We start from the raw sequence: 42,734 nt of genomic DNA, 5'->3' as shown, positions 1-42,734 counted from the left end.
CACCCTCTCAGGTCGGCTACGCATCGTTGCCTTGGTAGGCCATTACCCTACCAACTAGCTAATGCGCCGCGGGCCCATCTGTAAGTGATAGCTCTGGAGCCATCTTTCAACTTTCATTCATGCGAATAAAAGTTTTATCCGGTATTAGCTCACGTTTCCGCGAGTTATCCCAATCTTACAGGCAGGTTGCCCACGTGTTACTCACCCGTCCGCCGCTCGTTCCACAAGCTCAACACCCTGGAGGGTAAAGAGTTTGCTTCCCGCGCTCGACTTGCATGTATTAGGCACGCCGCCAGCGTTCGTCCTGAGCCAAGATCAAACTCTCCATAATAGAAAGAGTATCTTTCACTCATACAAAAACTAGCTTTAAAAATTGATTTAGAGTAGTCTGTTTCAAACAATTGAAACGTCTTACCTAATCTGTTTCATACTGGTTGTTTTGTTCAGTTTTCAAAGATCAAATGTTCACGTCGTTTTTTAACGACAATAAATATTATAACACTAAAACAAGATGTAGTCAATAACTTTTTAAATTAATTTCCGTTTGTTTACGCCGCCCTTGAAGCGACAATAAATATAATAACATTTAGAAAACAGCAAAGTCAATAGTTTTTTAACTGTTTTTACGGTTTGCGGAAACAGATTTATAATATAGCATGATTAAACGACATGCGCAACATTTTTTTAACCCCATCACTAATTAGCTTTTAGTCTCATAATACTTAATGAATGATTTCCCGAAAAAAAGTTCAATTATTGCTTTTACTAATGGAACCTATCCCCCCCTTTTCTACAACCTTAGATCACAAAAGAAGACTGCAGACAAAATTCACATAATTCTTCCTTAATCATTAAAATGTCGCAAAACCTCTGCAGCAACGTATCGCACCCATACGCTAAACCTTCCAATCCCCCAGCAATTGCTGCCACAGTATCACTGTCACACCCTTCATTCGTTGGCTCCGACGATAACTTTTAAGAATGAGTCTTGTTGCAGCAGCAAATACAATACCCACCACATTGTATGGACACCTCACCTATTTGGTGGATGTATTGTTTTTTCTATCTAATATATCTTCCTATATAGCTCCGTTTATTTAGTCAAAAATTGCTTTATCAGGCTAGATTCTAAAAAATAACCCTTAAGCATCTAACATGCAAAAGGGTTATCCAAGTTAAAAATCATAGTCCGCTTCTTTAGCCTCACGGACCTTTGAAAACGTCTCCGTTAAGACAACTGTATCTTCCACTAAACGCTCAATTCGAAACAATACATCTTCATTCGTAATTTCTTTTCGATAGAAATCACTTTCTTCTATAAATACATATGTTTGAACAATTTGTGCTTTCATATAAGCTAAAATTGGTTTTAATTGTTGCTCAGCGATTAAATAATGTTTAGACGAACCTGCAGTCACTAACATGCTAACAACTTTTTCGCGAAAGGCATTGACTGGCAGCAGATCAAAAATATTCTTCAATGTGGCTGGAATCGACGCTTGAAAAACAGGTGTCCCAATAATGATTGCATCTGCTTCCATAATCGTTTTTGTTACAAAACCCGTGTCACCTTCATATTCTAGATAATTACGTCCATCGCTAAACTGAACGTTATACTCCGCTAAGTCTATTAACGTCACTTCACTATTCGGATACTTTTCATTTATAATGTGAACCGTGTAATTCATCGCTGTCCTTGTTTTGGAACCAACGTTTGAACCTGATAAAGCAACAATTTTCATATTCAATCCCCCTATTTCTTCGCAGTATGTTTCTTGATTGCCGGTAAAATTTGTTCACCTATTATTTCAATATTTTTCATTAAACGATCAAATGGCATACCACCAAAGTCTATTTGCGCAATATAGCGTTGATGACCAAACACTTCATGTTGATAGAGAATTTTTTCGATGATTTCTTGTGGACTCCCAATATTCATTACATTGTGCGGATCGACGCCCTGTGCAAAGTGTTGCTTCGGAAATCCCTGCCCATTTGTCTTCTTCATCCCTTCATTAATATGTGGGTACATATCACGCAGTGCTTGTTGAGAAGTCTCGGCAGCGTAGAAAAATCCCGCTGTAGCTACAGGTAATTCAGCCGGGTCAAACCCACCACGTTCTGCCGCTTCACGATATGCATCGATAGTTCGTTTAAAAATGCTGACCGGTCCACCTAAATGCGCCATAAACATCGGCACACCAGCATAACCGGCTCGAACCGCACTTGCAGGCGAACCTCCAACAGCACGCCAAATCGGTAAAGACCCATTTTGTGGACGCGGAATGACTTTGGCATTTTTAAGCGGTGCGCGAAATTCTCCACTCCAGTTGACGACTTCTTCTTCATTAATCTTTCGCAATAAGTCAAACTTTTCCTCGAACAACTCTTCATAATCTCTTATATTATAACCTAATAAATCAAACAACCCGACTCTTGAAGCTCGACCTGAAATCAATTCTGCACGTCCTTTTGAAATCAAATCGAGTGTTGCAAAATTTTCATAAACACGAACAGGATCTGAAGTGCTAATAATGGTGGAAGAGCTCGCAACTTTTATTTTTTCCGTCGCTTGAGCGATTGCTGCTAACACAACAGCATGTGCTTGTGTTGCGAAATATTCTTGGTGACTTTCCCCAACACTAAAAAAGTCTATCCCAGCTTGATCCGCTAATTTGGCATATTCAATTATCTCATGAATCCGTTGTTCTGCGGAAATCCGTTCTCCTGTCACCGGATCAGGTAAGTGATCACCCAATGTATAAATCCCAAACTCCAGTCCTTTATTTCGATCAATCCCATATTTTTCCATTAATTGCATCACCTTTCTCAATTGACGAACACTTTTCCTTATTTATCTTCTAAAAAGAACTTAATAATGTTATTATGAACGATATAGAATATATTTTTAAGTACGCACTTTAAAGTAATATAGTATACAAAAAGATACCATTGGAGGTTGAACATGAAATTCGAGCCAGAATTATGCCGAGTTGAAGATGCGCTAAGTATTTTAGTAGGAAAATGGAAACCAATCATTTTATTATATTTACTAAGAGATGGCACCCAGCGTTTTAGTGAATTAAAACGAAATGTACCTGGTATTACACAAAAGATGCTAACCAAGCATTTACGTGAATTAGAGGAAGAAGATATCATCGAACGAGTTGTCTATCCTCAAGTCCCCCCAAAAGTAGAATATTCAATCACAGAATACGGAAGAAGTTTGCAACCCATTTTAGAAGCAATGCACGAATGGGGTAAACAACATACCTTGCATAAACAACAGAAACTAAAACAACAATCAATGTAGATTACGTTACCAAGGGGCTTTGAGACAATACTCAAAGCCCACATTTAAAAATTCAGCTGACGTTTTGCACATTTAGTAACTTTCGACTATTATTTCCGTCTTTCAGAATCCTCAGCTTTGTCAGATTAGAATTTTTGTCACTTTCCGTACTTTCGAATATCTTTCCGACTGTTATTAGGAACACTAACAATCACTAGACAAGAAAGAATTCATTCGCTTTTATCATTTCCACGCCATTCATCAGCTAATATCCCCATGAAGTAAGTATCATAATAGTTTCCGTTCACGTAACAATGTTGACGCAATGTACCTTCTACCACAAAACCAAGTTTTTCATATAATCGTTTCGCTCTTTGATTAATGCCTCGTGTCGTTAAAAAGATCTTGTGTAAACGAAGTTGATTAAATCCAATGTCTAGCATAGCATCCATCGCTTCTTTCCCATAACCTTGCCCCCGATAGTGCGGATCCAGCAACAACCCAATTTCTGCTCTACCATGTTCCATCGACCTATTCGAAAGATGAATCCACCCCACTAGACCCTGTTGATCGTGTTCGATCGCTAACACGATAGCCCCTTCTTTTTTGATAGTTAACACAAACTCTTCCGTTTCTTCATAAGACATCGGAACTCTTCCAGCCATAATCATTGACTCTTGATCATTAAACCAGTGATGCAGAGATGATATATCTTCCTGTTCGAACGCCCGTAATCTTATATTTCCCTTCATTAATTACACCTCCATCTAACAAACGCAATGTGTTCATTGTAACAAGGAAAAAGTTGCTTAGGTATCATCAAAGTTTTTAAGTTTTAATTATGTTATGTTGAAAGTTTTTTAAGTTTTAATTATGTTATGATGAAAGATAAAGAAAAACGCCGAGCAGAAAGCGAGGATTTCCCTTGATAGAATACGAATCGATAATCCTCTTTGCTATTCCATGGATTGTTTACCGAATCATTATAATCTGTTATAAACAAAATTTCTCCATAAGGACCGAATTCATTAAAATATCTTTTTATTTTTCTATTATTTTCATCTATTGCCTAACCTTGTTCCCATTTCCATTTTACACCTATCCATATCAAACAGGGAACGGTTTTCAACACATGAACCTCACACCTTTTGCAAGTATTCATGGGGCCCTTACTCATTTTTACTATATGGTACCGTTAAAAAATATTGGTGGTAACATCCTTTTATTTATGCCTTTAGGGTTTGCTCTTCCACTTCGATTTCAATTACAAGCACATTGGAAGGTAATCCTTTATGGTTTTTCCCTATCATTAGTAGTTGAATTAATACAGTTAGCTACAGCCGTTCGTTCCTTTGATGTTGACGACATCCTCTTAAACACGCTTGGTACTGTGTTAGGATTCATTCTCTATCGTCAATATACTACTATAAAAGCAAACAATAGAGAGGAAAAGCAAATCTCTTAAGAATTACTCTTTGCACTCAAAAGGTGGATTGAAATGATAAATTCAAAAAAACTAAAATTATTCCTCCTTAGTCTAACCGTTTTCTCGGCTATTTGTATTTTTGTTGCGTCATTTCAAATATGGAATTTCAGTAACAAAAATCAATTGGTGAAAACAGACGCAGCAATCGTACTTGGTGCGGCCGTTTGGGGCGATCAACCCTCTCCCGTTTTAGCTGAGCGAATTAATCATGCTATTTGGCTTTACGAAAATGGTTATGTTAACAACATCATTTTTACTGGTGGCAAAAGCAAAGAAGATATGTATGCCGAAGCAGAGGTTGCAAGGAATTATGCGATAACTAACAAGGTGGACCCAGAGGCTATTAAAATTGAAACAAAATCAACCATCACAGAAGAAAACCTTACCCATGCGAATAAGGTGGCAAACGAAGAAAATTTAAAATCATTTACAATCGTAAGTGATCCATTGCATATGAAACGGGCAATGACCATGGCTCAACACACCGGATTAAAAGCCTACTCATCCCCTACACAAACATCGGTATATGCGACATGGAAAAGTAAAATACCGTTTTTCGTGCGTGAATTGTTTTTCTATATTGGTTACATGATTAGTTTGCCGTTTAGATAACCCCACACGTTTAACACTCATTATTTTTTGCCAAGTATTGTGCATTTATATTATACAAAATAACTTGTATAACAATGAAACGAAGCAAAAAAAAGCCGCCGGATCACCCTTTTTGCTGCGGCCTAATAAAGGTTTCACAGGCGTCGTAGGACAAAGACGATTTTAGCCTGTCATCCTTCTTTGAGGGTTAAAACAACGAAACATCCAGTTGTAAGAGATGAATGAAAGGCTTTCCGCGGCTATCGTCGTCTATTTCCAATCTATAACGATCTAGTGGAAGTTATTGCATATAATATAACAATTTAAACGTTAAAAAGCATGAAAAGTCTATAAACACGATCAGTTTTCTATTACTAGATTTGGTTTTTTCTTTAAACTATGCTTCCCGTTGATAAAACGGACAGTACCTGATTTAGCTCGCATCACTAATGATTCAGTAGTACCTGTCGATGCTTTAAATTGAACTCCTTTTAATAATTCACCGTCTGTTACACCAGTAGCAGCGAAGATAGCATCATCACCTGAGACAAGGTCTTCCATTTGCAGGACTTTTTTCACATCTAATCCCATACTCTCGCAACGATCGATTTCAGCTTGTTTTTTAGGCGCTAATTTTCCCTGTATTTCGCCACCTAAACATTTTAAAGCAACAGCTGCTAAGACACCTTCAGGGGCACCACCTTCTCCCAGTAACAGATCAACACCAGTATCATCAAATGCAGTGTTGATTGCCCCAGCTACATCACCATTATCAATTAATTTTATCCGAACACCTGCATTTCTTAATTCATCGATAATCGGAATGTGCTTATCGCGTTTTAAAACAGTAACAACGAGGTCTTCTACATCCTTGTTTTTAGCTTTTGCTACAGCCTCTAAGTTCACCTGTATCGGCGCTTCAATATCAATCACCCCAACAGCGTCTGGACCAACAGCAATTTTATTCATATACATATCAGGGGCATGCAGTAAATGTCCTTTATCCGCAATCGCGATGACCGCTAACGCATTCCATCCACCAGACGCGACAATGGACGTACCTTCTAACGGATCAACAGCCACGTCGACATCCGGACCATTTCCTGTTCCCAATTTTTCACCTATATATAACATAGGAGCTTCATCCATCTCTCCTTCGCCAATGACGACATTCCCCTTCATCGGGATCGTTTCAAGCACATCACGCATCGCTGTTGTAGCTGCATCATCCGCCTCTTCTTTTTTCCCTCTTCCCATCCAACGAGCAGAAGCTAACGCTGCCGCTTCTGTTACACGGACAATCTCCATTGATAAACTACGCTCCATAATCTTTCCTCCTCACCACCATTCAACAGAATATTCTGTAAAATTAAAAGAGATTAAGGGATCGAAAGGTTTTCTAACCTCGAAAACCCACTTTGTTCACCTTAACCATTTATGTTTCTACCTTAGAATTAAGATTTTGATAAATATTTCCTAATAATACCAGCTGTTTCTTCAATCGATTTATCTGACACATCAATCACTTGACAATCCAGTCGATCCATAATCTTCTCTGCGGTTGCCAATTCTTTTTCTATCTGCTCAAACGAAGCATATTTTGCTTTATCCGGTAATCCAAGTGATTTTAGTCTTTCTTTTCTAATTTGTAATAAATTCTCTGGTTTCATGGTTAACCCGATCGTTAAACGTTCTGCAGGTTGAAATAACTCTGCAGGAGGATTTGTATCGGGTAAAATTGGTAAATTTGCCACTTTAATTCCCTTATGGGCCAGAAAGATACTAAGTGGAGTTTTTGATGTTCTGGACACACCAATCAATAACACTTCTGCCTTCATAAGACCACGGACATCTTTACCATCATCATATTTCACTGCAAATTCAATCGCTTCAATTCTTTTGAAATATTCCTCATCTAATTCTTGCCTCAAACCAGGTTTTTGTTTCGGTGCATCATTATACGTATCGATATACGCTTGCATCATAGGTCCCATGACATCAACAGCACGAAGGTCACGCTTAATGGACTCTTGTTTCATTGTATCTCGTAGTTCCGGTTGAACTAACGTATACGCAACAATGCCACCAGTTTCTTCTACTTCAGTTAAAATTTGACGTATTTCTTCATCTGTTTGAATATGGCCATATCGTTTTATTTGGATCTCTTCACTAGAGAATTGGCGTTTGGTTGCACGTGCCACCGCCTCTGCTGTTTCACCTACTGCGTCTGAACAGACATAAATCATACGTTGATTATGATTCAACTTTCGTCACTCCCTTACCTACGATTCAGTCATACCTTCTAGTAATAGCCTTGTCATATTTGTTTTCGTAATCCTACCAACTACTAGCTGTGTGGTCTGTGGATTGTCTTCACTCGAATTGTTCACTACTGGTAAGCTATCCACCTGAAAATGAATCATTTTACGCGCTGCCTCGATCACAGTTTCCTCCGGTGTAATCGTCACCACATTTGGTTGACGAGTCATGACTAAATTAACAGGCATGGAGGCTGCATTGGCATTTCCAAGTGTTACTTTCAATAAATCTTTACGCGAAACAATTCCTTCTAAATAGCTATTTTCATCCACAACGATTAGTGATCCAACATTTTCCAAAAACAAAGAGATCACTGCATCATGTACTGTAGTTGTTCCTTGCACTACTACAGGCACACCTTGAACATCCTTTACTTTTATGTTCTGTGTTTGATTCGAAATCCCTTCATTTTTTGTCGTTTTTCCTAAAAAATACCCTACTTTGGGTTTTGCTTCTAGATAACCAGTCATCACTAATACAGCTAAATCAGAGCGGATTGTCGCCTTACTAACTCCTAACATGTCTGCAATCTGTCCCGCTGTGATCGGTTCATGCTTTTTAAGGATTTCTACAATATCTAGTTGACGATTCGTAAATTCAATCATGGCGAACCTCCTGTCTATTACCAACAAAGCATATAATCCATCCTATCGTTAATCTAAATCGAAGGCAAGAAGAAACAAAAGTTACAAAAGCACTAGCTAGTAACGTCTAAAGTGAAACTTCACTCAGTAGGGGGGATTGACCTTCCCCACTTAATGTTAGTTGAACCCTTTGGGATAAACTGCACTTGCGCACCAAAGAGCTTTCGATGCTGTTACACTGTTATAGTCTTAATTGAACATTCATCCATTGAGGGACACACGGTAACACACTTCTACAAAAGTGGATTCCGTCATTAGGGACGAGAGCTGTAGTCCAAGTTCCTCTAAACTTGAGTCAGTGATTAGGATGTTCGACTAAGAGCGCAACAAACATACCAACAATGTCGAACTTACCTACCTGTAGGACCGAGGTGAGTGAAGTCTAATAAAAGTTCTATCACGACGCGGATTGATAAGCCAGCATTTTAATTTTCGAAAATAATAAAGATAGTGAACAAGGGCATCCACTAAACTAGTGAATGCCACTTTTTTATAAGCCTTCTAAAACCACCTGCAGCATTCTATTTTACTTTTGGCCCTGCTGCACAAATCTCACTCGATACACTGGAAAATCTATCGAAATTCTCCACAAAACGTCTAGCTAAATCTTGTGCTTTTTCATCATATAAACTTGGAATATTCCATGTGTTTCTAGGATTTAATAGCTTGCTAGGAACTCCCTCTACTTCACTCGGAACAAAAACTCCAAATACAGGGTGCGGAGAAAATTCTGCATTTTCTAATTCTCCATTAATTGCAGCCGATACCATTTTTCTTGTATAGGATAATTTAATTCGTTCTCCTATCCCATACGGTCCACCAGTCCAACCCGTATTCACAAGGTAAACACGCGCTTGATGTTTATCAATTTTTTCCCCAAGTAAATCTGCATAGACATCTGGTCGATGCGGCAAAAATGGTTCTCCAAAACAAGTGGAAAAAGTTGCGGTTGGCTCGGTAATCCCCCGTTCTGTTCCCGCTAATTTAGACGTGTATCCTGATAAGAAATGGTACATCGCCTGCTCTTTCGTAAGTTTTGCGATTGGTGGCAATACACCAAAAGCATCGGCTGTTAAAAAGATAATCACTTCTGGATGATCAGCTGTTCCCGGAATGACAGCATTCGGAATTTTTTCTGATGAATAAGCAGCACGTGTATTTTCCGTTACTCGCTTGTCATTAAAGTCCAATTGACGTGTGGTTGGATCAATTGCTACATTTTCTAGTACCGAACCATATTGGATTGCATTCCAAATTTGTGGTTCCTTATCTGGATCAAGGCCAATACATTTGGCATAGCAACCACCTTCAAAATTATAAATCCCCTTATCTGTCCAACCATGTTCATCATCACCAATTAATCGGCGACCTGGATCTGCAGACAGTGTCGTCTTGCCAGTTCCTGACAGTCCAAAAAATAATGTCGTATTGCCGCCTTTTTCATCCACATTGGCAGAACAGTGCATTGGTAAGACATTTTCTAGTGGTAATAAATAGTTCAGCACCGAAAATATAGACTTCTTAATCTCCCCAGCATATGCTGTCCCACCAATTAATACCGTTTTCTTTTCAAATGAGATGATGATAAATGTTTCTGAATTCGTTCCATCTTCAACCGGATCTGCTTTAAGACCCGGCAAAGAAATAACGGTAAAATCTACCGGATCCTGTTCTGATCTATCACTTGATTCAATGAATAATTGACGGGAAAAAAGGTTGTGCCATGCAAGTTCATTAATAATCCTCACTGATAATTGATGATCTTGATCCGCCCCTGCTTTCCCATCAAATACAAATAAATCATGTTTTTCCATGTAAGATAGCGCTTTTTGGTAGAGTTGATCAAATTGTTGTGGAGAGATGGATTGATTCACATCCCCCCAACCAACCTGCTTTTCAACAGAGGCTTCCTTGACAATATATTTATCCTTTGGTGAACGACCAGTGAACTCTCCTGTATAGGCATGTAGCGCACCTGTTTCTGTTAGTCTTGCTTCCCCTCGCTTGACTGCTTCTTCCATTAATCTAGAAACAGATAGCTCGTAATAAACAGTAGGTTCATCCTCTGTTCTGTGAAACAAATTATTTTCAATGGCTTTCACCGTTTGCATTCCCCTCACCGCTCCTCATTAACAAGTTGTTGATTGTTTGACTGGCAATTACAATGACCTGCATCAGCGTAGTAAGTCTCAACCTTCGCAGTAGAGAACGCCTCAATTTCTTTACCACACTCACGACATAAAATTGCACCCATTTTAGGAAGATTGTTTAACTTTGCCATTTGTTAACATCCTTTCTCTCATATAATTTGCAAGCTCTGCAACTCTGCAGGCGTAAGCCCATTCATTGTCATACCAAGCAAGAACTTTGATCTGATTCCCCATCGTCATGGTCGAAGGACCATCAACCGTTGCCGAATTCTCACAACCAATATAATCGGAAGAAACTAACTCCTTATCCGTAATTCCTACAATGCCAGCCATATCCTTCACGGCAGCTGTCTCGAATGCGTCCTGTACATCCTCAATCGTGTAGGTACCGCCTACTTGCACGGTTAAATCTACTAACGATACATCTGGAGTCGGCACTCGAACAGATGTCCCTTGCATATGAGGTGCTAAGTGAGGCAACACATCTGTTAGCGCTTTCCCAACACCTGTAGTGGTTGGTATGATCGATTGCGTACTCGCTCGTGCTCGTCGCAAGTCTTTATGCGGATTATCCAACGGTTTTTGATCAGATGTAAAAGAGTGAACCGTTGTTAACCAACCTCTTTCCACTTCAAATGCATCATCTAAAACTTTAAGAAGTGGTGCAGCACAATTCGTTGTACAAGAAGCCGCTGATACAAAGGTATCTTGGTCTGGTTGATAGAAGTGCTCGTTAACTCCCATAACAATTGTTGCATCCAATTGTTTTCCTGGCGCTGTAATTAGAACCTTCGATGCACCTGCTTCAATATGCTTACCGGCGCTTTGTCGATCTTTAAATTTGCCCGTCGCATCGATAACTAGATCAACGCCTAGGTTTTTCCACGGAATGTCTGATGGGTTTCTGTGACAAGTTACTTTGATGACATTTCCATTTATATGAAGTTCGTCTGCTTTTGCCGTTATGTCCACATCCCATTTTCCATGGACAGAATCATAGATTAATAAATGCGCAATTGTTTCCGGTGGATACGTACTATTAATTGCTTTTAAACTTTCAGCCCCTTGTTTATCTGAAATAATTTTTCTAATTAGCAGACGACCAATTCTTCCTGTTCCGCTAATCCCGATTCCTCGTTCCATCCATCCCCCTCCTTCATCTTCTGTTAATATATAATATAACACATTTATTAAATAATGTGCACTATTTTTGTTAAAAAATCAAAAAATGTGTTTTAATCACTTTTAAATCCTTTTAATCAAAAAACACACCTATTTATTACGTCATAATGTGCCATTCCAATCAATAATGGACATTATTTTTACCAGACAATAATGCTCATTTCATTTTTATTTAATAAATGTCTATTTGGCATGAACATTTTTATCCATTTTTTGTTATAATGTAACTATACAAGGATTAGAAAACGAAAAAATGTCCTCCTCACAAGGACAATTGTTTTCTAATCCTTTACAAACACTTTTTATAGGAGGGTTTTGGTTGACAAGTTCAAAACTAACAGGATTTTTAACAGAGAAACTAAACCATTTAAAATCACAAGGACTTTACAATGAGATTGATCCTGTGGAAGGTGCTAATGGGCCAATCATTAAAATAAACGGCAAAGAACTTATTAATCTTTCATCGAATAATTATTTAGGTCTTGCAACAGATGAGCGCCTAAAAAGAGTTGCTAAAGACGCCATCACTTCCCATGGCGTTGGAGCCGGGGCGGTTCGGACCATTAACGGCACATTGGATCTACACGTGAAATTGGAAGAAAAAATCGCAGCATTTAAAGGAACCGAAGCTGCTGTTGCCTATCAATCTGGTTTCAACTGTAATATGGCAGCTATTTCTGCTGTCATGGATAAACATGACGCCATTCTTTCTGATGAATTAAATCACGCATCGATTATCGATGGATGTCGTCTATCTAAAGCTAAAATCATCCGCGTTAACCACTCAGATATGGATGACTTAAGACAAAAAGCAAAACAAGCGGTCGAATCTGAACAATACAATAAAATTATGATCATTACTGACGGTGTATTTTCCATGGATGGAGACATTGCAAAACTACCTGAGATCGTCGAGATTGCTGAAGAATTTGACATCATGACATATGTAGATGATGCCCATGGATCCGGTGTATTAGGTAAGGGAGCTGGAACGGTTAAGCATTTTGGCCTGCAAGATCGCGTTGACTTTCAAATCGGTACGCTTTCTAAAGCGATTGGAGTTGTCGGTGGCTATGTAGCAGGAAAACAACAATTGATTGATTGGTTAAAAGTGCAATCACGTCCATTTTTATTTTCAACTTCATTGACACCAGCAGATGTAGCAGCTAGTACAGAAGCAATTGATTTGTTAATGAATAGTACAGAACTACAAACCCAGCTTTGGGATAATGGTGACTACTTGAAAAAAGGCTTAAAAGCATTAGGGTTTGATATTGGTAACAGCGAAACACCGATCACCCCTTGTATGATTGGGGATGAAAAAACAACCCAACAATTCAGTAAACGATTGAATGAAGAAGGCGTGTATGCCAAGTCGATCGTATTTCCAACTGTACCAAAAGGAACAGGTCGTGTGAGAAATATGCCTACAGCCGCCCACACGAAAGAAATGCTTGATCAAGCACTTGCCACTTACGAAAAAATTGGGAAAGAGCTCAACATTATTTAACTTCGAAAGGTGGGGAATGTTTGATATGAAGAAAATATTAGTTACTGGAGCTTTGGGTCAAATTGGTTCAGAGTTGGTTATGAAATTAAGAGAGTTATATGGAAAAGACAATGTGGTTGCAACAGATATTCGTAAAGTCGAAAATGATGTATTTGGCACAGGTCCCTTTGAAATCCTCGATGTTACGGATAAACAGAAATTTTTAAAAATCGCAAGAAAGTACAATGTTGATACGATCATGCACTTAGCAAGTTTATTATCCGCTACAGCCGAGGAAAAACCATTACTTGCTTGGGACATTAACATGGGTGGACTACTCAATGGATTAGAAACTGCTAGAGAACTAGACGCACAACTTTTCACACCGAGTTCAATTGGTGCATTTGGTCCAAATACACCAAAGCAAGATACACCACAAGATACCTTGCAACGACCAACTACCATGTATGGCGTGAACAAGGTTGCTGGTGAACTTTTATGTGATTATTATTTTAATAAGTTTGGCGTGGATACTCGCGGAGTTCGTTTTCCTGGTTTAATTTCCTATCTTACTCCTCCTGGTGGTGGAACGACAGATTATGCCGTTGACATTTATTATCATGCAATAAAAAATCAATCGTATACTTCCTATATTGATAAAGGGACATACATGGACATGATGTATATGCCGGACGCAATTGATGCGATTATTCAATTAATGGAAGCGGATGGATCCAAGTTAATTCATCGTAATGCATTTAACATTACCGCTATGAGTGTGGCACCTGAAGATTTTGCTCGGGCAATTCAAACTCATATTCCAAATTTCACACTGAAATACGATGTCGATCCTGTCCGGCAAGCAATCGCCGATAGTTGGCCTAACAACATTGACGTAAGTGCCGCAAAACAAGAATGGGGATTCCAACCGAAATATGATCTTACTAGCATAACACAGGATATGTTAGAAAAATTGGGAAACTCTTCGGTTAATAAAGTAAGTTAAATAAAAAAATAGACCACTATGAAGGGTGGTCTATTTTCTCTTTCCTTGGATAAAGTTGTGGTAAAAACCAACGTACTTATAGTAAGATTAATGCATCGTTCTTCACATTCCCATCTACTATTTATGTCAATTTCACTCTTTTTTTCATGTGCAGTTTCGGTGTTTTGTAACCCTTTTCATATAATTGCCCAGATGTTATGTTAAACCTTTGGATTAACTCCTGTATAGTAGATACCCGAAATTCATGCTTAGCTTTGATTAATAATTCCACAACAGCTCTCGCGTCTTCTAATGCATTATGATGGGAAAATTCAATACCTTTTAACGCTGCTAATGTATTTAATTTATAATTAATCAGTCCTGGCCACGCTTGTTTCGATATCATCACTGAACACAAGTACTCTATTTCTGGATAAGCTAACAGGTAACGATCAAGTGCTGCACGAAGCACACTCATATCAAAACTTGCATTATGAGCAACAATCACATTTTTATCTAGATAGCGATTCAATATCGGCCACAGTTCATCAAATGTTGGCGCATCCGCCACATCCACTTCCGTAATCCCATGAACATAGATATTTTGAGAATCAAAGTCCATTAACGGATTAATTAAACTATAAAATTCATCGATAATACCAGTTTCATTTGCAACAACGATCCCAACCGCACATGGGCTGAATCGATACCTATTAGCCGTTTCAAAATCGATCGAAACCAAATTCATTTCGTCCCCCCCTTGCTGTGTTACTATACCCCCATTTATTATAACATATATTTAGCATGACAAGGGTTTGTTGTCCCCAAAAACAACCCCTTACAACGCTTTATAGTTGCAAGGGGTTTGTCTAGTTACACCATCACTTTACATATATCATTGGTAAACTCAACTGGATCAGTAATTGGTAACCCTTCAATTAGTAATGCTTGGTTGTACAGTAGTTGTGTATATAGCTCCACTTTTTGTTTATCGTGATCAAAATTCGCTTTCAATGATTGGAACACTTCATGATCGACATTGATTTCTAGTACCTTGTCCGCTTTAATATTTTGATTATCAGGCATTTGATTTAAGATTTTTTCCATCTCAATTGATACTTCCCCATCGGTTGATAGGCAAACAGGATGTGACTTAAGACGCTGGGATGCGCGAACATCTTTTACTTTTCCTGATAAAACAGATTTCATGTGATCGAACAATTCTTTGTTGTCCTTTTCCTCTGCTTTTGCTTCTTTATCCTTGTCATCCTCTTCGATGCCTAAGTCACCACTTGAAACAGATTTAAATTCCTTCTCGTCATAGTTCATCAACATTCGAATCGCAAACTCATCTACTTCATCTGTGAAATATAAGATTTCATAGCCCTTGTCTAGTACCATCTCTGTTTGTGGTAGTTTTTCAATCCGTTCGTTCGATTCACCTGTTGCATAATAAATATATTTCTGATTTTCAGGCATTCGTGATACATATTCTTCTAATGTCACAAGTTTCTTCTCTGAAGAGGAATAGAACATTAATAGATCTTGCAGGACATCCTTGTTCTGTCCAAAATCACTATATACCCCATATTTTAATTGTCTACCAAATGCATTGTAGAATGTTTCGTATTTTTCACGATCATTCTTCAAAAGCTTTTTCAGTTCGGCTTTTACTTTTTTGACAATGTTCTTTTCAATTAACTTCAATTGACGGTTATGTTGCAACATTTCTCTTGAAATATTTAAAGATAAATCTTCTGAATCTACTAAACCTTTTACAAAGCTGAAATAATCTGGCAACAGATCTGCACACTTGTCCATGATCAACACACCATTAGAATATAGTTCTAGGCCTTTTTCATACTCCTTAGAATAATAGTCAAATGGCATATTCTCTGGGATGTATAAAATAGCATTGTAGCGAACTGCCCCATCGACATTAATATGTAGATGTGTCAATGGTTTATCAAAGCCGTACCGTTTTTCTGTATAGAAATTTTCGTAATCCTCTGCTGTTAATTCTGTTTTGTTCTTTTTCCAAATTGGCACCATACTATTAATCGTTTGTTCTTCGACTACGTCTTCTAATTCTTTTTCATCATCATCTTTTGGCTTTTGTACGGTAACATTCATTTTGATTGGATAGCGTATGAAATCAGAATATTTTTTAACAATCGATTGCAGTCTATTTTCATCTAAGTATTCGTCATAGGATTCCTCTTCTGTGTTTTCTTTAATGGTAAGCGTGATTTCAGTTCCTACAATGTCTTTTTCTGTTGGTTCAATCGTGTAACCATCCGCACCAGTTGATTGCCACTTATAAGCTTGATCCCCATCGACAGATCTCGTAACAACTGTTACTTCATCCGCTACCATGAATGCTGCATAAAAACCAACACCAAATTGTCCGATAATGTCATACCCATCTTTAATCTCATTTTCATGTTTAAAAGCTTGTGAACCACTTTTAGCAATCGTACCAAGATTGCTTTCTAACTCTTCTTTTGTCATACCAATCCCAGTATCAGTAATCGTTAATGTACGATTGTCTTTATTCGCATCAATTTTAATATAATAATTATCTTTATCGAATGTTAGACGATCATCTGTCAATGCTTTGTAGTAAATCTTATCAATCGCATCACTTGCATTGGAAATTAATTCTCGTAAAAAAACCTCGCGTTGAGAGTAAATCGAGTTAACCATCAATTCCAGTAGTTTCTTCGATTCTGCTTCGAATTGTTTCTTGGTCATAGTCTATCCCCTTTCTTCTTTATGTAGGCATTATAAATACTAACCAACAATTTTAATAACACATTATTTCATAGTTGTCAATTAATAAGCAACAATAAAGAATTCCATAACAACAGAACGACGCACTTGTTTAAACAATCACTTCCCCACCATATTAGTTTAGGATCGGGTTTTATCACTTAGAAACGATCTACATTTATACTAGGTATGCATAACTAGCTTTCCATATATTTTTGTTGGAATTGAACAATCGAGTCATAATCTTCTTCATATAAGCGGCTCAATCGTATAAATGCAGGAATTAATTCTGTATATATTTTTACCTGTTCACCGTTTGGATAATGACTATCTGTTGTTCCAACCATTTCCGAAACAGCCGTTAAATCATCTATTTCACCTAGTGCGTAAAGTCCTAACACAACGGCACCTAAACAAGAACTTTCCACACTTTCTGGAATGGACACTTCTTGATTAAATACATCGGAGAGCATTTGTCTCCAAACTGCTGATTTAGCGAAACCACCAGTTGCATGAATTTTTTCTGGAATACCAATAACTTCTTCAAGCGCGAGTAAAACAGTGTAAATGTTAAGGTTAATCCCTTCCAATACAGCTCGCATCATGTGCTCTTTTTTATGATGCATTCCTAAACCAAAAAAGGAACCTCTTGCATTTGCATTCCACAACGGTGCCCGTTCTCCGGCTAAGTAGGGATGGAATATCAATCCTTCTGAGCCTGCTTGAACCTTAGTCATTTTCTCTGTCATAACTTCGTATGGATCAACACCTAATCGTTTTGCTTCTGCCACTTCTTCTTGACACAATTCATCACGAAGCCAACGTAGCACCATGCCACCATTATTTACTGGACCACCAATCACCCAATGCTTGTCTGTTAAAGCATAACAAAAGATTCTTCCCTTTGGATCTGTTACAGGACGGTCTGTTACCGTACGAATGGCGCCACTTGTTCCAATCGTCAGTGCCACCACACCTTTATCAATGGCGTTCACACCAAGATTGGATAACACACCGTCATTTGCTCCGACGATAAATGGTACATCAGTAGTTAATCCTAACTCCTCAGCTAATTCATTAGACAACCCTTGTACTTGATGCGTGGTCGGTACAATGGTAGAAAGTTGCTCTTCTGTTATTCCCGCAATACTCAGTGCATCTTGATCCCATTCTAAGCCTTCTAAATTAAAAAGCCCTGTTGCCGATGCAATGGAATAATCAACGATATACTGATCAAAAAATTGCTTGAACACATACTCTTTTATCGATATAAATTTGGTAGCTTGTTCAAAGATGGTAGGATGCTCCTGTTTTAACCAAATGATTTTGGCCAGTGGTGACATGGGATGAATCGGTGTTCCTGTCCGCATATAAATTTGTTGTCCATCACCTGATTGTTTTAATTGTCTAGCATATGGTTCACTTCGTTGATCTGCCCATGTAATACTGTTTGTTAATGGCTGACTTTTTTCATCCATAGCAATTAAACTGTGCATTGCTGAGCTAAAGGAAACGAATAATAATTCTTGTTTGTCTATCTCACTCTTTCGCATTGCTTCTCGTATTGATGTTTTCACAGCATCAACAATTTCACTCACATCTTGTTCTGCTGCACCTGGTACAGGGGTATGTAATGGATATTCGACTGCATGTTGACTATGCACTTTTCCTGTTCGATTAAATAAAACTGCTTTTGTACTTGTGGTACCTATATCTACACCTAATAAATAGTTTTTCATATTAATTACCTCCAAAATTATGTTTATCGGATTAATGTCCAAAGTTATTTATAATGATCTTTTTCTAAAAAGATTGTGGACAAATGCATATAAGCTATATTATACGACATAACTAATCTCAATTTTCTCTCTTACATTCTGATTGAAATAAGTGCGAATATATCGTTCCGGCAGAATACTACGCTTTCCATGGGCACGGCTTCAGCTAACTTGGTAAAGAAAACCACTTTACCAAGTGGATCTTCAGCTCGTGCTGTTCCCATAGGAGTCTACGTATTCTGCCTCCACTGTTATAAGTTTTCTGATTAATGATAGATGTAATACTTTGTAATTCAACAATAAAAAATTGCTGCATTGTTGTGTTATAACATACCAATTAACATATGGTTTCTTCAGACATAGCAGCACTAAAAAACTTCAGAATACTAAAAAAAAGCTAAGTGTATTTCTGCAGCGCCATCCAGCACCTTTCTGATAAGGAATGAACGGAAGTCAATTACAGCTATGTCGTATAATATAGCAAATGCGCAATAAAGAGTAACAATCTTACAAATCGAATCTTTTATAAAAGCAAGAAGCGCTTACACAAAAGCGCTTCTCCGTATTTTTTCATTATGCAATAAATAACCCTAAAATTAATGCAACTGCTAAACCAGTAAAACCGATTAATGTTTCCATTACTGTCCAGGTTTTCAGTGTATCTTTTACATCAATACCGAAATATCTGTTTACTAACCAGAAGCCTGAATCGTTAACGTGCGAGAATGCTGTTGCACCAGCAGCGATTGAAATAACAATTAATCCTAATGCAGGTCCCTCTAACCCCATAATCGAGATCACAGGTGAAATTAATCCCGCTGCCGTTACCATCGATACGGTTGCAGAGCCTTGTGCAATCCGGACTACAAGTGCGATTAAAAATGCTAACAAAATTGGAGGAAGTGGCGAACCTGCCATCATTTCCCCTAAAACATCTCCAACACCAGAATCGATTAATACTTGTTTAAACACACCACCAGCACCTGTTACCAAAATAATGATACCAGCTGGTTCTAATGCTTTTGTAGCAATATCTTGAACGTCTTGTCTAGAATACCCTCTCTTTGTTCCCAAGAACGTAAACGTTAACAACGTTGCCAAAGTTAAAGCTACAATCGGGTTACCGATAAATGTTGTAAATGCTCGAAAACCATTTTCTTCTGGAAGCATGACTGTTGAAAGCGTATTAATTAAAATCAATACTAACGGAACCAAAATAATCGAAATAATCATACCAAACCCTGGCAACTCTTTGTCATACTCTTTTTCTTGAAAATCCATATAATCAGGAACTGTTGCATGAATTCGTTTTGCAATATATTTTCCAAACAATGGACCTGCAATAATCATAGATGGAATACCAGCGATGACACCAAATAATATTACCCAACCAAGATCTGCACCAATTAAGTCTGCCACGGCAATTGGACCTGGGGTCGGCGGAATATAACTATGTGTTACCGCTAAACCTGCTAGTAAAGGAATACCATAGTATAGTAGAGATCTTCCTGTTTTCTTTGCCAGTCCATAAACTAATGGGACTAGAATAATGAACCCAACATCAAAGAATACTGGTATTGCTACAAAGAAACCGGTAATACCTAGTGCCCATTGCGAACGATCTTCACCAAACTTTTTTAACAGTGTTTGAGCAAGTCGTTCTACACCACCAGATACTTCTAGCATTTTACCAAACATTGCACCTAACCCGACGACAATGGCAACAAATCCTAATGTGCCACCCATACCATTTTCAACCGATTCTATAACGCTGTCTAGTGGCATACCTGCTGCAATACCAACTAGTAAACTAACAAGCATTAATGAAACAAATGCATGCAATTTTGTTTGAATAACTAAGTATAATAACGCAAAAATTCCTGCTACTGCTACTAAAATTAACATTGTTGCTGACATAATCGAACTTCCCCCTGATGTATTATTTCTTTTCTACGGCGTGTCCACCAAATTGATTTCTTAATGCTGCAACTACTTTCCCGCTAAATGTATCTGTTTCTAAAGAACGGTAGCGCATCATTTGCGATAGGGCTATCACCGGCGCGGCTGCTTGTAGATCTAAAGCAGTCTCCACCGTCCACTTACCTTCCCCTGATGAATGCATGATCCCTCTTATTTCGTCTAAATGTCCATCCTGTTTAAATGCATCTTCCATTAGTTCCATTAACCATGATCGAATAACAGAACCATTATTCCACACGCGTGCTACTTTTTCATAATCATAGTCAAAGTTACTTTTTTCGAGAATATCGAACCCTTCCCCAATGGCTTGCATCATACCATACTCAATACCGTTATGAACCATTTTTAAGAAGTGACCACTTCCTGATTCCCCAGTATATAGGTAACCGTTTTCAACACATGCGTCAGAAAAAAGTTGTTCTACCTGTTTAAACGCATCTTCATTTCCACCAATCATTGTGTTAGCTCCATTTCTTGCGCCATCAACACCACCGCTAGTTCCTACATCCAATAAATGGATCCCTTGTTGTAGTAACGCTTGTGACCTGCGAAGTGTGTCTTTATAATTGGAATTACCACCATCAATTAAAATATCACCTGGATCTAATAAACTTTGAATCTCGTTAATCAATTGATCAGTCGCTTCCCCTGCTGGAACCATCATCCATATCACTCGCGGAGATTCTAATTTGGCCACAACATCTTTTGGCGAGGTAGCAGCTATTGCCCCTTTCTGCTTTGCTTTATGTATAGAATCCGATGCTAAATCATAAACAACTACTTCATGTCCATGATCCATTAAGTTGAGGGTAAGATTCATCCCCATTTTCCCTAGACCTATCATTGATAGTTTCATGTTGGTCCCCTTTCAAAAAAAATTATTTCGTGAACTCATTATACAAAAAAATATTATTTGATTGCAATCGTTTTCGCAAAATTTTTTTCTTTTTTTAAATTTATATAAAAATATATTTCTTTTTTTACTGTTTCCCTTTATCATAGTAATAACTTAATTAGTTGGGGGGGAGAACAATGTCTACTACAGATAAACAACAATGTTTACCACGTATACGTTCGCACTACTCTACATTTAGTGATAAGGAAAAGCAAGTGGCCGACTATATATTAGAGAATCCACAACAAGTTGTCCATGGAACAATCAATCAAGTTGCTGATGATATCGGCATTGCAGATTCAACTGTATTTCGATTTTGTAAGCGTTTAGGCTTCAAGGGATTCCAAGCACTTAAGATTGTACTTGCAACCGAAATAGTTGAACCAATGCAAGATATTCACGAAAGAATTGCTGAGAATGACAGTGAAAAAACGGTTGCCGAAAAAGTTTTCTTTTCCAATATAAAAACATTAGAAGATACCTTAAAAATTGTTGATGACAATGCCTTAAAATCAGCAGTTGATGCCATCTGCAAGGCTAGAAAAATTGAATGTTTTGGTATCGGAGGTTCCAATATTATTGCTTTAGATGCCTATCATAAGTTTATTCGAACAGGGATACCTGTTTTTGCTCAACCTGATACCCACCTGCAACTAATGGCTGCCTCACAAATGACCAGTGAAGATGTTGCAATACTGATATCACATACAGGAATGACCAAGGATATTTTAGAAATTCTAGAGGTTACGAAAGATAACGGGGTGAAAACAATAGGAATCACTGGTTTTGCCAATTCTTCACTCAGCAAAAACGTTGATATCCCCTTGTATACAGTGTCAGAAGAAACAGAGTTTCGGTCAGAAGCACTTGAATCACGGATTGCTCAATTAAGTTTAATAGATGCCATGTATGTAAATGTTTTAATGAATCAAAAAGAACATGGAAAAGAGTCCTTACGTAAAGTTCGAAATGCAATCTCATCGAAACGTATTTAGTCAATATTTAACCAAATAGCAAACAGGCATGACTAGTTGTCATGCCTGTTTGCGTGTGTGCTTATCTTTTCAATCATATCTTACTTATTGCCACCATGGATTTTTACCATTTCATCAGCAACGAATTGTACTTGTGTACCCACAATAACCTGGATACTATTTTTGCCAACTACATTGATACCTGGAACTCCAGTAGCTTTTATTTTCTCTTGATCCACAGCATCCATATCTTCTACTTCAAGACGTAAACGTGTGACACAGTTATCAATTGTAGCAATATTTTCTTTTCCACCTAAGCCTTCATAGATTTCTGAAGCCATCACTTCAAATTTACCTATTCCAGGATTTTCCTCAACAGCTTCAGCTTCATTATCATCCTCTTCACGACCTGGTGTGGTAATGTTAAACTTCGCAATCATAAACCGGAATACCACATAATAAATCACTGCGAAGAAGAGACCTTGAACAATTAACATAAATGGTTGGTTAGCTAAAGGCAGTCTTGAACTCAAAACAAAGTCAACAAATCCAGCACTAAATCCAAATCCGGCTGTCCAATTAAATAAAGATGCAATCGCGAGTGAAATCCCCGTTAATGCTGCGTGAACAACATATAGCGCAGGAGCTACGAACATAAATGCGAATTCCATTGGCTCGGTAACCCCTGTGAAGAAGGCAGCGAAACCAGCCGCTAACATTAAGGACGCAACTTGTTTTTTCTTTTTCGTTTTTGCTGCATGATACATCGCTAACCCTGCAGCAGGTAAACCAAACATCATCACAGGGAAGAACCCAGCTTGATACATACCTGTTACACCTTTTTCACCGTTACCATCCCAGAAGTTGCCAATATCATTAATTCCAGCCACGTCAAACCAAAATACCGAGTTTAACGCATGGTGCAGGCCTGTAGGAATTAATAAACGGTTAAAGAAGCCATATAAACCTGCACCAGTAGCTCCTAAATCACTAATTGCAGTACCAAAGTTAACTAAACCAGTATAAACGACGGGCCATACAAAAAATAAAACAACAGACGTTAAAATCATCGATACTGCTGACATGATTGGTACTAATCGCTTACCACTAAAGAATGCTAAGGCATCTGGTAATTTCACATGACTAAAGCGATTATACATGTTTGCAGCAATCGCACCTGACAAGATCCCAACAAAGGCGTTAGAGATATTCTCAAACGCCGGATCTACAGCTGACTCTTCTACCCCTTGTAGCATGGCCACCGATTCTGGATCAAGTAATGTTGTTGTCACTAGAAAGGCAACCAAACCACTCAGCGCTGCCGAACCATCCCGTTCTTTCGCCATCCCTAATGCTACACCAACCGCAAATAAGATAGGAATATTATCAATAATTGATGAACCAGCGGTAATTAGGAAAGCTGCAGCGGCATTTTCTTCACCCCAACCAGAAGGGTCAATCCAATAACCAATACCCATTAAAATCGCAGCAGCTGGTAAAACAGCAACCGGAAGCATTAATGAGCGTCCAAGATTTTGAAGATATTTCATCATAGTTCATTCCTCCAATCAATACAATTTCGATACGTAATAAATAAAATAAGTGCTAGCCATGTTATTGTAGCAGGGGTACTACTAGTATTTCTTCACCTCCCTTAAATAGTATGTAAGGGAAACCTAAAAACATGAATAAGAGCTATCAATAGACGATCCAAACATGCATTTCCCTTCGCAAACATGTTGAAATCGCTTAATTCAATGGTAACATTATCCTATATGGTCGTCTATACCAATTTGTTGAACATTGTCTATTTTTGGCGTTTTGCGACCCTTTTTCTTTTAGTTAGTCCACTGGATACATTTGCTTTGAGTTCACGGCTCTACACAAAAGGATAGTTAGCAAAAGATAGAGTCTGAAATCTATCCCATTTCACCTCGAACAAAACCTACAAACAATGCATCTCATCCTCCACTTGATCCCACGGCACTTTATACCCTTTTCCTTTCGCACAAAAGATGGATGTGGACGTATAGTCTGGATCTGCATCTTTATTATAACCAATTTGTTGGATCACTTCTTCTTGGTTATGACAATGATCATAACCACCGTACATGAGATTCAGTATACCTTTCCCCTTCGTAATTGATGCAAATTCCGTGCTATAATGCATAAAAGTAGCAACAGGGACTTTTCCAATAATTGTCGCTTTGTCCTCCGTCATCTCAGGAGGTGAAAAGGTTGCCGACGCTTGCTGCAGGTCAGATAAAACCCTTCCCATAACATCGATATCCACCTTTATTTTAAAATCATAATATGGCTCTAATAGGATATTTGTAGTTTTTTCCAATCCTTGACGCAATGCTCTGTATGTAGCCTCACGAAAATCACCACCGGATGTGTGCTTGTTATGTGCTCTTCCAGTTAATAACGTCACCCTCACATCGGTTAATGGCGAACCTGTTAACAATCCGTGATGATCTCGTTCGAATAAATGGTGGCGTATTAAGTTTTGGTGACCAACCGACAAATCATGCACATGACATTTATTTGAAAAAGAAATACCACTCCCTCTTTCTCCAGGCTCTATCCGTAAATGAACCTCTGCATAATGTTTTAATGGTTCAAAATGGCCGTAACCTGTAATAGGTGTTTCAATTGTTTCTTTGTATATAATTTTTGGGTCGGCAAAGGAAACTTCAAAACCAAATCTTTCTTTCACCACCCGTTGTAGCACCTCTAATTGTACAACACCCATAATATGAATATGAATTTCTTGTAAATGCTCGTCCCATTGTGCGAACAATGCTGGATCTTCTGCATCAAGTATTTGAAAACATTGCCACATTTCTTTGATAGAAATCGCCTTCCTATCATAAATAACTTTTGATTTTAAGGTCGGGATCATATGAAATAGAGACCTTTCTCCAAATGAACCAATTCCATCCCCTATCTTTAATTCAGACAATCCATTTACGGCAAACAGTTCTCCAGCTTCAACTCGATCCACTGTTTCAAATTTTTGACCATTAAAGATTCGTAGTTGTGTGACCTTCTCGGAAAGCTCAGTATCTTCCATCTGGTATTGGAATTGATCACGGACCTTGATACTACCTTGTAAAGCTTTCATAAAGGTAAGACGATTCCCGTTTTCATCGTAGCGAATTTTATAGACACGGGCAGAGAACTCCCCTGTATTCGAAAACGACGTCTCGGTTAACAAGTCGATCATTTGAAAAAACTCGCGAATCCCTTCATCCTTTAATGCCGACCCAGACCAACATGGATACACAGCTTGACTTTTAATCATCGATGTTAATGTGCTGAGCCATAATTGTTGTTCAAATCCTGATTCCATATAATAATCAAGTAACATTTCATCCCGTTCAGCAATAAATTCAATTAACTCATTGGTCATATCACCTTGCTGGAAGGCTGTTGTGAAGTCATAGATATTCTTTGTCAAATTTGTATGTATATCCTGTATGACACGATCAACATCAGCACCAATTCGATCGGTTTTATTAATAAAGAAAAAGGTCGGAATTCGGTGTTTTTGTAATAACTGCCACACTGTTTCCGTATGTCCCTCTACACCTTCCACCGCGCTAACAATGACAATGGCATAATCCATTACTTGAATCGACCGTTCCATTTCGGCAGAAAAATCGACGTGACCAGGGGTATCTATCAAATAATAAGTGTGCCCGTTATAGTCCATTTTAGCTTGATCTGCAAATACCGTTATGCCACGTTCCCTTTCAATTTCATGACTATCTAAAAAGGCATCCTTATGATCAACACGACCTCTGTGGTCAATACTTTGTGTATGATATAACAACTGCTCTGAAAAAGTCGTTTTTCCCGCATCTACATGTGCAAGCAACCCAATTGTCTTATTCATATCTTTCACCTCCGGGACATAGGAATGCATCCTACATCTTAACTTCAACTTATACATCTAATCTAGTATAAGTTATCCGCGTTACATTGAAAAGTCTCTTCCCTTACCGACAAACAAGACTTTCTAATACTTAAATAACAAATAAGAATCATTTCATGCAATATCCATCTCATAACGATATTTGATTCATCTCAAGATGCGATATATAATAAAGACAACAAAAAGAAAGCGATTACAAAACCTTTCCACGGAAGGATATCAAGGAGGAATAATGATGAGCCAAGGTGAAAGAACTTATAAAGTAGAACATTTATTAAGCTACCAAAAGTTTGATGAGCAAGAACTTGCGATGATGACGGACGAACATATTGAATATTTCCACTGGCTCTATTTCGAAGAATCTGTTTATGATCTCATGTAAATATTTCATATAAAAAACATGCGCTATCCTACTACGAATAGCGCATGTTTTATTTTCTCTTCTATTCCGTTTGCCAAACGACTGCAATGGTATCTTCACCAGCATGAACCGCTATGGAGGAACTAATTTCTCCAATAACGACATCCAGATAGGGAATTTCTTGTAAAACTTGTTGTTTTAGTTGTATAGCCTTTGCCTCCGCATTACCGTGCATGATGCCGATTTGCTTTATGTTATGAGGTGATGATGATTGCTTTATGTTATGAGGTGATGATGATTGCTTTAATACATCTATCATTCTTTTCATTGCTTTGTTCTCAGAACGAATCCGCTCATACAGAACAAGCTCGCCTTGTTTGTTAATGGTAAGAATTGGTTTAATTCGGAGAAAATTTCCTATTAGGAACCTCGCACCTGACATTCTTCCGCCTTTGTACAATTGTTCTAAGTTTCCTATTAAAACGAAATGATTTATTTGTTTTGTTAATTGTTGTAAACCATTTGCAATTTCTTTCATTCCTTCCCCACGTTTCGACATCTTTATTCCATATTCCAATAAGATTGTCAGCCCATAAGAAACAGATCGTGAGTCCACCACCTCTACATCAAAGCCTAGTTGATCTTTTGCATAGATGGAACTCGCCAAAGTTCCGCTTAAGGCGCTAGATACATGAACCGCAATTACTTCCTCATATTCCTTCTGCAACTTTTCATATAACTGTATAAACTGTCCATGTGGTGGCTGGGAGGTTTTAGGTACTTGTTTATCATTCCTAATGATTTTATACAACTGTTCAGACGATAAATCTACTCCATCTTCATAAGATATATCTTGCGCAATAACAGCAATTGGCACCACAAAAACATCTGGATGGTGACATATTTCTTTGGTTAGAAAGGCGGTACTGTCAGTCACAAATGCAAGCTTTTTCTTTGTCATGGTTTCCACTCCTCTACTAATGCTATGAGGATATAAACTTTAATCAGTGGGGGTTCCTTTCATCACCTACCTATCTTCTTCAGTTTATCTCCTAGTTCGAAGTTGGGGTCTTACTTCAGTTACAAGTAGGATAAAAATCAACATCAACTAAAATTTACATACAATCTTTTTGTCATTTTATGTTATGATAATCGGATGAATGATAATGGAGAGGAGAAATTCATCATGAATGAGGTATTAAACTGGTTAACTACAATCATTTCTTATGAAAATCTAATAAATCTTGGCATATCAATTGGCATTCTATTACTCTTCCTACTGTTTCGAAAATTGTTTACCAAATATGTATTTCGTATGATTTTAGGATTAAGTAGAAGGACACCAACCGAATTCTTTTCAAAAGTATGTTTGGCGTTTGAACAGCCAGTTCGATCGATCTTTTTAATTATTGGTGTATATGTCGCCATGGCTTATTTCCCATATATCGATCAAGCGAATCCGTTCTTCGAAAAGCTTATCCAAGAAGCATCAGTGATTGTCATCCTTACTTGGGGCTTATATAATTTGTCATCCAGTTCATCCGTTTTATTTACAAAACTTAATGATGAAACAAAACTTTCGATTGATCCGATATTAGTACCATTTTTATCTAAAGCGATCCGCTTTATCATCATCGCGATAAGTTTTAGTATCGTGGCCCAAGTATTTGGTTACGATGTAAATGGTTTTGTTGCTGGACTAGGACTTGGTGGACTTGCATTTGCACTTGCTGCCCAAGATGCGATCAGTAACCTATTTGGTGGTGTAATCATTATTACAGAAAAACCATTTTCGATTGATGATTGGATCAAAACCCCTAGTGTCGAAGGTCTTGTCGAAGATATTAACTTCCGTAGTACTAAAATTCGTACATTTGATCAAGGACTTGTAACCGTCCCTAATGCCACCTTAGCCAATGAGAATATTACGAACTGGAGTGAAATGGGCAAGCGTAGAATAACGTTTAATTTAGGTGTTACCTATGATACTCCAAAACAAAAACTACAAACTACCATTAAAAGAATAAAAGAACTATTAAATCAGCACGATGCCATTCATCCAGAAACCATTTTCGTAACGTTCGATCAATACAATGATAGCAGTTTGGATATTTTCTTATACTTCTTTACCAATACGACTGTATGGGAAGAATATCTAAACATAAAAGAAGAAATAAACTTTGCGATTATGGAAATTTTACAAGAAGAAGGCGTCTCGGTTGCCTTTCCAAGTCGAACATTATATGTAAGTTCCGACACTGAAGCTGTATCACAAGCTGCAGCCTCGTTACAAAAGGACAACTAAAGAAAAATCCCAACAAGACCATCATAGTCTTGTTGGGATTTTTTTATAGTCAGGCTTTACTAGTTACTAACTTTTTACCTGGTAAGCGAATGGCAAAATATAAGACTAGGACACTAAAAATCAAACAAATCATTACAACCATATGTAAATGAGCAACATCTAAATAGTCGTTAAATAATATCCCTAAAATACAAGAAGAAAAAATGGAGCCCAGGTAGCGGCTTGTTTGATATAAACCTGCTGCCGAAGCGGTTTCTTCTTTATTGACATGACTATATAAAGAGATTTGTAAAGAAATGTTATTAAAACTATTACTCATTCCTATGATCGCCATAATAATAAGGAGCCACCATAATGGTGTAGTGTCATGAACAGTTAATAGTAAAGCAGTCCCCACCATTAAACTAATAGCTCCTGTTAACAACGTAAGCTTTGCACCACTTCGGTCAATCCACCGGCCAACGAACGGTGTTACGAATACTCCCATTCCTGCCATGGCAAGCATAATCAAACCTGTCGTTCGTTCACTATATTCACGAACCTGTAACAAGAATGTTGGTAATCCAAAGAAATAACAGTAAAATATGATATTGATACTCATAAAATGAAGATAAATAAAAGATACATTTTTATTGTTTTTTAACGCTTTTAAATCGATAAAAGGATCACGGCGTCGAGTTTCATAAACATACATGCACACAAAAGAAAGGATAGCAACAATGATTGCCCACCATTTTACCTGATCCACAATTGATAACAAAAATAAGATTAATGTTGTAACCCCAACCACAAACAGGCTAATTCCTCCAAAATCAATCCTAGTTAGGTCAATTTTATTTTTGCCGGTATTCGGTAAGATCGTAATCGATAAAACAAAGGACACGATAATAAAAGGTAAATTAATCACAAAGATAGCAGGCCAATTCCATGATTGAATTAAAAAACCTGCAATCGAAGGTCCAAAGGCAGCAGATGTTGAAGAAAATACGGCAATAGTACTTAAAGCTTTGCCTTGGTTTTCTGTAATACTACTACGAATCATCGCCATCCCACTAGGGAATAGTGTTGAACTTCCAATTGCTTGAAGCGCACGGAATCCTAAAAGTGTTACATAGTTAGGTGAAAGAGGAGCTAAAATGGACGTTAAAGCAACCAATGAAAGTCCTGTTAAAAACAATCGTTTCGGTCCAAACATGTCACTCAACTTCCCCATCACTGGTTGACCGACGGCACTAGCAATATAAAAAATAGAGATCAGCCACGACACATCAGTAAATGTTAGCTGAAACTCATGTTGTATCCTTGTTAATGCGACTGAAATCATTGATGAATTCAGTGGATTAAGTAAAGTCCCTAGACCGATTGTCAATACAAACAGCCAGGATTTAGTTGTAGGTTTGGTCACTTTTATCACCTGAATATTGTCATAGTATATTTTCACAAATTATCTATCTATTAATTGTACTACTATATTCTATATAAACAAAACAAAGTGGTTACCTGAACGTATCCCTTTTAATACATTCAGGATTAGAAAAAATCCTACTTTCTAAACAAACTAAAAAGTAGGATTTATATACTACCCTCTCATCAAAGATGGAAGTATGGTAATGAACTGCGGAAAAATTAAAAATAAAACAATTGAAAATACCATTGCCGCAAGCATTGGAACAACCCATCGGAAGATCTTCTCAACAGCATATTCTTTCATTACACCACTTATGATATACACACTTAAACCTAATGGTGGCGTGATAAGTCCAATGTTCATTACAATGATCATTATAACCCCAAACCATACGCCATCAAAGCCCAATTGCGTAATGATTGGGTACACCACAGGTAGTGTCATTGCTAGAATTGCAATGGTTTCTAAGAACATCCCTAATATGAGATAAACTACTAAAATCATAGAAATAATTATAATAGGTGACCAATCAAGTCCATTAATAAAAGCTGTTATATTCATCGGTATTCGACTTATCGCCAAGAATTTACTGAAAATATCTGCCCCAATTAAAATGAGGAAAATCATTGCTGATAATCTAGTTGTTTCACTTAATGCCTTTTTCAATTTATCAAGATCGATACGTCTTGTAATCAAGGCTAATAGTAAAGCACCAAATGCTCCGACTGCCCCCGCCTCTGTAGGGGTAAAGATTCCAAGATAAATCCCCCCGATAGATACAACAAACAGAATAGCAAATGGCCACACCTTACTGATTGACTTAAAGCGTGTTTTCCAATCTGATTTTTCCGTTTGGGGACCCGCATCTGGATCCTTTCGCACCCATAGAGAGATAACAAGCATAAAAAGTCCAACTTGAACAATACCAGGAATAATACCAGCAATTAACAAATCACCTATCGGTTCCATTGTCATGACACCGTAGAGAATTAAAATCACACTTGGTGGGATTAATATCCCTAATGTCCCACCAGCTGCAACAGATGCAGTAGAAATCGCTGGTTTATAATTATACTTTTTCATTTCTGGCAATGTAATACGAGCCATCGCTGCTGTTGTCGCATTTACTGAACCAGAAATAGATGCAAAGATAGCACTAGTCCCGATTGTCGTGAGCGCTAGTCCACCTTTAATATGACCAATCCACGAATCTACCATTCTAAATAAATCTTGTCCAAGACCACTATAGGATAAAATCATCCCCATTAAGATAAATAATGGAATAACACTCAGCGAATAAGAACTCGCTGTTCCAAATGGAGTGTTTCCTAATTGAATTAAGCCTGTATCAAATCCCCGTATAATCCCAAATCCAGCCGTACCAACAAAAATCAACGAAATGCTAACAGGGACTTTTAAAAACAGTAATACAAGCAAAACGATAATGCCAATAACGCCTATCAACTCTGGACTCATGACTTTTTCACCGCCTCTATCATGGATTTAATTCCATTTGCTAGTGCTACAAATGCAAAAATAAAAGAGCCTATTGAGACAATTAAGATAAACGTATAGATTGGTAGTCCTAAGTCCGTTGTTGTTGTACCCCTTTCCATAAGACGCATCGCTTCATTAATAAGTTGGAAACTCATAATTAAAATCAAGACAAAGATAAATAAATCAACTAAACCTTCTATCATCGCCTTCTTTTTTGCCGACAGTTTATCAACTAAAAATCCGACTGCAACGTGTTCTTTATATTTATGCGTCACTGCAAGAGTGAAAAATATAACGATAGCAGATCCTAATTCGGTTAACTCATAAGCACCTGTAATGGAATGATTAAACAACGCTCGTCCAATCACATCAAAGGTAGTCAAAAACATAATCAACATAAGGATTAGGTTTGAAATTTGGTGCAATAGAAAATTAAGGCTATTCAAGCCTGTATCAAGCCATCTAACAACCCGCATCGGACTCCCCCCCCTAAATTATTGATTACTTAGTTCTATGGCTCGATCATATACCTTTTGACCTGGCAGCCCTTTGCTCTCTTTATCTTCTATCCAAGATTCTGTTGCAGGAGCCATTTTTTCCTCCCATACGTCCAATTCTTCTTCTGATATTTCATAGAACTCTGCACCTGCTTCTTCCGCTGCTTGCACCGCTTCTTTTGAACGTTCATCGACCACCTCACCGTACAGCGATGACATATACTCTCCTCGTATTTGATCAAGTGCGTTTTGGTTAGTATGATTCATAGATTCATATGCACTTTCACTCATTACTCCATAGAAAGTTGTCATATAAAAATTTCCTACCGTTACATAGTCAATGACTTCTTGCAAACTATAATCTAACAACGTGTGGGGTGGAGCAACCGTCCCATCCACTACCCCTCGTTCCAACGCTTCATATACATCATTCATTGGCATTGATACTGGCGTGGCCCCTAATTCTTCCAACCATCGATTTGCTTCTTGAGATGGGGAGCGTATTTGCATACCTTGCAAATCTTCTGGTGTTTTTACTTGTTTTCCCACCGTGAATAGTTGGCCGGCTTCAGAGGTAGATAACCACAAAGGAACCACATCCCCATGTTCTTCCTGTAGTGCAGGAAACTCTTGATACAATTGCCATAAAATCTTAGATCCATCAACTGCCTTATCACTAATAAATGGTAGTTCCATTACAGATGTAAGTGGAAATTGGTTAGGTGTGTAACTATGCACACTAAATCCCATATCCGAAATTCCAGTGACTGCTGCTTCATAGTGTCCATCTGTGTCAGCTAATTGATTACCAGGAAAAGAAGTAATCATGACCGTCCCGTCCGTTGCTTCTTCTGTCTCTGATTTAAATTGTTGTACAACATTAGTCTCAAAAATATGATTGGCAGGAAATGCATGAGAAAATACGAGATCCTCTTCAGTCCCGCTTGCACTTGACTTACCTGTGCATGCTCCCAACAACATTACTAGTACACACGCATTCAGCATTGTGAACAATTTCTTACTTCTACACCTAACCATGAATAAATACACCCCTTTGTATTTTTTCTTTCTCATTAGGTTTTTTGAAAATCATAGCTTATTCGTTTAGTAAATGAGATCCCACCAGCCCCAAAGCAACTAAGAACAAAGTGTCATGCACTCACGATTGTGGTATCGCTTTCAAAAACTTGCAAAAAAATAACAATTGAATTAATAATAATTATATATAATTTAATATATGATGTCAATATTTTACGAAAATTGAAAAATCTCAAACTAGTCCTAATCCTCTTTGAATAAAGAGGTTATATTGTTGTATATATGGTAGATAATAGGAAAGAACATTGATATCAAGCTTCAGGTGAGGTGATCTGTAAGGGATCATTAAAGGCATGAACTATCAAACGTACATATTTGGTACTAATAAATTTCGATATTAATGTCAAATCCCCTGCAAAAATTCACCAGCATATTAAAGTGTCATAATCTTGACATATTGAATGTTATCACGCTCTACAACGACATTATATTGAACGATCTACTTTCACCTCTGCACCATGTTTTATATTTAAACTGCTTAACTGAAAAACAATAAATAATACAATCAGAATACTTGCCGTGTAACCATACATGGAACTGTAACCAACCATTCCAGCTAATAACCCCAAACTTGGAGAACCAATTGCCATACCTAAATCCATGCCGGTAAGAATCATGGAATTGGCCAAACCCTTTTTATTTGTAGTTACTTTACTCACTGCGATTGCTTGTAAAGTTGGATGCATGACACCATACGCTATCCCATATAAGATACCAGCTAACACAATCAAATGAACAGATGACGCAATCGATAATAAGACAAGTCCTAAGATACCACTAAAAGTCGAACTGTGAATCATCACCTTATAGTCATACTGATCGAAAATCTTTCCAGAAATTGGACGAATAACGATCATCATGATCGTAAACACTAAAAAGAAATAACTAATACTTGCTCCAACTTTCATTTCTTCCCCAAGCCCATGAATAAAATTAAATACACCACTGAATGTTAAACAGAGCAGAAAGACTAGAAAGCTAGGTAGTAAGACATTTTTTTCAAATGTTTGATTTACGATCGATCGTTTAGATAATCTTTGTTTCAATGAGCCTTTTGCTTGTGGTTTTGTCACATTCATCAACGGCATAGATAGAACAAAAATGAATAGAATAATCAATACTGCAAGGATTAAAACGACTTGGAAAGAAAAAGTATCAATCAATGTTAACGCCAATATTGGTGCTATACTTGCACCAACACTTGTTGCCATTGCAAAGAAGCTAATCCCCTCTCCTGTTCGTTCTGTCGGAATCCTCAATGATGCGAGTGTAGCAAGTAAGGTTGTCACAACCCCAAACCCTACTCCTTCGATTACTCGTGTGATTAGTAATAGTGTGGTAGACGTTCGTCCATAACTAATCAAAACAGCAACTAACACAATCAATAACATCATAATCATTGTTTTTTTCATATTTATATAATTTAATTGAATGCCTATAATTGGCCTAGAAATAATCGCTGCCACCATAAATGCAGTCGTCATTAATCCACCTTTTGCCGGTTGATCACTTAATTCAATGATATATATTGGAAAGCCTGCATTTAACATATGTAACGTTACAAAAAACAAAAATGTCACGGACAAAATAAGTATATATTGCTTTGTCCATAACCGTGGTTTTTGTGCTTTCATTCTTACACCTTCTTTTCGTTACCTGTTTTCTACATGATTGTTGTTATGTCACATTAACTATAAACTCCAAAAATAACTGTTTTATGATTTCCCTTCCCAAGCTATCCGCAAAAATGAGTATAAAATCCCTAATCTTGTTGATCTATCGCAACTTTAGATTGTTTATAACAAACAATACAAGCCTTTGTCTGCACAAAGGCTTGTTAGAGTCGATCATCCTATTTACAATGGAATGTGTTTAATAAAACCTATTTCACATACTGATTCTCTTGATAACTCCCATATTTTCCACCAAAGAATAATAATGGTTCCCCTTCTCTGACATGGATATCTTTAACTTTTCCAATAAATAACGTGTGATCTCCTACCTCTATCGTTCGATCGACATCACAAACAACAGAAGATAAAGCGTTTTCAATAACTGGCATATCTTGATCCATTAATTCAAAATCAATTGGGTTCTCTTCTTTCTTTTGTCCTGCGAAATGCATCGAAATATTTTGCTGCTCTTTTCCTAAAAAACTAACAGCATATTTACCAGATTTTTTAATTTTGTCTAGCATTGCTGCCTTATTATCAATCGAAATGGTAACTAATTTAGGATCTAATGAAATCGACATAAATGCATTTGCCGTCATGCCATGCACATCTTCTCCTACTTTTGTCGTAATAACAGTAACACCTGTTGCAAAGCGACCCATTGCTTGACGAAATAGTTTATCATCCATTGGTTTTCCTCCTTACAAATAATTAGATCGAGATCGTCTCTTTCACTTTTACTTGACTAACAAATACTACTTCCCCATAAAAATGATGTGGACTAAACCCATGAACACCATCAAGTACTAATACATTATCATCACCCACATTCGAATACTGATAATAAGTCCCATACAACCTTTTATTACCTTGGATTACCTCCACATAATACGTACCAATACTTGGTAACATAAACTTTCCATTTGGGATTACTTTTAAGTTTTCACTTGAATGATCTTGAATAATGCTAGCGCTTACTTTATAGTCAGTACCCAAGTAAGAAGAGACTTGCTCCACTTGACCTGCTTGGATTAAAGCCTTTATTTTCGTTGTGCTTATTTTTTCATTATCAATTGATTTCTTTGGTATAACCGATAAACCATAGCCTTGCTTGTTTGAATCCTGTTGTAACACTGTTGTATTCCCAGCCGCTTTAAAACCAAACGTAAAATCAAATCCAACCACTACATGCCGTGTGTTCATATTTAAAATAAATTTCTTGATGAAATCGTGCGGATCTAGTGAGGCAAATGCACGATCAAATTTAACAACAAATAGTTGTTCTACTCCCATTTCTTCCATGCGCTTAATCTTCTCTGGTAATGGCATTAGATATTTATGATCTTTATCACCTTTAATTACTTCGTTTGGATGCGGACTAAATGTCATAGCAGAAAATAGATATTTATTTTTTTTGGCGATTGTTCTTGCCTTATCTAATAATTGTTGATGACCTTTATGAATACCATCAAAAAAACCAATTGCCATCACATGAGGTTCTGTCTCGATCTTCTGACTCACATCATTTATCATTACTGTCTTCAAGGTTATCCCCCCTTACAGTCTATCCTAGCTTATATAAAGGATAGCAAACGACTGAACGTAATTCTAGAACAAACATTATTTATATTTCACGAATTTTCTAACAATAATTAACAGTTGATCGATTCTCAGTAAATTACATTAGGCTAAAAGTGAAACTTCACTCTGTGGGAGTTTTTGCTCTTCCCACACTGAGTGTTGCACCACAAAGGAGAGACCCGCAAGACCTTGAATCAATCGGAGTGAAAGCGGCAGTTTACTACCACTTACGATTGCACCGGGACAAACTAGAAATCTCGCTATTTGCATGACCACACGATCATACACACAGCGAGATTTCATACCTAACACCATAACAATGGTGGAGAAAACATTACACAAGATGATTGATTAACTGTTAGAATCGCGGAAGTATGAATGAACTATTATTCCATTAAATCAGGTAAAATCGTAACAATCTGCGGAAATGAAATTAATAATGCAATACAGGCAACCATCGCAATAATCATCGGTACTACTCCTCTAAATATGGTTTGAACAGGAATATCTGGAGCAACCCCTTTGATCACGTAAACACTAATACCTAATGGTGGTGTTAAGGAGCCAATATTGATTGCCATTACCATTATGACACCAAACCATACCCCATTGAAACCTAATTCTGTTATAACAGGATAAACAATTGGTAAAACAAGTACAATCAAAGATAGCCCCTCAATAAAACAGCCTAGAATGAATAATGCAAGAAGAATCAGAATTAAAATCACGTACTGGTTCAATTCTAAATTACCAACAAAACTTGTCAGCTTCACTGGAATTCTGCTTATCGTTAAAAATTGACTAAACAAGGTAGCACCAATCAAAATTAGGAAAATATATGCAGTTAAACGAACAGATTCATTAAAAGATTTTTTTAATTTCTCAAAGTCCAACCTTCTCGAGAGAATGGAAATAATTAATGCAAAAATTGCCCCTACCCCCGCTGCTTCTGTCGGGGTAAAGACTCCTAAATAAATACCACCAATACTAATTAAAAATAACAAAAGGAAAGGCCATACTGTCTTAAGGGAAGTAATTCTTTCCATGAACTTGGCTTTCTCTGAACGCGCCGGGGCTAATGATGGATCACGTCGTACAACAATCATGATCGCTACAATGAAAAATAACATTTGCACGATACCTGGCAAAATCCCAGCAATTAGTAACTCACCAATCGGCTCTCTTGTTAATATTCCATATAAAATTAAAATAACACTAGGCGGAATCAGTATCCCTAATGTTCCACCAGCAGCAACACATGATGTTGACAGACTTGGTTTATAGTTGTATTTAGCCATTTCAGGTAACGTAATTTTCGATACAGTCGCCGTCGTTGCGTTCAAAGATCCTGAAATAGCTGAAAATATACTTGCTGTACCAATCGTGGCCATAGCAAGTCCACCACGTAAGTGCCCAATCCAGCTATCCACCGACCGATATAAATCTCGCCCCAATCCTGTATAGGACAAAATCATTCCCATTAAAATAAATAACGGAATGACACTTAAGGAGTAAGAACTTGCTGTATCAAAAGGAGTTCTACCGAGTTGTGTAAATGCAATATCCCAACCACGAATCATCGTTGTACCAATTAAACCGACTAATAACATCGCAATTCCTACTGGTACTTTCATCAAAAACATTAGAATTAGAACGACTATTCCAGCAACGCCAATGACTTCAGGACTCATCATTCTTAACCACCTTTTGTGCTTCAGTTATTGCTCTTAATAATGCGGTTAGTGCAAATACAGTGATACTAATTGCTGCTAAAATAGCAAACAAGTAAATTGGTAAACGCAAATCGCCTGTGACCGTATCGGAAGCATATAGGCGCTCTGCATTACCAAATAAACTCCATGCTACTAATCCGATTAATACAGCAATTACTAGATTAATGATACTATCAAACACCAATTGTATTCTTTTAGGGAATTTCTCTACTATAAAGTCAATTGTAATATGTTCTTTTTTTACATGGGTATAGGCTAAACTTAAAAAGATGACCATGGATAATCCCAATTCCGTAATATCAACTGTTCCGGTGATCGGCTTATTAAACATCCATCGGCTAAACACATCAACGGTAACAATTATAGCCATGATGAATAAAACGAATTGGGCTACATAATGTAGCCCTTTACTAAGCATATCGATCAGTTTCTCCATCCTATCACACCCTTCTATTCCCGCACTTCCTCTTTCAGTTCGACAGCACGGTCATAAATTTCTTGGCCTGGATAGCCTTCCGCTTCCATGTCATCAATCCAGCCTTGAGTAACCTCATCTAAAGCATCTTGCCAAGCCGCGAGCTGATCACCACTAAGTTCAATAAATTCTGCACCATTTTCTTCTGATTGTTGTTTTCCCTTTTGACCATCAACATCAAATACTGCACCAGCTTCGGCAGCCGTTTCAATTCCTGTTAAACTATCAAGAACTTCCCGATCAGCATCTGAGAAACTATTATACGTATCTTTATTCATGACCGAAAAGAATGGCGTTGCTGAAAAGTTACCTACCGTTATATAATTCGCAATTTCATGAAAGTTGTAATTATATAATGTTTCTAGTGGAACCATTGCTGCATCAATAACGCCTCTTTCAAGTGATTCATATACATCACCCATTGGCATCGATACTGGAGCCGCGCCTAACGCTTCTAAAATCTCGTTACCCAGTGGGGATGGTGTACGAACTCGCAATCCGTCTAAATCATCAGGTGTTTCAATTTTGTGATCTTTACTAATAATTTGTGCTGGTTCAGCTGTAAATAAGAAAAGGGCTTCTGTTTCATCATGTTCTTCTTGAAATTCTGGAAATTCTTCATACAAATTGGCTATGATCCTGGAACCATGTTCAGCTGTTTCTGCTAAAAATGGCAATTCCAATACAGATACAAGTGGAAAACGCCCTGGTGTATAACCATGTACACTTAATGCAATATCCGCTTCACCTGTAACAGCCATATCATATTGGGAACCTGCATCCCCTAAAGCGTTAGATGGATACAATTCTGTTGTGATTCTTCCGTCCGATTCTTCATCTAAAGTTGATCCAATATCATCAAAAACTTGTGTTTGGATTGGGTGGTTTCCTGGTAAAAAGTGAGAGATAATTAGATTATGAGATTTGCCACTCGCTTCGTCTCCAGAGCTTCCTCCCCCCTGGGCAGTTTCGTCATCTGAACCACACGCAGACAGCACAAATACCAACATCGACATAAACAGAATACCTATAAATTTTTTCACACTTTCTCCTCCTATTTACATTATTTAACGAAATTTTCTGATTTTTAAACAAAACAAAAATCGCCTTTCTATGTACATCACACCCCCTACCCCTTTTAGCTAATTTAACTGTTCTAACTAAAGTTCATCACATTGTTTGTTATCGCTTACATTATGAGGTAAAAAAATTACCTTTTACATGCACCTAAATAAGCACACGTTATATTATATATAAAATAATATATGATGTTACGTGTGCTGTCAATGGGAAACTTGTATTTTATACCTCTATTTTTAATTATATATTTTACTCTGTATATAACTGGCAGTAAGACCTTCACTTCCAGCGACAAGCTTAAATCAAAGGAAGTGACCAAACTCCAATTTTTTCATCTATTGAAATGTGCGTCGTTCGGCGATTGTACTGGAGTAAAAAGCTGACACCTATTGTAGTGTCAGCTTTTTGAATTATTTATCTTTTACTCTTAATAATCTTAGAGCGTTCAAGGTTACTAGTAAGGTCGCTCCCATGTCAGCAAAAATCGCAATCCATAAGGTTAACCAACCAGGTATAACCAATAATAACGCTAATACTTTAATAGCTATAGAAAAAGTGATGTTCTGTTTGATGATTGCTAAAGTTTTGCGACTTAATTTGATGGTATATGGCAACTTCCTTATATCATCAGACATTAAAGCAATATCAGCTGTTTCTAGTGCAGTATCTGTACCAGCACCACCCATTGCAACCCCAACAGTAGATGCCGCTAATGCTGGGGCATCATTTACACCATCACCGACCATTGCGACACTGTTATGGTTATCACGAAGTTCTTTAATAAGATTTAGTTTGTCTTCTGGCAGTAGATCAGCTTTAATAGTTGAAACACCAGCTTGTTTTCCAATTGCTTCTGCGGTCCTGTAGTTATCACCTGTTAGCATTACCGTTGCAATTCCTATATTGTTCAATTTACCGATGGCATCTTTTGAAGATTCTCTCATCTCGTCAGCTACAGCAAAGAACGAAAGGATTTCTTTTTCTGTTCCTAACACCATGACGGTTTTTCCTTGAGTTTGCATGTCATTAATTTTTTTCCTTCTATCGGTTTCAAGGTTTTCATGCAATTCCTCAAAAAGTTTTGGACTTCCGACATAATAGATTTGGTTATTTACTTTTGCTTTTACCCCTTTACCTGTAATCGATTGAAAATCTTCAACCGATACTTCATTATATCTCAATCCACTTTCTTCTGCTTTTCTCAAAATAGCTGAAGCAAGTGGATGCTGTGATCCTTTTTCAATGGCTGCTGTAATTAACAACAAATCATCTTCATTTCCACTAAAATTTACAATATCTGTCACAGCTGGTACGCCTTTTGTTAATGTTCCTGTTTTATCAAAAGCAATGGCTTTTAGAGCTCCAGTTTCTTCTAAATAAATACCACCTTTAATTAAAACCCCATTTTTAGCTGCATTTCCAATTGCCGTAACAATTGAAACAGGGGTAGAAACAACTAAAGCACATGGACAGCCAACCACCAATACAGCTAAACCTTGATATACCCATTCGCTCCAATCACCGCCAAATAATGGAGGCATAACAGCGATTAAAAAAGCCAAAATAACAATTACTGGTGTATAGTATTTCGCAAATTTATCGACAAATGCTTGAGAAGGTGCTCTTTCTGCTTGAGCTTCTTCTACCAAATGAATGATTTTTGACAATGTTGTATCTTCTACTCGTTTGGTTACTTTAACTTCAATTAACCCTTCTTCATTCAATGTTCCTGCAAATACTTCATCCTCAATCGTTTTTGTTACTGGAACACTTTCACCTGTAATGGCTGCTTGATTTAGTGTAGAAGTACCTTTAATAACCATCCCATCCATTGCAAGTTTTTGGCCTGGCTTAACAATCATGATGTCGTTAATTTGAATATCTTCCACGTGAACTATCATTTCTTCATTGCCTCGGCGAATTAACGCTTCTTTTGGAGCAATATCCATTAAAGATTCGATCGATTGGCGAGCTTTATCCATGGAATAACGCTCTAAAGCTTCGCTAATAGCAAATAAAATAACAACAGTCGCCCCTTCGCCCCATTCGCCGATGATCGCAGCACCTAAAACCGCAATAGTCATAAGTGTATTCATATCAAATTGTAATTTACTCAGATTTTTAACACCTTTAATAAATAGTGAATATCCGCCAATTAGAATAGATGCCGCATATCCAACTTTCGGTAATAGAACTTCTTCACCTAATTGAGCTGCTAACCCCCAACTAACCACCAGCAATAGTGCTGATAAATATACCTTTATCGTTTCCTTTTGTCGCCAGAACGGTTCAGTTTCAATTTTTTGTTCTTTTTCATCTCTCACCTTTAAATTTTCAAAGGCTCCAGCTTTTTCTAATTCTTCGATGGTAGTCTTTCCTTGAACCGACACTTTAGATGCTCCAAAGTTCACTTTAGCATCCTGGACACCTGGTAATTCTTTTACATTTTTTTCAAACGTAGAGGCACAACTAGTACAAGAGAACCCCTGGACACGGTAAGTTTTCATTTCCTCTTCGGATAGGTTTGTATTCCTATTAGACATCAACCT

General features: G+C 37.5%; 37 protein-coding genes and 1 rRNA gene (1 of these 38 cut by a window edge). 8 read left to right on the top strand and 30 right to left on the bottom strand.

The features are described 5' to 3' along the window. The 3 genes from FCI53_RS08235 to FCI53_RS08225 form a co-directional block, all read right to left on the bottom strand. Nucleotides 1–331: ribosomal RNA gene (locus tag FCI53_RS08235) — 16S ribosomal RNA — on the bottom strand; the annotation flags it as partial. A gap of 844 nt (nucleotides 332–1,175) precedes the next feature. Next, a complete protein-coding gene (locus tag FCI53_RS08230; protein WP_138417680.1) occupies nucleotides 1,176–1,742 on the bottom strand; it encodes an NADPH-dependent FMN reductase in 567 nt (188 codons plus the stop codon). Between the two features lie 11 nt (nucleotides 1,743–1,753). Then, the gene (locus FCI53_RS08225; protein WP_138417718.1) at nucleotides 1,754–2,812 is read right to left on the bottom strand and encodes an LLM class flavin-dependent oxidoreductase; all 1,059 of its coding nucleotides are present in this window, start codon (nucleotides 2,810–2,812) and stop codon (nucleotides 1,754–1,756) included. A gap of 153 nt (nucleotides 2,813–2,965) precedes the next feature. Here FCI53_RS08225 and FCI53_RS08220 point away from each other — a divergent pair, with 153 nt between their 5' ends. Then, nucleotides 2,966–3,313: a winged helix-turn-helix transcriptional regulator gene (locus tag FCI53_RS08220; RefSeq protein ID WP_138417678.1), complete on the top strand. Its 348-nt coding sequence runs from the start codon at nucleotides 2,966–2,968 to the stop codon at nucleotides 3,311–3,313. 209 nt (nucleotides 3,314–3,522) lie between these two features. Here FCI53_RS08220 and FCI53_RS08215 read toward each other — a convergent pair whose 3' ends face one another. Beyond that, nucleotides 3,523–4,044 (bottom strand): GNAT family N-acetyltransferase, encoded by a 522-nt coding sequence (locus FCI53_RS08215; RefSeq protein WP_138417676.1) that lies wholly within the window; start codon nucleotides 4,042–4,044, stop codon nucleotides 3,523–3,525. A 173-nt stretch (nucleotides 4,045–4,217) separates the two neighbouring features. On the opposite strand from FCI53_RS08215, the gene FCI53_RS08210 reads away from it, so the two are divergent. Next, on the top strand, nucleotides 4,218–4,757 hold the full coding sequence (locus FCI53_RS08210) for a VanZ family protein (RefSeq protein WP_138417674.1): 540 nt from the start codon (nucleotides 4,218–4,220) through the stop codon (nucleotides 4,755–4,757). A 33-nt stretch (nucleotides 4,758–4,790) separates the two neighbouring features. After that, nucleotides 4,791–5,390, top strand: coding sequence for a YdcF family protein (locus tag FCI53_RS08205; protein WP_138417672.1), 600 nt, complete (start codon nucleotides 4,791–4,793; stop codon nucleotides 5,388–5,390). Between the two features lie 339 nt (nucleotides 5,391–5,729). Here the strand turns inward: FCI53_RS08205 and glpX are convergent, their stop codons facing one another. From glpX to gap, 6 genes are all read right to left on the bottom strand, one after another. Further along, on the bottom strand, nucleotides 5,730–6,695 hold the full coding sequence (glpX, locus tag FCI53_RS08200) for a class II fructose-bisphosphatase (RefSeq protein WP_138417670.1): 966 nt from the start codon (nucleotides 6,693–6,695) through the stop codon (nucleotides 5,730–5,732). 128 nt (nucleotides 6,696–6,823) lie between these two features. Further along, entirely contained in the window at nucleotides 6,824–7,633 is an 810-nt protein-coding gene (locus tag FCI53_RS08195; RefSeq protein WP_246050049.1) for a pyruvate, water dikinase regulatory protein, read from the bottom strand. An 18-nt stretch (nucleotides 7,634–7,651) separates the two neighbouring features. After that, complete coding sequence (gene ccpN, locus FCI53_RS08190; protein WP_138417668.1) at nucleotides 7,652–8,293, bottom strand: transcriptional regulator CcpN; 642 nt, start codon at nucleotides 8,291–8,293, stop codon at nucleotides 7,652–7,654. 560 nt (nucleotides 8,294–8,853) lie between these two features. Beyond that, on the bottom strand, nucleotides 8,854–10,443 hold the full coding sequence (gene pckA / locus FCI53_RS08185) for a phosphoenolpyruvate carboxykinase (ATP) (protein ID WP_138417666.1): 1,590 nt from the start codon (nucleotides 10,441–10,443) through the stop codon (nucleotides 8,854–8,856). A gap of 5 nt (nucleotides 10,444–10,448) precedes the next feature. Next, on the bottom strand, nucleotides 10,449–10,613 hold the full coding sequence (locus FCI53_RS08180) for a GapA-binding peptide SR1P (RefSeq protein WP_138417664.1): 165 nt from the start codon (nucleotides 10,611–10,613) through the stop codon (nucleotides 10,449–10,451). Then, nucleotides 10,588–11,625 (bottom strand): type I glyceraldehyde-3-phosphate dehydrogenase, encoded by a 1,038-nt coding sequence (gene gap / locus FCI53_RS08175; RefSeq protein WP_138417662.1) that lies wholly within the window; start codon nucleotides 11,623–11,625, stop codon nucleotides 10,588–10,590. Before gap ends, FCI53_RS08180 begins: the two co-directional genes overlap by 26 nt. Before the next feature lie 358 nt (nucleotides 11,626–11,983). On the opposite strand from gap, the gene FCI53_RS08170 reads away from it, so the two are divergent. Together FCI53_RS08170 and FCI53_RS08165 are read left to right on the top strand one after the other, a co-directional pair. After that, nucleotides 11,984–13,174, top strand: a complete 1,191-nt coding sequence (locus FCI53_RS08170; RefSeq protein ID WP_246050048.1) for a glycine C-acetyltransferase — start codon at nucleotides 11,984–11,986, stop codon at nucleotides 13,172–13,174. Nucleotides 13,175–13,199: 25 nt separating this feature from the next. Next, a complete protein-coding gene (locus FCI53_RS08165) occupies nucleotides 13,200–14,159 on the top strand; it encodes an L-threonine 3-dehydrogenase (RefSeq protein ID WP_138417658.1) in 960 nt (319 codons plus the stop codon). A 121-nt stretch (nucleotides 14,160–14,280) separates the two neighbouring features. Here FCI53_RS08165 and FCI53_RS08160 read toward each other — a convergent pair whose 3' ends face one another. The 5 genes from FCI53_RS08160 to gnd all read right to left on the bottom strand — a co-directional run bounded on the left by FCI53_RS08160 (nucleotide 14,281) and on the right by gnd (nucleotide 21,524). Next, complete coding sequence (locus tag FCI53_RS08160; protein WP_138417657.1) at nucleotides 14,281–14,886, bottom strand: 3'-5' exonuclease; 606 nt, start codon at nucleotides 14,884–14,886, stop codon at nucleotides 14,281–14,283. A gap of 125 nt (nucleotides 14,887–15,011) precedes the next feature. After that, the gene (htpG, locus tag FCI53_RS08155; RefSeq protein ID WP_138417655.1) at nucleotides 15,012–16,892 is read right to left on the bottom strand and encodes a molecular chaperone HtpG; all 1,881 of its coding nucleotides are present in this window, start codon (nucleotides 16,890–16,892) and stop codon (nucleotides 15,012–15,014) included. Between the two features lie 215 nt (nucleotides 16,893–17,107). After that, nucleotides 17,108–18,655: a gluconokinase gene (gene gntK / locus FCI53_RS08150; RefSeq protein WP_425457166.1), complete on the bottom strand. Its 1,548-nt coding sequence runs from the start codon at nucleotides 18,653–18,655 to the stop codon at nucleotides 17,108–17,110. Between the two features lie 606 nt (nucleotides 18,656–19,261). Continuing rightward, nucleotides 19,262–20,605 carry a GntP family permease gene (locus FCI53_RS08145; protein ID WP_138417651.1) on the bottom strand — a complete coding sequence of 448 codons (1,344 nt, stop codon included), beginning with the start codon at nucleotides 20,603–20,605 and terminating at the stop codon, nucleotides 19,262–19,264. 22 nt (nucleotides 20,606–20,627) lie between these two features. Continuing rightward, complete coding sequence (gene gnd, locus FCI53_RS08140) at nucleotides 20,628–21,524, bottom strand: phosphogluconate dehydrogenase (NAD(+)-dependent, decarboxylating) (RefSeq protein ID WP_138417649.1); 897 nt, start codon at nucleotides 21,522–21,524, stop codon at nucleotides 20,628–20,630. Between the two features lie 176 nt (nucleotides 21,525–21,700). On the opposite strand from gnd, the gene FCI53_RS08135 reads away from it, so the two are divergent. Beyond that, nucleotides 21,701–22,558, top strand: coding sequence for a MurR/RpiR family transcriptional regulator (locus FCI53_RS08135; protein ID WP_138417648.1), 858 nt, complete (start codon nucleotides 21,701–21,703; stop codon nucleotides 22,556–22,558). A gap of 80 nt (nucleotides 22,559–22,638) precedes the next feature. On the opposite strand, the gene nagE is transcribed toward FCI53_RS08135, so the two are convergent. Both nagE and FCI53_RS08125 read right to left on the bottom strand, forming a co-directional pair. Continuing rightward, nucleotides 22,639–24,090: an N-acetylglucosamine-specific PTS transporter subunit IIBC gene (nagE, locus tag FCI53_RS08130; protein ID WP_138417646.1), complete on the bottom strand. Its 1,452-nt coding sequence runs from the start codon at nucleotides 24,088–24,090 to the stop codon at nucleotides 22,639–22,641. A gap of 392 nt (nucleotides 24,091–24,482) precedes the next feature. After that, nucleotides 24,483–26,438: an elongation factor G gene (locus FCI53_RS08125; RefSeq protein WP_171038106.1), complete on the bottom strand. Its 1,956-nt coding sequence runs from the start codon at nucleotides 26,436–26,438 to the stop codon at nucleotides 24,483–24,485. 274 nt (nucleotides 26,439–26,712) lie between these two features. Here FCI53_RS08125 and FCI53_RS08120 point away from each other — a divergent pair, with 274 nt between their 5' ends. Continuing rightward, the gene (locus tag FCI53_RS08120; protein WP_138417644.1) at nucleotides 26,713–26,859 is read left to right on the top strand and encodes a BH0509 family protein; all 147 of its coding nucleotides are present in this window, start codon (nucleotides 26,713–26,715) and stop codon (nucleotides 26,857–26,859) included. Between the two features lie 61 nt (nucleotides 26,860–26,920). Here FCI53_RS08120 and FCI53_RS08115 read toward each other — a convergent pair whose 3' ends face one another. Next, the gene (locus FCI53_RS08115; RefSeq protein ID WP_138417642.1) at nucleotides 26,921–27,799 is read right to left on the bottom strand and encodes a DegV family protein; all 879 of its coding nucleotides are present in this window, start codon (nucleotides 27,797–27,799) and stop codon (nucleotides 26,921–26,923) included. A gap of 225 nt (nucleotides 27,800–28,024) precedes the next feature. On the opposite strand from FCI53_RS08115, the gene FCI53_RS08110 reads away from it, so the two are divergent. Beyond that, the gene (locus tag FCI53_RS08110) at nucleotides 28,025–29,143 is read left to right on the top strand and encodes a mechanosensitive ion channel family protein (RefSeq protein WP_138417640.1); all 1,119 of its coding nucleotides are present in this window, start codon (nucleotides 28,025–28,027) and stop codon (nucleotides 29,141–29,143) included. 49 nt (nucleotides 29,144–29,192) lie between these two features. Here the strand turns inward: FCI53_RS08110 and FCI53_RS08105 are convergent, their stop codons facing one another. The 12 genes from FCI53_RS08105 to FCI53_RS08050 form a co-directional block, all read right to left on the bottom strand. Further along, complete coding sequence (locus FCI53_RS08105) at nucleotides 29,193–30,548, bottom strand: MFS transporter (RefSeq protein WP_138417638.1); 1,356 nt, start codon at nucleotides 30,546–30,548, stop codon at nucleotides 29,193–29,195. Between the two features lie 174 nt (nucleotides 30,549–30,722). Continuing rightward, nucleotides 30,723–32,027: a TRAP transporter large permease gene (locus tag FCI53_RS08100; RefSeq protein WP_138417636.1), complete on the bottom strand. Its 1,305-nt coding sequence runs from the start codon at nucleotides 32,025–32,027 to the stop codon at nucleotides 30,723–30,725. Next, nucleotides 32,024–32,524: a TRAP transporter small permease gene (locus FCI53_RS08095; RefSeq protein WP_138417634.1), complete on the bottom strand. Its 501-nt coding sequence runs from the start codon at nucleotides 32,522–32,524 to the stop codon at nucleotides 32,024–32,026. Before FCI53_RS08095 ends, FCI53_RS08100 begins: the two co-directional genes overlap by 4 nt. A gap of 18 nt (nucleotides 32,525–32,542) precedes the next feature. Beyond that, nucleotides 32,543–33,583, bottom strand: a complete 1,041-nt coding sequence (locus FCI53_RS08090) for a TRAP transporter substrate-binding protein (RefSeq protein ID WP_138417632.1) — start codon at nucleotides 33,581–33,583, stop codon at nucleotides 32,543–32,545. Nucleotides 33,584–34,068: 485 nt separating this feature from the next. Further along, nucleotides 34,069–35,277 (bottom strand): MFS transporter, encoded by a 1,209-nt coding sequence (locus FCI53_RS08085; RefSeq protein ID WP_138417629.1) that lies wholly within the window; start codon nucleotides 35,275–35,277, stop codon nucleotides 34,069–34,071. 248 nt (nucleotides 35,278–35,525) lie between these two features. Further along, nucleotides 35,526–36,005 carry a flavin reductase family protein gene (locus FCI53_RS08080; protein WP_138417627.1) on the bottom strand — a complete coding sequence of 160 codons (480 nt, stop codon included), beginning with the start codon at nucleotides 36,003–36,005 and terminating at the stop codon, nucleotides 35,526–35,528. Nucleotides 36,006–36,027: 22 nt separating this feature from the next. Then, nucleotides 36,028–36,861 carry an FAD synthetase family protein gene (locus tag FCI53_RS08075; RefSeq protein WP_138417625.1) on the bottom strand — a complete coding sequence of 278 codons (834 nt, stop codon included), beginning with the start codon at nucleotides 36,859–36,861 and terminating at the stop codon, nucleotides 36,028–36,030. A gap of 422 nt (nucleotides 36,862–37,283) precedes the next feature. Beyond that, a complete protein-coding gene (locus FCI53_RS08070; RefSeq protein ID WP_138417622.1) occupies nucleotides 37,284–38,588 on the bottom strand; it encodes a TRAP transporter large permease in 1,305 nt (434 codons plus the stop codon). Then, nucleotides 38,578–39,066: a TRAP transporter small permease gene (locus FCI53_RS08065; protein ID WP_138417620.1), complete on the bottom strand. Its 489-nt coding sequence runs from the start codon at nucleotides 39,064–39,066 to the stop codon at nucleotides 38,578–38,580. Before FCI53_RS08065 ends, FCI53_RS08070 begins: the two co-directional genes overlap by 11 nt. Nucleotides 39,067–39,080: 14 nt before the next feature. Further along, nucleotides 39,081–40,148 (bottom strand): TRAP transporter substrate-binding protein, encoded by a 1,068-nt coding sequence (locus tag FCI53_RS08060; protein ID WP_246050047.1) that lies wholly within the window; start codon nucleotides 40,146–40,148, stop codon nucleotides 39,081–39,083. Nucleotides 40,149–40,595: 447 nt separating this feature from the next. Next, nucleotides 40,596–42,728 (bottom strand): heavy metal translocating P-type ATPase, encoded by a 2,133-nt coding sequence (locus FCI53_RS08055; protein ID WP_138417618.1) that lies wholly within the window; start codon nucleotides 42,726–42,728, stop codon nucleotides 40,596–40,598. Next, nucleotides 42,721–42,734, bottom strand: the 3' end of a protein-coding gene (locus FCI53_RS08050; protein ID WP_138417616.1) for an ArsR/SmtB family transcription factor. It continues 355 nt past the right edge of the window; 14 of the gene's 369 nt are visible here — the last part of the coding sequence; its start codon lies off the right edge, out of view; it ends in the stop codon at nucleotides 42,721–42,723. The genes FCI53_RS08055 and FCI53_RS08050 overlap by 8 nt, the downstream gene beginning before the upstream one ends.

It is taken from the genome of Aquibacillus sediminis (genome assembly GCF_005870085.1).
In the GTDB taxonomy this organism is placed as follows: Bacteria; Bacillota; Bacilli; order Bacillales; family Amphibacillaceae; genus Aquibacillus_E; species Aquibacillus_E sediminis.
Note: the sequence above shows the minus strand (reverse complement) of the source record. Positions and strands in the feature narration are given on the sequence as shown.

Coding starts and splice junctions, on each gene's coding strand:
- FCI53_RS08145 (WP_138417651.1), bottom strand. CDS start 20,605: ATGTCAGCAACAATGTTAATTTTAGTAGCAGTAGCAGGAATTTTTGCG.
- FCI53_RS08215 (WP_138417676.1), bottom strand. CDS start 4,044: ATGAAGGGAAATATAAGATTACGGGCGTTCGAACAGGAAGATATATCA.
- nagE (WP_138417646.1), bottom strand. CDS start 24,090: ATGATGAAATATCTTCAAAATCTTGGACGCTCATTAATGCTTCCGGTT.
- gap (WP_138417662.1), bottom strand. CDS start 11,625: ATGGAACGAGGAATCGGGATTAGCGGAACAGGAAGAATTGGTCGTCTG.
- FCI53_RS08100 (WP_138417636.1), bottom strand. CDS start 32,027: ATGAGTCCAGAGTTGATAGGCGTTATTGGCATTATCGTTTTGCTTGTA.
- FCI53_RS08165 (WP_138417658.1), top strand. CDS start 13,200: ATGAAGAAAATATTAGTTACTGGAGCTTTGGGTCAAATTGGTTCAGAG.
- FCI53_RS08070 (WP_138417622.1), bottom strand. CDS start 38,588: ATGAGTCCTGAAGTCATTGGCGTTGCTGGAATAGTCGTTCTAATTCTA.
- FCI53_RS08205 (WP_138417672.1), top strand. CDS start 4,791: ATGATAAATTCAAAAAAACTAAAATTATTCCTCCTTAGTCTAACCGTT.
- htpG (WP_138417655.1), bottom strand. CDS start 16,892: ATGACCAAGAAACAATTCGAAGCAGAATCGAAGAAACTACTGGAATTG.
- FCI53_RS08135 (WP_138417648.1), top strand. CDS start 21,701: ATGTCTACTACAGATAAACAACAATGTTTACCACGTATACGTTCGCAC.
- FCI53_RS08180 (WP_138417664.1), bottom strand. CDS start 10,613: ATGGCAAAGTTAAACAATCTTCCTAAAATGGGTGCAATTTTATGTCGT.
- FCI53_RS08095 (WP_138417634.1), bottom strand. CDS start 32,524: ATGCGGGTTGTTAGATGGCTTGATACAGGCTTGAATAGCCTTAATTTT.
- FCI53_RS08065 (WP_138417620.1), bottom strand. CDS start 39,066: ATGGAGAAACTGATCGATATGCTTAGTAAAGGGCTACATTATGTAGCC.
- ccpN (WP_138417668.1), bottom strand. CDS start 8,293: ATGATTGAATTTACGAATCGTCAACTAGATATTGTAGAAATCCTTAAA.
- FCI53_RS08055 (WP_138417618.1), bottom strand. CDS start 42,728: ATGTCTAATAGGAATACAAACCTATCCGAAGAGGAAATGAAAACTTAC.
- FCI53_RS08220 (WP_138417678.1), top strand. CDS start 2,966: ATGAAATTCGAGCCAGAATTATGCCGAGTTGAAGATGCGCTAAGTATT.
- FCI53_RS08115 (WP_138417642.1), bottom strand. CDS start 27,799: ATGACAAAGAAAAAGCTTGCATTTGTGACTGACAGTACCGCCTTTCTA.
- FCI53_RS08225 (WP_138417718.1), bottom strand. CDS start 2,812: ATGGAAAAATATGGGATTGATCGAAATAAAGGACTGGAGTTTGGGATT.
- FCI53_RS08090 (WP_138417632.1), bottom strand. CDS start 33,583: ATGGTTAGGTGTAGAAGTAAGAAATTGTTCACAATGCTGAATGCGTGT.
- FCI53_RS08085 (WP_138417629.1), bottom strand. CDS start 35,277: ATGAAAGCACAAAAACCACGGTTATGGACAAAGCAATATATACTTATT.
- glpX (WP_138417670.1), bottom strand. CDS start 6,695: ATGGAGCGTAGTTTATCAATGGAGATTGTCCGTGTAACAGAAGCGGCA.
- gnd (WP_138417649.1), bottom strand. CDS start 21,524: ATGAAACTATCAATGATAGGTCTAGGGAAAATGGGGATGAATCTTACC.
- FCI53_RS08080 (WP_138417627.1), bottom strand. CDS start 36,005: ATGGATGATAAACTATTTCGTCAAGCAATGGGTCGCTTTGCAACAGGT.
- FCI53_RS08125 (WP_171038106.1), bottom strand. CDS start 26,438: ATGAATAAGACAATTGGGTTGCTTGCACATGTAGATGCGGGAAAAACG.
- FCI53_RS08230 (WP_138417680.1), bottom strand. CDS start 1,742: ATGAAAATTGTTGCTTTATCAGGTTCAAACGTTGGTTCCAAAACAAGG.
- FCI53_RS08160 (WP_138417657.1), bottom strand. CDS start 14,886: ATGAATTTGGTTTCGATCGATTTTGAAACGGCTAATAGGTATCGATTC.
- pckA (WP_138417666.1), bottom strand. CDS start 10,443: ATGCAAACGGTGAAAGCCATTGAAAATAATTTGTTTCACAGAACAGAG.
- FCI53_RS08110 (WP_138417640.1), top strand. CDS start 28,025: ATGAATGAGGTATTAAACTGGTTAACTACAATCATTTCTTATGAAAAT.
- FCI53_RS08120 (WP_138417644.1), top strand. CDS start 26,713: ATGAGCCAAGGTGAAAGAACTTATAAAGTAGAACATTTATTAAGCTAC.